Source organism: Streptomyces sp. NPDC031479 (genome assembly GCF_055581065.1).
Genome location: NZ_JBVIKC010000030.1, coordinates 47921 through 93381, shown reverse-complemented (window position 1 = coordinate 93381; position 45461 = coordinate 47921). Strand labels below are relative to the sequence as shown.

Genomic DNA, 45461 nt, shown 5'->3' with positions numbered 1-45461 from the left:
GTACTGGACGTACTTGGGCTTTCGGTCGGTGCGGCGAGAGTGCGTGCCGGGCGTCGCGACGCCGCGGAGATCCGTCAGACACCCCCTAGCCGCGCACGCCCCGCAGGGCCATGGCGACGGCGGCCTCGGTCACCACGTCGGGCGCCTCGGCCGCGCCGAGCTCGATCCGGCGCACCGCGGCGTCCACGACGCCCTGCAGCAGCATCGCGGCCAGCCGCGGCTCCGTGTGGCCCAGGGCGCCGAGGGCCTCGACGACCATCGCGACCAGGCCGCCGTGCGCGGCGCGGATCTTCTCCCGCGCGCCCGCGTCCAGCTCACTGGCGGAAATGGCCACCACCGCCCGGTGCCGGCGGTCCCCCACCAGCCCGAGCTGGCTGCGCACGTACGCCTCGATCTTCGCCCCGGGCGTCTGCGCCGCCTCCATGGCGGCTTCGATCTCGGCGGCCCACACGGGGAAGTCCACCGCACACAGCTCTTCGACCACGGCCGCGCGCGACCGGAAGTACTCGTACACGGACGACCGGGCTAGCCCGGTCCGCTCCGCGAGGGCGGGGAAGGTCAGGGCTTCCGTCCCGCCTTCCGACAACAGGGAGCGCGCAGCGTCCAACAGGGCGCCGCGCTGCATCGACCGGTGCTCGGCCACGGAGGCCGCTCGAATCCTGGGCACGTCACCACTGTACGGAGGGTGTGCAAGGCCGGTGCCGGGTCAGCGGCCGACGTCGGCGAGCTTGGCCCTCAGCTGGAGCACGGACTTGGTGTGGATCTGGCTGACGCGGCTCTCCGTCACGCCCAGCACGTTGCCGATCTCGGCGAGGGTGAGGCCCTCGTAGTAGTAGAGGGTCACGACCGTCTTCTCCCGCTCGGGGAGCGTGTTGATCGCCCGTGCGAGCAGTCGGCGCAGTTCCCGGTCCTCGGCCACCTCCACGGGGTCGTCGGCGGCGTGGTCCTCCAGGGTGTCCATCAGGGAGAGCCGGTCGCCGCCCTCCCCGCCGACGTGCAGCAGCTCTTCGAGGGCGACCACGTTGGCCAGGGACAACTGGCTGAAGACCGTGTGGAGTTCCTCGACCCCGATCCCCATCTCACCCGCGACCTCGCCCTCCGTCGGGGTCCGCCGCAGCTGGGCCTCCAGGGTGGCGTAGGCGCGCTCCACGGCCCGCGCCTTCTGCCGCACGGAGCGCGGGATCCAGTCGAGCGCCCGCAGCTCGTCGATCATCGCGCCGCGGATCCGGGTGATGGCGTACGTCTCGAACTTGATGGACCGTTCGATGTCGAACTTCTCGATCGCGTCGATCAGGCCGAAGACCCCGGAGGAGACGAAGTCGGCCTGTTCCACGTTGGGCGGCAGGCCGACGCTGACCCGGCCCGCCACGTACTTCACCAACGGCGAGTAGTGCAGGATCAGCTGCTCCCGCAGCCGTTCGTCGCCCGACTCCTTGTATGAGCGCCAGAGCACCTCCAGGGACGAGGGCGCGGTGGACCGCACGCTGCCACGGGCAGCGGGGGGCACCGCAGCGCGGTCGGACCCTGAGGTGTGCTGGGGCATGCTTCGCCTTTGCCGGAGCCGGATTCCTTGGGAGCGTAGCGTGACGGAAGTGTCGCGGTGCGCGAAGAGTACGGGATGGCGCGGGGGCGCAGCGGCGCCCGGACTCGCACGGGCGGCCCGGGACCGGCGCCTGGCGCTCGGCCCCGGCGGCTGCCACCGGGAAGACCGCGTCTCTCATCGGCTTCACTCTTTCACCGGAACGCCCCAGGTCAATGACCGCCTCGCCGGGTGGCCCGGGATTGCGCCCCCTCTCGTGGCGGGCGCGGGGTCAACCGCCAGTCGTCGCCCTGCCGTTCGACGAACCCCAGAGAGTGAAGTTCGTACAGTCTGCCGATGACTTCATCGGTGCCGGTGGCCGCGGCGAGGGAGATCTCCTCCAGCCGCGCGGGCCGGCCGGCGGGGAGCGCGTCGAGCACGCGCACGGTGTCCGGGGGCAGGAGGTCGCGGGCGAGCACCGGTCCGCGGCGCACGGGTGCCAGCTCGCCGATGTCGCCGACCAGTTCCACCACCTCGGCGGCGTCCGTGACGAGCTGCGCCTCGCCGCGCAGCAGCTCGTGCACCCCGGCGGAGAGGCCGCTGGTGGCGGGGCCGGGGACGCCCATGGTGAGGCGGCCGAGCCGCTGGGCCCGGCGGGCGGTGACCAGAGAGCCGCTGCGGTGGGCCGCCTCGACGACCACGGTGCCCCGGGTGAGGGCGGCGATGACCCGGTTGCGCAGGACGAAGCGGCTCGGGGTGGGGTTGCCGCCGGGCGGCAGCTCCCCCAGCACCAGCCCCTGACGGGCGATCCGGCCGAGGAGCCCGGCGTGGCCACGGGGGTAGCTCACGTCCACTCCGCAGGCCAGCACCGCGACGGTGGCGCCACCGGTGCCGAGGGCGCCCCGGTGCGCGGCGCCGTCGATCCCGTACGCGGCGCCGGAGACGACCACCCAGCCCCGTTCGGCGAGCCCGGCGGCGAGGGTCTGCGCCATGTGGGCCCCGTACGGGGTGCACGCGCGGGCCCCGACCACGGCGACCGAGCGCAGGGCCCAGGTCCGCAGGTCGGCGCCGCCCCGCAGCCACAGCCCGACGGGCCGGGCGTCCCCGAGGTCGTCCAGCTGGGTCGGCCACTCCGCCGAACCCGGCGGGACGAACCGGCACCCCACCGCGGCAGCCTCCGCGAGGTCCCGCCGGGGCTCGGCGAGGGCGGCCCGTCTGCGGTACCCGGCGATCCGCTCGGGTCCGACCCCGGTCAGCGCGCCGTGCCCCGGGCCGTCGCCGGTCAGGAGCCGCATCAGCCCGACGGCCCCGTGCTCGCGCAGCCACCGGCCCCCGCACTCGTCCCCGGGTTCCAGCACCCGGGTCAGCGCGACCCGCGCCAGCATCTCCGCCCCGGGCGGCCCGTCGCACTGCGGGACCTCCGCGTCCCCCGCCCCGTCGGCGGTCACCGCTGCGCCCCCGAGGCCATGGCCGCCCCGCGGGCGATCCCGGTGCGCAGTTCCAGCGCGACGGCCACGTCCAGCGCGTCGGGGCGGTCGCGGCCGCGCAGGTCGGCCACGGTCCAGGCGACCCGTAACACCCGGTCCAGGCCCCGCGCGGTCAGCAGTCCGCGCTCCATGTCCCGCTCGGCCCGGGCCAGTGCCCCGGGGCCGGCCGGCCAGCGGGTGCGCAGCTCGTGCCCGGGCACCTCGGAGTTCAGCCGCCAGGGCGTGTCGGCGAGCCGGGCGGCGGCCCGGTCGCGGGCCTCGCGGACCCGGGCGGCGACGGTCTCGGTGCTCTCCCCCCTGCCGCCCTGCCCGAGGAGGTCGGAGCGGGTCACGGGCTCGACCTCGACCCGCAGGTCGACCCGGTCCAGCAGCGGCCCCGACAACCGGGCCTGGTAACGCCGGATCACGGCGGCCGGGCATTCGCAGCCGGCGCCGTGCAGGGTGTGCCGCCCGCACGGGCAGGGGTTCGCGGCGAGGACCATCAGGAAGCGGGCCGGCAACCGGACCACCCCGGCGGCACGTGCGATGACCACGTGCCCCGCTTCGAGGGGCTGCCGCAGGGCGTCCAGCACCTTCCCGCTGAACTCCGCGGCCTCGTCCAGGAACAGCACGCCCCGGTGGGCCAGCGAGACCGCCCCGGGCCGGGGAATCCCGGCGCCGCCGCCGACCAGGGACTGCATCGTCGCGGAGTGGTGCGGGGCGCAGTACGGGGGCCGCCCGACCAGGGGTTCGCCGGGCGGCAGGATCCCCGCGACGGAGTGGACGGCGGTCACCTCCAGGGAGTCCTGCCGGTCGAGCGGGGGCAGGAGCCAGGGCAGCCGCTCGGCCAGCATCGTCTTGCCCGCGCCGGGCGGCCCGCTGAGGAAGAGGTGGTGGCCCCCGGAGGCGGCCACCTCCAGGGCCCGGCGGGCCGCGTACTGGCCGGCGACGTCGGCGAGGTCGGGCACCTCCGCGGCGTCACCCCCGCCCCGGGCCAGGCCCGTACCGAGTCCGGCGCCCGGCACCACCAGCCCCGCCAGTATCGGGTCGGGGCGTCCCGGCCGGTCCGGCGGCTCCTCGTCGGGCACCACCTCGTCGGTCAGGACGGCGATCAGCTGCCGCAGGCTGCGCACCCCGAGCACCGCGACGTCCGGGACCAGCCCGGCCTCACCGGCGCACTGTTCGGGCACCACCACCTGCCGGTACCCGGCCTCGGCGGCCGCGAGCACCGCGGGCAGGATCCCCCGCACCGGCCGGACCCGGCCGTCGAGGCCCAGCTCCCCGATGAGCACGAGGTCGGCGATCGCCCCGGGGTCGACCACCTCGGCGGCGCCCAGCACCGCGACCGCTACGGCGAGGTCGAAATGGGCGCCCGCCTTCGGGACGGACGCCGGGCTGAGCCCGACCGTGAGCTTCTTCTGCGGCCACTGGGCGCCGGAGTTCACCACGGCGGCCCGCACCCGGTCCCGGCTCTCGACCAGGGTCTTGTCGGGCAGCCCCACCAGGGTGAATGCGGCGACCCCCGGCTCCAGGTCGGCCTGGACCTCGACCAGTACGCCCTCGACGCCCACCAGGGCCACCGAGCAGGCCCGTGCGAAACCCATCAGGCCACCCCCCTGACGTGCTCCACCCGCGGCGCCCCACGGCGCGGCAGCAGCACTCCGACGAGGTCGATCCGCACCCCGCCCGGGGGCGGTCCGCCGTGATCGGCGAGCCAGCGCCCGGCGAGCCGTCGCAGCCGCTCGGCCTTGGCGGCCCGGACCGCGGCCATGGGGTGCTCGAAGACCCCCTGGCGGCGCGTCTTGACCTCGCACAGGACGAGGGCGTCCCCGTCCCGCGCGACGATGTCGACCTCCCCGCCCCGGCACCGCCAGTTCCGGGCGATCACCGTCATCCCCGACTCGGTCAGCCTCCGCACGGCGAGGTCCTCGCCGTACCGTCCCAGCGCCTGTCGTGCCACGCCCTTCGCGTTCATCCGGCACCACCTCCGGCACCGAGGTTCCCGTGTCCGGACGCACCGAGTGGATCTTGGTGGACAACCGGGGCGTTGTGGAAAACCCGCTCACCCCCAGGGGTGAGCGGGCGGGGCGGATCAGCCGCCCGGGAGTTCGAGGTCGCTCTTGTTGAGCTCCTCGATGTTCACGTCCTTGAAGGTCAGCACCCGTACCTGCTTGACGAAGCGCGCGGGCCGGTACATGTCCCAGACCCAGGCGTCCGCCATCGAGACCTCGAAGAAGACCTCCCCCTGGACCGAGTGCACCTGCATCTCGTAGTCGTTGGTGAGGTAGAAACGGCGTTCGGTCTCGATCACGTACTTGAACAGCCCGACGACGTCGCGGTACTCCCGATAGAGCTTCAGCTCCATCTCGGTCTCGTACTTTTCGAGGTCCTCGGCACTCATGGCATGTTCCCCTTCAGCCGTGCGTCCCCCTATTGTGCGCCAGCGCCACGGGCCCCTAAACGATTTCCGGGGCCAGGACCACCGGAGCACCCGGAGGACCGTCGTCGAGCAGCGTGCGCAGCAGCTCGGCGAGTCTGGTCGGGTACACCGTCTCATGGGCCGCCAGCAGTTCCTCGGAGGTCCACCACCTCGCTCCCGCGACGCTGCGCCGCTCCAGCTCGGTGAGGCCGCCCATCTCGATCGCGGTCCGGGCGGTACGGGCGAGGAAGTACCACTCGTCCTGTTCCCAGCGTCTCCCGTCGAAGGGGAAGGCGCAGTACCGGTGCCACAGCACCGGTCCCAGCTCGACCTCTGTGATCCCCGTCTCCTCGGCGAGTTCCCGCAGCGCCGCCTGCTCCCGGCTCTCGTCGCCCTCCAGCCCTCCGCCGGGCGTGAACCACCAGTCGGCGGCGGGATCGTCCGGTTCGAAGCCGTGCAGCAACAGGATCCGGTCCTCGGGGTCCAGCAGGATGACCCGGGAGACCTTCCGCGGCTCCGGGTCCGGATGCCCGTCGGCGCCCGGCTCAGCGGGCACCGGAGGTCTCCCGCCGCCCGCGCCCCAGGATCCGTACGAGGGGTCCGTAGGCGGCCCCCAGCACCACCAGGAGGGCTCCGGCCACCACCGCCGCCACCTGGAGCCGCAGGGGTCCCGGGGCGGAGATCCCACCGGGCAGCGAGGCGTACGCCCGCGGCCGCTCCACCATGGTCATCGACGGCCAGGCCAGCGCGTCGACCCGGGCCGACACGGCCGACCGGGGCACGGTGCCCTGGCCGGCCTCCTGGAGGTGCGCGCGGGAGTCGAGCGAGGCACCGCGATGGTCACCGAGCAGGAAGAGGTTGCCCTCGGGCACCTTCACCTCGTACGGGGCGCCGGCCGTCCCGAGCGCCGCCCCGGCGCTGCCCGCCCGGTCGAGGTAGGGCTCGTCGAGCTCCTTGCCGTTCACGGTCAGCCGGCCGCCCTGGTCGCAGCAGCGGACGGTGTCGCCGCCCACGGCCACGACCCGCTTGACCATCGGCGAGCCGCTCCACTCCGTGTCGGTGAAGACGACGATGTCGCCGCGGCGCACCTGATCGCCGTCGATCCGCTGTGCCAGCACCCGGTCGTTCGGCCGCACCGTCGGCACCATCGAGTCGGTCGGCACCGTGTACGGCTGGTACACCAGGGCCCCCCAGACGAAACCACCGAGGAAGAGCACGAAACCGATGGCCACGGCGAGCCCCGACAACACGTTGCCGAGGCCGCCGCGGCCACCGGTGGTCCCGCGTCCTGCCTGTGTTCCGCCCATTGCAGCGCCCCCGCCTCGGAGATCGTCGACCTGGGCGGCACCCTACCGGGCGGTACGCCCGGTAGTCAGCCTCCTCCTGCGCCACAGCACCACGGGCACCGCGCCCGTGAGGCCCAGCGCCGCCGGGCCGAGCCCGACCGGGGCGAGGCCGGAGGCCCCGAGGCCGAGGGCGGTCGCCGCCGCCTGGTGGTTGATGCCGGGCTGGTCGAAGGTGTCCGGAACCGGGAGGGTGGCCCAGCGGGTGAGCGGCCACGCGACCACCACGGCCCGCCCGACGACCTTGTCGACCGGCACGAAGCCCTGGGTGGAGTCCTGCATGTGGTAGCGGGAGTCCTGGGAGTTCTGGCGGTGGTCGCCCATCACCCAGATCTTGCCCTTGGGCACGGTGATCGGGCCGAAGGGGGCGTCGTCGCAGGCGGTGTTGCCGGGGTAGATGTACGGCTCGTCCAGCGCCTTGCCGTTGACGACGACCGGTCCCCCCTTCTTGCACTCCACGGTGTCCCCGCCGATGGCGATGGTCCGCTTGATCAGGTCCTTCTCCTCGGCGGACGGCATCAGGCCGATCCAGCTGAGGGCCTTCTGCACGATGTTCGGCTCAGGGGTGGGCTCCCCCGCCAGCCAGCTCGCCGGATCGTGGAAGACGACGACCTCGCCGCGCTCGGGCTCCGAACCGAACCACGGGGTCAGCTTGTCCACCAGCACCCGGTCGCCGCGCTGCAGGGTGTTCTGCATCGAATCGGACGGGATCGAGAACGCCTGTACCAGGAAGGTCTTGATCAGCAGGGCCAGCAGGAGGGCGATACCGATGAGGAGCGGGAGCTCCTTCCAGAAGGACCGCTGCGGCCGCGCGTCCGCGTCGCCCGTCTCGGCACCGGTCTCGCGCTCGACGGCATCGTCCGGCCGCTCCTCGCCCTCATCGCGTCCGGACCGCGCGCCTACCGCCACGTCCCCCACATCCACTCCTCGTTCGGAATTCGCGTCCCGCGCCGGATCGGTCGACGGGCCCTCCCCTCCCTTAACGAGCGGGAGTTCCCTAAGGCGCGGGAGACCGAGGACACACTATGCGAACGCCGTGCCCCGACGGCGCCCAAGGCGTCCGCGCCGCCGACCGGTTCGCGCCGGATCCGGCACCTGCAGGAAGGTCGCCGGCTGTTCCAGCCTGCGCCAGTGGTCGAAGGGCCAGGCGATCACCACCGCCTGCCCGACCACGCCGTTCTCGTCGATCGTGCCGTCGAAGGCCTCGTCGAGGTGGTAACGGGAGTCGGCCGAATTGGCGCGGTGGTCACCCATCACGAAGAGACGTCCCTTCGGCACGTGCACCTCGAAACGGATCTCGGACGGGGCGTTGCCCGGTGACACGTACGGCTCATCGAGCGGCGCGCCGTTGACGGTCACCCGGCCCCGCGCGTCGCAGCACTTCACGGTGTCCCCGCCGACGCCGACGACCCGCTTGATGAGGTCCTGCTCGTCGGCGGACGGCAGCAGGCCGATGAAGGTCAGGGCCTCCTTGATCTGCTTGATCCCGGCAGGGTCCTGGTCCGGCTGGGCGGCCTCGCCCTTGAGCCAGCCTCCCGGGTCCTTGAACACGACGACGTCGCCGCGTTCGACCTTGGAGCCGAACCACGGGGTGAGCTTGTCCACCAGCACCCGGTCGCCGATCCGGATCGTCTGCTCCATCGAGCCGGACGGGATGAAGAACGCCTGCACCAGGAAGGTCTTGAGCAGCAGCGCGATGCACAGGGCGACGACCACCAGCAGCGGGAGCTCGCCCGCCCGGCGGGTGCGCCGGCGCCGCCGGACCCGGCGCGCCAGCCGGCGCCGCTCGGCCCGGCCACCGGGCTCCGGCGCGGCGGGTTCCTCCCCGGAGCCCCCGGAGGAAGCGGACCCGGACCCGGACTCGGACGCGGACCCGGGGGAAGGAGCGGGCTCGGGAGCGGGCCGCGCGGCCGGATCCGGTTCCGGCTCGCGCCCCTTGTCCCGACCGCCCCTCGGGCGTCCCCGGCTACCCATGGGAGCCGCCGCCGACCCGGGACCACGCCCCCGCGCCGTCGGGCAGCGAGCCCCAGCGCGTCACCGGCCAGCCGAGCCAGTCGGCCCGTCCGATCACCTTCTCCACCGGCACCATCCCGCCGCCCGGCTCCCCCAGGTGGTCCCGGGAGTCACGGGACTGGGAGCGGTGGTCGCCCATGACCCACAGGGTCCCCAGCGGGACCACGATCCGGAAGGGCACCGCGGAGGGCGCGTCGCCCGGGTGGAGGTAGGGCTCGTCGACCGCGACCCCGTTGACCTTGATCCGGCCGGCCACGTCGCAGCACACCACGTCGTCCCCGCCGACGCCCACGACCCGCTTCACGAAGTCCGTCTCCGCGGGCTCCGCGAGCCCGAGCGCCGAGAACGCGCCGTGGACGGCCTCGCCGACCGGGTTGCCCGCGGGACGTTCGCGCACGAAGGAGCCGGTCCCGTCGAAGACGACCACGTCCCCGCGCTTCGGCTCCTGGCCGAAACGGTACGCCAGCTTGTTGACCAGGACCCGGTCCCCGACCTTCAGGGTCGGCTCCATCGAGCGGCTGGGGATCAGGAACGGCTGGACCACGAAGTCGGCGAACAGCAGCAGGAAGACGGTGCAGGCCACACCGAGCAGCCCCGCCCGGCGCCAGGACGACGAGCGTCCGCCCCATCCGGAAAACCGTCCGGAAAACCGTCCGGAAAACCGTCCGGAAAACGCAGAACGCGGCCCCTCCTCCCCCTGCTCGGGGGAGGAGTGGCCGCGCTGTGTGAGCTCTGCTTCGGTGTCCATCGGGGGCGAGCCTATCCGGCCTTCCCGTGGACCCGGAGAGGAGATCAGCGGTCGCGCTTCTCCTTGATCTTCGCGGCCTTGCCGCGGAGCTCACGGAGGAAGTACAGCTTGGCGCGACGCACGTCACCGCGGGTGACGAGCTCGATCTTCTCGAAGATCGGGGAGTGCACGGGGAAGGTGCGCTCGACGCCGACGCTGAAGGAGACCTTGCGAACGGTGAAGGTCTCGGAGACGCCAGAGCCCTGGCGACGGATGACAACGCCCTTGAACTGCTGGATACGGGAGCGGTTGCCCTCGATCACGCGGACGTGCACGTTGATCGTGTCACCCGGGCGGAAGGCCGGGACGTCCGTGCGCAGGGAGGCGGCGTTGACGCCATCGAGCAGGTGAGACATGTTCTTCGTCTGCTTTCTTCGCACGACGCCACAGGTCGCCGGTGCGGATTTCCGTAGAGAATTCGGGAGCCGTGGCACTTCGCGGACGACGGTCCCCCTGTGGCAGGGGCGTACGCGAGCACACAGCAGCCGCCTATTCTTCCACGGCCTGCGGCCTGCGCCAAAATCGGCCGTCGGCGGTGGGCTTCCAGCCCAGGATGCTCAGGATCTCCCGGTCCTTCTTGTCGAAGGCGGAGGCCTCGCAGCGCTCGATCAGGTCCGGGCGGTTGCGCGCCGTCCGGCGGAAGGCCTCGTCCCGGCGCCACCGTGCGATCTTCCCGTGGTGGCCGCTGAGCAGCACCTCGGGGATCCCGCGCCCGCGCCACTGCGGGGGCTTGGTGTAGACGGGGCCCTCCAGCAGGTTGGCCATCTCGCCGGGCGCGAAGGAGTCGTCGCGGTGCGATTCCGCATTGCCGAGCACCCCCGGCAGGAGCCGGGCCACGGCCTCCGTGACGACCAGGACGGCGGCCTCGCCGCCCGCCAGGACGTAATCGCCGATGGAGACCTCGTAGACCGGCATCCGCGTCGCGTACTCGTCGATGACGCGGCGGTCGATGCCCTCGTACCGGGCCGGGGTGAAGATGAGCCACGGGCGCTCGGAGAGCTCGACGGCCAGTTCCTGGGTGAAGGGACGGCCGCTGGGCGTCGGGACGACCAGGACCGGACCGCGGGCTCCCGCCTCGTAGCCGTCGGCGAGTGCCGAATCCAGGGCCTCGCCCCACGGGTCGGTCTTCATGACCATGCCCGGTCCGCCGCCGTACGGGGTGTCGTCGACCGTGTTGTGCCGGTCGTACGTCCAGTCCCGCAGGTCGTGAACGTGTACGTCGAGCTGGCCGCGCGCCCGCGCCTTGCCGACGAGGGAGACGTTCAGCGGCTCCAGGTACTCGGGGAAGATCGTGACGACGTCCAGCCGCATCAGGCGTCGTCCCCGCCATCGGCCCCGGCGTCGGCGTCGCGCGTCGACACGATCTCGGCGCGGTCGTCGATCAGCCCGGGCGGCGGGGTGATGACGCAGCGCTGCTCCTCCAGGTCGATCTCGGCGACGATCTCCTCGACGAAGGGGATCATGACCTCGCTGCCGTCCGGGCGCTCGACGATGAAGAGGTCCTGGGAGGGCAGGTGGGAGATCTCCGTGATCCGGCCGACCTCCGTGCCGTCCTCGAGCACCACGTCCAGGTCCATCAGCTGGTGGTCGTAGTACTCGTCCGGCTCCTCCGGCAGCTCCGCCGGGTCGACGTCGGCGATCAGCAGGATGTTGCGCAGCGCCTCGGCGCCGGTGCGGTCCTTGACGCCCGCGAAGCGGAGCAGGAGCCGGCTGCTGTGCACCCGGCCCGCCTCGATGGTCAGCGGACCCGCCGACGCCGGGTCGGTCCGCAGGACGGCACCGGGGCTGAGCCGGAGCTCCGGCTCGTCCGTCCGCACCTCGACGGTGACCTCACCCTTGATCCCGTGGGCGCGGCCGATCCGCGCGACTACCAGCTCCACTGTGCGTCTCTTCCCCTTTTCACGGCCGGACCGCCGCCGCTCGCGCGGAGGTGGTACCTCCGCGTCGTGGTTTCTCCATCAATGGTCGCTCTGCTCACGCGCAGAAACGACTCGGGCCGGGGAGGGCGACGAACGCCCTCCCCGGCCCGTGCCGGTGATTCAAATGCTCAGCGGACCTGGTCCACGTCGACGAGGTCGACGCGGATCCCACGGCCGCCGATGGCGCCCACGACGGTACGCAGCGCACGTGCGGTGCGGCCGTTGCGGCCGATCACCTTCCCGAGGTCTTCCGGGTGGACCCGGACCTCGAGCACCTGTCCGCGGCGCAGGTTGCGCGAGGCGACCTGCACGTCGTCGGGGTTGTCCACAATGCCCTTCACGAGGTGCTCAAGAGCCTCCTCGAGCATGATCAGGCCTCGGTCGACTCGGCGGCGGCCTCAGCCTCGTCCGCCTTCTTGTCGGCCTTCTTGGCCTTCTGCGTGATGGCCTCGCCCTTGGTCTCGCCGATGCCCTCGAGGGCCTTGGCGAACTCGTCGAAGGAGCGACGCTTGCTCTCCTTCGTCGCCGGCTGGAGCAGCGGCGCGGGGGCCGGGAGGCCCTTGTGCGCCTGCCAGTCACCGGTCAGCTTCAGGATGGCGAGAACGGCCTCGGTGGGCTGGGCGCCAACGGACAGCCAGTACTGCGCACGCTCGGCGTTGACCTCGATGCGCGACGGGTTGTACGTCGGGTGGTAGATACCGATCTCTTCGATCGCGCGACCGTCACGGCGGGTGCGGGCGTCGGCGACGACGATGCGGTAGTGCGGCTGGCGAATCTTGCCGAGGCGCTTGAGCTTGATCTTGACTGCCACTGGAGTGGTGTCTCCTGAACTTGACGTGGTTGGGCACATGAGATGCCACGTGGGGTTGCGGTACTCGGGTGCCCGATGGACGCGTCAGCCGGAGGAGAGAGGGGTCCTATGCGACTGTCGAGTACAGCTGTCCATTGTGCCACATGCCTGCGGCGCTTCTCACGGGGAGGGGCGATCGGTGGCGTGCGGCAGCACGCCACCTGGCCGCCGCCCCGTCGGCGGGCCCACGCCCGACCGCCGCCCCCGTACGGCCGTGGGGCCGCGGGCTCAGGAGGCGGCCGCCGAAACCGCGACCTCGGGGATGCGGAACGGCTTCATGCAGCCGCCGCACACGATCGGCGCCTGGGCCAGCACGGACGGGACCACCCGGACGTTGCGCCCGCAGTCGCAGACCGCCTTGACCCGTACGCCGCCGCCGGAGGAGCCGTGCCGGGCGGCCGGACCGCGGAAGCTGCGCTTGGTGTCGGCGGCCGTGGCCGCCGTGTGCGCCTTCAGTGCGCGCTGGAGCCGCTCCATGGTGGGGCGGTAGCGCTTCTTGGCCTCGGGATTGAGGGAGACCAGGGAGAACCCGCTGCTGGCGTGCGGCTCCTCCGAGTGGTCCAGCCCCATCTCCTCGGCGATCGCCAGGAATCTGCGGTTGTGGTAGCGGCCGGCTCGCGAGGTGTCACGGACACCGCGGGCGGCGGCGATGCCGTGGACTGCCTCGTGCAGCAGTCGCTCGAAGGAGAGTTCCGCGCCGCAGGCGGACGAGGACTCTCCGATCAGGGACTCGGGCGCGGCAAGGTCAGGCAGCTCGGGGTGGTACCGCTGAATGTCGGCCCACGCCTGCGCCAGCTCTGCGGCGAGAACAGGTGGTGTCGTGCTCACGTCGTGACAACGAGCCGGGGTGCCCCGGTGTTCCGATTCCGGGCCATTCCAAATTTTTTGCACGTACCAGTCAGTTCACTCTGATGCGTCCCGACGAGGACGGGTGCGTAGATCTCAGGAGGAGTCGGTACGTAACGAAGACCGGCAATGGCCACGCCCCCGGCGCGCGGCCGAAGCCGCACGCCGGGGGCGTGATGAAGTGCGTCAGTACGAGCGCGCGACGATGGCGAGGGTACCGGGAGCGTCGTCCGTCTCCGGAACCGACCCGTCCGCCGCGATCAGGCAGCGTACGGAGACGGCCTGCTCGGCCAGCTTGGCCTCGCCCTCGGGGCCCAGGTCGGCCCACGGGATGCGCGCCCAGCCGCCGGCGACGGCGGCCTCGGCGGCCTCCTCGATGGTCGAGACGTCCGACGTACGGGCCTCGCGGCGCTCGCGGGACTCGCGCAGCAGCTGCGCCTGGTCCTCTTCGAGGACCTTGGGCAGCAGGTCGGCGAGGGCGTCGATCTGCACGGGGGTCTTCCCGCCCGGGATCCGGCGGGCCAGCATCGCGGTGCCGGCCTCCAGGTCGCGGGGGCCGATCTCGATGCGGACCGGTACGCCCTTGAGCTCCCAGTCCACGGCGCGACGGCCGAAGGGGGTGTCGACGCGGTCGTCGACCTGGACGCGGATGCCGGCGGCCTTCAGCTGCGCGCCCAGCTCGCGGACCTTCGCCACGGCCTCGTCGCCCTTGATCGCCATGACGACGACCTGGACGTGCGCGAGGCGCGGCGGGACGCGCAGGCCGTTGTCGTCACCGTGGGACATGATCAGACCGCCGACCATGCGGGTCGAGACGCCCCACGAGGTCTGCCAGACCAGCTCCTGCTTGCCTTCCTTCGACAGGTACTGGGTGTTGAAGGCCTTGGCGAAGTTGGTGCCGAGCTCGTGGCTCGTACCCAGCTGGAGCGCCTTGCCGTCGCCCATCATGCCTTCGAGGGTGAGGGTGTTGATGGCGCCGGCGAAGCGCTCCTTGGCGGTCTTGCGGCCGAGCACGACGTCGATGCCGAGCACGTTCGTCATGAAGTCGCCGTAGACGTCGCGGTGGATGCGGGCGGCGTATTCGCGGGCGTCCTCGTACGTCGCGTGGGCGGTGTGGCCCTCCTGCCAGAGGAACTCGCTCGTACGGAGGAACACGCGGGGGCGCATCTCCCAGCGGACCACGTTGGCCCACTGGTTGATCAGCAGGGGCAGGTCCCGGTAGCTCTGGACCCACTTGGAGAAGTAGTCGTTGATGATCGTCTCGGAGGTGGGCCGGACGACGACCGGCTCCTCCAGCTCCTTGCCGCCGCCGTGGGTGACGACCGCGAGCTCGGGGGCGAAGCCCTCGACGTGCTCGGCTTCCTTCGTCAGGTACGACTGCGGGATGAACAGCGGGAAGTACGCGTTCTGGGCACCCGCGTCCTTGATGCGGGCGTCCATCTCCTGCTGCATCCGCTCCCACAGGCCGTAGCCGTACGGTCGGATGACCATCGTGCCGCGGACCGGACCGTTGTCGGCCAGCTCGGCCTTGTTGATCAGATCCTGGTACCAGCGGGGGAAATCCTCCGCCTGCGGGGTGAGAACGGGTGCCTTTGCCATGGCGCGAATGGTACGGCGCCGGGCGCACCGAGCGTGAATCGGGTGGCGCACTCCTCTGGACGCGGGGGCGAATGGGGAGTTCCCTGGCAACGGGGGCAAGGGGGCGAGACGGAATCAGGAGCGCTCTTTCGATGACACCGACGCCGACGGCGACGCTCGTCGCCCGGGACTGGGCGGAGATCCAGGAACGGATGCTGGTACCGCTGTACGAGGCGGTCTACGACCGGCTGGAGGTCGGGCCGGGCGACCGGCTGCTGGGCCTCGGCTGCGGGGCCGGGCTGCCCCTGCTGCTGGCCGCGGGCCGGGGCGCCGCCGCCACGGGCGTGGAGGCGGATCCGGCCCGCCGGGCGCTGGCCCGGGAACGGCTGCTGGAGGTGGTGGCGGATCCCCCGCTGCCCGCCGCGCGGCCGTACGACGTACTGCTGGCGCTCTCGCCGGCGCCGGGCGCCCTCGCGGAGGCCCTGCCGGCGGTCCGGCGGGGCGGCGCGGTGGTGCTGGCCGACTGGGGTCCGGCGGAGCGCTGCACGGTTCCGGCGGTGCTGGGCGGCGGCCCGGCGGCCCGGGACCTGGACGAGCTGGTGGCGGAGGCGGGCCTGGTGCCCGACGGGTCGGGGCGGGTGTTCTGCCCGTTCGGGTACGCGGACGTGGACAGCGCCGTACGGGGTCTGCTGTCCACCGGGCTCTACGACGCGGCGGCCGATCCCGCGCTGGCGGAGAAGGAGCTGTCCGAGGCGCTTCACCCGTACGAGCGGACCGACGGAGCCGTCTGGCTGCCGAACATCTTCCGCTACGTCGTCGCCCGGGTGGCCTGACGGCGGCCGCCGGGCGGCCGCGGGCCGCCCGGCGCTACTTCTCCAGGCGGGGGATCCCGGCCGCGGCGTACGCCGCCTTCTCGTCCAGGGTCTCGTGGGCGAGCAGGGCCTCGGCCAGGGCGTCGAGCTGCGGGCGGTGCTCGCGCAGGACGCGGCAGGCCTCCTCGTAGCACTCGTCGACGATGCGGCGCATCTCGTGGTCGACGGCGTCGAGGGTGGCGGGTGCGGCGGCGAGGCCGTAGGGGCTCTGCCCGTCGGAGGGGATGGCGGTCAGGCGTCCGACGCGCTCGCTCATGCCCCAGCGGCCGGCCATGCCGCGGGCGATGCCGGTGACCTGTTCCAGGTCGCTCTCGGAGCCCGTGGTGATGACGTCGTAGACGACGTGCTCGGCGGCCATGCCGCCCAGTGCGCCGATGATGCGGCCGCGGAGGTAGTCCTCGGTGTAGGCGTACCGGTCGGCGTCCGGGGCCGAGAGGGTGACGCCGAGCGCGCGGCCGCGGGGGACGATGGTGATCTTGCGTACGGGGTCGGCGCCGGGGCGGAGCATGCCGAGCAGGGCGTGCCCGCTCTCGTGGTACGCGGTGCGGCGGCGCTCCTCGTCGGGCATCACCAGGGACCGCTCCGCACCCAGCTGGATCTTCTCCAGGGCCTCGGACAGGTCGGCCGGGGTGACCTGGTCGCGCCGTCGTTTGACGGCCAGCAGGGCGGCCTCGTTGGCGAGGTTGGCGAGTTCGGCGCCCGTCATGCCCGGGGTGGTCCGGGCCACCCGGGTCAGGTCCACGTCGGGGGCGAGCGGGATGTCGCGGGTGTGGATGCGCAGGATGGCCGCCCGTCCGTCCCGGTCGGGCGGGGAGACGACCACCGTGCGGTCGAAGCGGCCGGGGCGGGTGAGTGCCGGGTCCAGGACGTCGGCCCGGTTGGTGGCGGCCAGCACGATCACGCCCTCGGCGCCGGAGAAGCCGTCCATCTCGGTGAGGATCTGGTTCAGGGTCTGTTCGCGTTCGTCGTGGCCGCCCACGCCGGCCCCGGCGCCGCGGGCGCGGCCGATGGTGTCGATCTCGTCGATGAAGATGATCGCGGGGGCCACCTTGCGGGCCTCCGCGAACAGTTCGCGCACCCGTGAGGCGCCCACGCCGACGATCATCTCGATGAACTCGGAGGCGGAGGCCGAGAAGAAGGGCACGCCCGCCTCGCCGGCGACGGCCCGGGCCAGCAGGGTCTTGCCGGTGCCGGGCGGGCCGGACAGCAGGACGCCGCGCGGCATCCGGGCGCCCATCCGGCGGTACTGTCCGGGGTTCTTCAGGAAGTCGACGACGTCGTTCAGCTCGCCCTCGACCTCGTCGATGCCCGCCACGTCCTCGAAGGTGGTGCGCTTGGCGCCCGCCAGCTCCACCGGCTTGGGCGGGGCCTTCCGGCCGAGGGCGCCCATGCCGCCCATCCCCGAGCCCATCCGCCGGGCGATGACCACCCACAGGAGGACCAGGAGCAGCATGGGGGCGAGGGAGAGCAGCAGATTGGCGAGGAAGCTGCGCTGTACGACGACCGGCGAGGCGGTCACGGTCACGTTGTGCTTGGTGAGGTTGGCCCACAGCTGGTCGTCGGCGAACGCGGGGCGCTGGGTGGTGAACTTGGTGTACTCGCCCTTGCCGTCGGGGAGCGGCTGCCCGGCCTTGAGCTCGCCCTGGATGGCGTCGCCCTTGGAGTAGATCTTCGAGACGTTGCCCGCGGCGACCTGCTTGCTGAACTCCGTGTACGAGACGACCGGCTCGTCGCCCTCGTTGAAGAAGGACAGGACCACGTTGGCGATCAGGTAGACGATCAGCGCGGTGAGGACCAGCCCGCGCCAGCCGCCGGGCATGCGTTTCCTGGGCGGCGGCGCGGGCGGGGCGCCTTCCGAACGCCAGGGGGTGTCGGCCCGGTCGCGCGGCGGTACGGGGGTGGGGCTGGGCACGGGGGCCTCCTTATGCCGTCCTCCCGGCCGACCTTAGGCGACAAACGGGACGTATGCCCCCGCGGGAAACGGCAGGGCCCCGGCCGTGGGTGCACGGCCGGGGCCCTCTTCGCGTACCGGGTACGCCTGCCCGGTCCTACTTCATGAACTTCTTGAACTCGTCCGGCAGGTCGAAGTCCTGACCGCCCTGGCCGCCCGCGGGGAGCCCGAACGGGTTGCCGGCGGCGGCGGGCTCGATCGCCTGCGGGCCCTGCTCGCGCCGGGCCGCTGCCGCGGCCTCCTCTTCCTTGCGCTTCATCGGGTTGCCGCTCTTGCGCTTGCCCTTGGCCTGCTTGACCTGCTTCTTCTGCCGGCCTGGGCCGCCGCCCATCCCGGGGATGCCGGGCATGCCCGGCATGCCGCCGCCCTGGGCCATGCGGGACATCATCTTGCGGGCCTCGAAGAACCGCTCGACCAGCGACTTGACGGCGCTGACCTCGACGCCGGAGCCCTTGGCGATGCGGGCGCGGCGGGAGCCGTTGATGATGTGCGGGTCCTGGCGCTCGGCCGGGGTCATCGACTTGATGATCGCGGCGGTGCGGTCCACGTCGCGCTCGTCGATGTTGTTGATCTGGTCCTTGATCTGCCCCATGCCCGGGAGCATGCCGAGGAGCTTGGAGATGGAGCCCATCTTGCGGACCTGCTCCATCTGGGCCAGGAAGTCGTCGAGCGTGAACTCCTTGGGGCCCTTGGCGAGCTTGGCCGCCATCTTCTCGGCCTCGGCCTGCGAGAAGGTCTTCTCGGCCTGCTCGATGAGGGTGAGCATGTCACCCATGTCGAGGATCCGGCCCGCCATGCGGTCGGGGTGGAAGGCGTCGAACTCGTCGAGCTTCTCGCCGTTCGAGGCGAACATGATCTGCTTGCCGGTGACGTGCGCGATGGAGAGCGCGGCACCGCCGCGGGCGTCGCCGTCGAGCTTGGACAGCACCACGCCGTCGAAGCCGACGCCGTCGCGGAAGGCTTCCGCGGTGTTGACCGCGTCCTGGCCGATCATCGCGTCGACGACGAAGAGGATCTCGTCGGGGCTGACGGCGTCGCGGATGTCCGCGGCCTGCTGCATCAGCTCCTGGTCGATGCCGAGGCGGCCGGCGGTGTCGACGATGACGATGTCGTGCTGCTTGGTGCGGGCGTACTCGACGGAGTCCTTGGCCACCTGGACCGGGTCTCCGACGCCGTTGCCGGGCTGGGGCGCGTAGACCGCGACACCGGCGCGCTCGGCGACCACGGAGAGCTGGTTGACGGCGTTGGGGCGCTGGAGGTCGCACGCGACGAGGAGCGGGGTGTGGCCCTGCCCCTTGAGCCAGAGGCCGAGCTTTCCGGCGAGGGTGGTCTTACCGGCACCCTGGAGACCGGCCAGCATGATCACGGTGGGCGCGGTCTTGGCGAAGCGCAGCCGGCGGGTCTCGCCGCCGAGGATGGAGACCAGCTCGTCGTTGACGATCTTGAGGACCTGCTGGCCGGGGTTCAGCGCCTTGCTGACCTCCTCGCCACGGGCCCTTTCCTTGACGTTCGCGATGAAGGAGCGGACGACGGGAAGCGCGACGTCGGCCTCGAGGAGGGCGATACGGATTTCCCGCGCCGCAGCGTCGATGTCCTGCTCGGAGAGGCGGCCTTTGCCCCGGAGGGACTTGAAGGTCGCGCTGAGGCGGTCGGAAAGCGTATCGAACACGGTGGTCGCGATTCCTCGGGTCGGGGGCGTGGTGGTCGTCCCCCAGGGTATCGGGCCACGCCGCCTGCCCGGCCCTGCGGGAGGCAATCCCCTGCCCGCACCCGCCCCGGCTCCCCGGGGGCGGAGCGGGGGCGGACCCCGGGGAAGCCGGAAGGGACCCGGGACAGGGCCCGGGACGGGGCCCTAGGAAAGGGCCGTCTCCACCGCGGCGGCCAGGGCCGCGGCGTCGGCCCGGGACAGTGGTTTGCCGTCGGTGTCGACCACGTACAGGGTGTCCACCGCGTTGGCGCCCAGCGTAGAGACGTGGGCGCTGCGCACCCGGACCCCGTGGGACTCCAGCGCGTGCCCGATGCGGTGCAGCAGCCCCACCGCGTCGGGCGCCCGCACCTCCAGCACGGTGGCCAGCGAGGAGACGTCGGGGACGACGGTGACCCGGGGCGGCGGCGGGACCACCCCGCGCCGCCTCGGGTACGCCGCCTCGCGGTCGGCCAGCCGCGCCGGGACGTCCAGCGAGCCGTCCAGCGCCCGGACCAGGTCGGTCCGCAGCCGGGCGGCCTCCGGCAGGGCCCCGTACTCGGCGGCCACCCGCCAGCGCAGCACCAGGGCCTCCCCCAGCCGGTCCGGCAGCTCCAGGAAGCGCAGCTCGGCCGCCCGCACGGTCAGCCGGTGCAGCGCCAGGACCCCGGCCGCCGCCGGGAGCACCCCCGGCTGGTCGGGGACGGCGACGACGAGCTCGACCCCGACGGCTTCGTCCTCCTCGCGGCGCGCGTGCAGCGCGAGCACCGGCTCCCCGGTGCGCAGGGCCTCCACCGCCAGGCGTTCCTGTTCGGTGGTCGGGATGTCCAGCTCGGAGGCGTCGGGCGGGGAGCCGCTGAGGACGGCGGCGACCCGGGCCACGAGGTCGGCCACGAGGGAGCCCCGCCAGGTGCTCCAGGCGGCGGGGCCCGTGGCGAGCGCGTCGGCCTCGGTGAGGGCGTGCAGGATCTCCAGGGTGCCGGTCGAGCCGACGGCCGTCGCCACCGCCTTCACGGTGGCGGGGTCGTCGAGGTCGCGCCGGGTCGCGGTGTCGACCAGCAGCAGGTGGTGGCGCACGAGGGTGCCGAGCACGGCGACGTCCTCGGGGTCGAAGCCCACCCGGGCGGCCATGTCGCGGGCGATGGTCTCGCCGGCGACCGAGTGGTCCCCGGGCCAGCCCTTGCCGATGTCGTGCAGCAGGGCCGCCATCAGCAGCAGGTCGGGCCGGCTCACCCGGCGGGTCAGGGCCGAGGCCCGCACGGCCGTCTCGATCAGGTGCCGGTCCACCGTCCAGGTGTGCACGGGATTGCGCTGGGGCCGGCAGCGCACCCGCTCCCAGTCGGGGAGGAGCCGGGTGATCAGCCCCTCGGCCTCCAGCGCCTCCCAGACCGCCACGGTGGGCTCCCCGGCACCCAGCAGGGTGAGCAGCTGTTCCCGGGCCTCCGCCGGCCAGGGCACGGGCAGCGGCCGGGCCCGGTCCGCGAGGCGGCGTACGGCGTGCAGCGAGACGGGCAGGCCCGCCTGGGCGGCTGCCGCGCCGAAGCGCAGGGGCAGGACCGGGTCTCGCTCGGGCCGGGCGGCCAGGGCCAGCACGGCCTCCCCGTCGGACTCCACGACGCCCTCGGCCAGCGGTGCCCGTTCGGCGGCGGGCGCGCCACGGGTGCCGAGGAGCCCGCGCAGCCGGGGCCGGGCGGTCCGGGCCCGCAGCACCCGGCCGACCTCGCGCCAGGTGACGTCGCCCGCGTAGGAGATCACCCGGGCGGCCTCGTACACCTCGCGGAGCAGGGCGTCGGCGTCGAGCAGCCCCAGCCGGGCGGCGACCTGGGGCTGCTCCTGGAGGGAGAGCCGGTCGGTGGCCCGGCCGGTGACCAGGTGCAGCGCGTCCCGGGCGTCGAGCAGCCGCCGCCGGGCGTCGGCCAGTCCCTCGCGCGGGGCGTCGGCCAGCCAGGACGCGGCGACGGCCCGCAGGGCGGTGGCGTCGCGCAGTCCGCCGCGGGCCTCCTTCAGGTCGGGTTCCAGCAGGAAGCGCAGCTCCCCGGCCCGCTCGGCGCGTTCCCGGCACAGGTCGTGCAGCTGCGGGAGCCGTTTGACGGCCTGGTTGCGCCAGTCGGCCAGGACCGAGGTGCGCAGCCCCGCGAGCAGCCCGGCGTCCCCGGCGACGAGCCGTGCGTCCAGCAGGCCGAGGTGGGCCTTGAGGTCCTCGGCGGCGGTCTTCCGGGCCTCGCCCGGGGTGCGCACCGAGTGGTCCAGGGCCAGGCCGAGGTCCCACACGGGGTACCAGAGGCGGTCGGCGAGCACACCGAGCGCCCGGGGTTCCGCCTTGCCGTCGTGGAGCAGCAGCAGGTCGAGATCGCTGCGCGGGGAGAGTTCCGCCCGGCCGTAGCCGCCGACGGCGACGAGGGCGGCGCCCCGTACGCCGGTCTCCCGCACGGCCTGCGCGAACAGCGCGGACAGCCAGTGGTCGGACAGCGCGGACAGCGCGGAACGCCGCGAGGGCCCGGACCGCGACTCCTCCTGGAGGAGTCGCAGCCGGGCCGCGGCGTACCCGCTGGGTCCCGAGCCGTCCGGGCGGTCGTCGCCGGTGCCGTCGGTGGTCTCTTCGACGCTCGTCACCCAGGAGCTCCCGTCACCTAGAGCGCGTCAGCGCCGCGCTCGCCGGTGCGGACCCGTACGACCGAGTCCACGGGGACGCTCCACACCTTGCCGTCGCCGATCTTGTCGGTGCGGGCCGCCCGTACGACGACGTCGATCACGTCCTCGGCGTCCACGTCGTCGACGAGCACCTCGATGCGGATCTTCGGTACGAGGTCCACCGTGTACTCGGCGCCCCGGTAGACCTCGGTGTGGCCGCGCTGGCGGCCGTAGCCGCTGGCCTCGGAGACGGTGAGCCCCTGGACCCCGAAGGCCTGGAGGGCTTCCTTGATCTCGTCCAGCTTGTAGGGCTTGACGATCGCGGTGATCAGCTTCATGCGTCGACCTTCTTGCTCGCTGCGGCAACGGGGGCGGGGGACGCGGCGGCGCGGGAGGAGATCCCGCCGCCGGCCCCGCTGAAGTCGTAGGCGGTCTCGGCGTGCTCGCTCTGGTCGATGCCCGAGACCTCCACGTCCTCGGATACCCGCATCCCGATGGTCTTGTCGAGGAGGAAGGCCAGGACGGCGGAGACGACGAGGGAGTAGGCGAGGACGGAGAAGACGCCGATGGCCTGCTTGCCGAGCTGGGCCAGGCCCCCGCCGTAGAAGAGCCCGGCAGCGTCGGACTGGACCCCGCCGGTCGCGAAGAGGCCGACCAGGAGGGAGCCGGCGATGCCGCCGACGAGGTGGACGCCGACGACGTCGAGGGAGTCGTCGTAGCCGAACCGGTACTTCAGGCCCACGGCCATGGCGCACAGCACACCGGCGATGGCTCCGATGGCGATGGCGCCGAGCGGGGAGCAGGAACCGCCGGAGGGGGTGATGGCGACGAGGCCGGCGACCGCGCCGGAGGCGGCGCCGAGGGTGGTGAAGGAGCCGTGGCGCAGCTTCTCGTAGCCGAGCCAGGCGAGCATCGCGGCGGCGGTGGCGACCTGGGTGTTGACGAACATGACCGCGCCGACGCCGTCGTCGTTGCCGAGCCAGGATCCGGCGTTGAAGCCGAACCAGCCGAACCACAGCAGGCCGGCGCCGAGCATCACGAGGGGGAGGCTGTGGGGGCGCATCGGGTCCCGCTTGAAGCCGACGCGCTTGCCGATGACCAGGATGACGCCGAGGGCCGCGGCACCGGCGTTGATGTGGACGGCGGTGCCGCCCGCGAAGTCGATGACGCCGAGCTCGAAGAGCCAGCCGCCGGCGCCCCAGACCCAGTGGGCGACGGGGAAGTAGACGACGGTGACCCACAGGGCGGAGAACAGCACCCAGGCGCTGAACTTCACGCGGTCGGCGAGGGCGCCGCTGATCAGGGCCGGGGTGATGACGGCGAACATCAGCTGGAAGACGGCGAAGACGTAGACCGGGATGGTGTAGCCGTCCCACAGCTCGGTGATGCCGATGCCGCTGAGGCCGACGTAGTCGGAGTTCCAGCCGATGAGGGAGCCGGAGTCGGTGCCGAAGGCGAGGCTGAAGCCGAAGAGGACCCACAGGATCGTGACGATCCCGAGGCTGATGAAGCTCATCATCAGCATGTTGAGGCTGCTCTTGACGCGGACCATGCCTCCGTAGAAGAAGGCGAGTCCCGGGGTCATCAGCATGACCAGGGCGGAGCAGATGAGCATGAACCCGGTGTTCGCGGCAGAGAGCGTCGGGGCGTCTGCCGCGAGGGTCGTGATGGCTGATGCCATCGGCGTCTCCTCGTCGTCGGTACGTTCGCGTGCGGGCGAGCGTGAAAACCTGAGCGGCGCAAGGCGTAGGCCGGGGGGCTGGCCTGGGGACTGGCCGGTTATTGGCCCTGAGATTCGCGCAGGCCGGTTTCCGGCGGCGCCGCTGGGTGTTTCGCCCCGATGACGAAGAGGTCGGGCGTGTTACGCGTCAATGAACAGAACTCGAAGGGTCCTGGATCGGTGGGGAGGGCTAGACCGCCTCGGCGGCCTCGGGAAGCCGGGACGCGAGCAGGTCGGTGAGCCGGACCACCTCGGCGACGTCGCCGTATTCACGGGCGGCGCTGTCCACGGTCTTGCGGAGCCGGGTGTTCACCCGTTCGGAGCGCACCTTTCGCGCCACGTCGAGGGCGCGGTCCACGAGGACGGTGGCCTGCTCGGGTTCCTTCTGGAGCAGGTGGACGGTGGCCATGCCGATGAGGTTCAGGGCGTACGAGCGCTGGTGTTCGTCGTCCTTGGAGAACAGCTCGACGGCCCGCGCCATGACCGGTTCGGCGAGCGAGGCGTAGGTGGGACTGCGTCCGGCCACGTAGGCCAGGTCCCGGAACGAGTGGGAGTTCTCGCCGTTGAGCTCGGCCTCGGAGAAGAAGCGGATCCAGTCGGGCTCGGGCTCGCCGTCGAAGCCGACATCGGAGAAGGTGTCCTCGGCCATCCGCACGGCCCGCTTGCAGCGGCTCGGCTGGCCCATGTTGGCGTAGGCGCGGGCCTCCATCGCATACAGCATCGCCTGGGTGCGCGGTCCGGCGCAGTCGCGGCTGCCGTACTGGGCGAGGTGGACGAGCTCCAGCGCGTCCTCGGGGCGGCCCAGGTGGATCATCTGGCGGCTCATGCTGGAGAGGATGTACGAGCCGAGCGGCTTGTCGCCGCCCTCCTTCGCGGCGTGCAGCGCGAGGACGAAGTACTTCTGGGCGGTCGGGTGCAGGCCGATGTCGTAGCTCATCCAGCCGGCGAGTTCGGAGAGTTCGGCGGCCACCTTGAAGAGCCGCTTCATGACCGGGGCCGGGTGGTTCTCCTGGAGCAGGTCGGTGACCTCGTGGAGCTGGCCGACCACGGCCTTGCGGCGCAGTCCGCCACCGCACTGGGCGTCCCACTGGCGGAACATCACGGTGGTGGCTTCGAGGAGGCCGAGTTCCGGTTCGGTCAGCCGGGGCGGCCGCTGCCCCGGCCCCCGGCCCGCGGTCCCGCCGTCGGCGCGCGCGCCCGGGTCGACGGCCGGGGAGGGGACCAGCCAGCGCTGCATGGGCTCGATGAGGGCGGGGCCCGCGGAGAGGGCGAGCGAGGTCCCGAGGAAGCCCCGGCGGGCCAGCATGAGGTCGCTGCGGGAGAACTCGCTGAGCAGTTCCACGGTCTGCGGACCCGCCCAGGGCAGGTCGACGCCGGAGACGGAGGGGGTCTGGTGGGCGGTGCGCAGGCCGAGCTGCTCGATGGCGACGACGGAGCCGAACCGTTCGGAGAACAGCTCGGAGAGGATGCGGGGCACGGGCTCGCGGGGCTGTTCGCCGTCGAGCCAGCGGCGCACCCGGGAGGTGTCGGTGCTGATGTGGTGGGCGCCCATCTGGCGGGCGCGGCGGTTCACCTGGCGGGCGAGCTCGCCCTTGGACCAGCCGCTGCGGACGAACCACGAGGTCAGCTGGACGTTCCTGTCCTCGGCGGCATCGCCACTCGTTCCGCTTGCGCCGCTGCCGCTCACTGGAACGCCCCCATCCGCATCGCTTCTTCAGCACAAACCCTGGCCGGGGCGGGCGACGCCGCCTGGGACCTTCACAGGTCCTCCACAGTTTGCCTCCGGCATACCCACGACTGGGCTCGCCTTCCGGGTTGGTGCACCGAAAGTAATCCTACGATCACCCCTGCCGCGAGGTCGATCGCGGAAACGCCACCATTCGCCACCCCTTCGAATGAACTCCCCACCGGCCAGGCGCGATTCACTTGACACCACGGCGAAACAGAACGGTTGGACGGGAGTGCGCAGGGGGCGCGCGCGGCGAGGAGTGCGCCGGGCGGCCCCGGTGGAAGGCGTACCGCACCCGCCCGGCCGACCGGTCCCGCCGACGTCGTAACCACCGGCGCGTCCGACCCGTTGGAGGGGGCATGGGCATGGGCTTCACGATCGGCGGCAGCCGCGGCACCAAGGAGTTCCGTTCCGGCGTCCGGCGCCGCGGCCGGACCTCGGAGTGCACGACCGTGGCGGAGTACACGGGACTGTGGGGCTGGGACGCCGTTCCCGGCGCCCGCGCCGCGGCTCCGGCCCGGGACTGCTCCTGCGGCCATACGGACTGCGCCGCTCCGGGGGCTCATCCGCTGGACTTCGCTCCCACCGTCCCCGGGGGCGCCACCCTGGACGAGGTCACCGAGATCTGGGGCGAGTACCCCGGCGCGGCGATCCTGCTGCCCGTGGGCCGCGCCTTCGACCTGATCGAGGTCTCGGCCGAGGCCGGGCGGCGGGCACTGGTCCGGATGGAACGCATGGGGCTTCCGCTGGGGCCCGTCACGGTGACCCCGGACGGCCGCGCGCAGTTCTTCGTCGCCCCGGGCGCCGCCGCCGAGCTGCCGCAGCTGCTGTACCGGATGGGCTGGGACGACGCCGATCTGGACCTGCGCGCCCTGGGCCACGGCGCCTTCCTGACCGCCCCGCCCAGCGACCACGCGGGCCTGGGCCCGGCCGGCTGGCTGCGCCGGCCCGCGCTGGACTGCGCGGGCGGTCCGCCGCAGGCCCGCCTGCTGCTGGGCACCCTGGCCTACACCTGCCACCGCTTCCGGCGCTGAGGCCCCCACGGACACCGGTGCCCCCGCATCCGGCGCGGATGCGGGGGCACTGGTACGCGTGACGGGGCCGGGCACGGAGCCGGTCCTCAGTCGCCGATCAGGGCGTCCACGAAGGCTTCCGGCTCGAAGGGGGCCAGGTCGTCCGGGCCCTCGCCGAGGCCGACGAGCTTGACCGGGACGCCGAGCTCGCGCTGGACGGCGACGACGATGCCGCCCTTGGCGGTGCCGTCCAGCTTGGTCAGGACGATGCCGGTGATGTCCACGACCTCGGCGAAGACGCGCGCCTGGGTCAGGCCGTTCTGGCCGGTGGTGGCGTCGAGGACCAGCAGGACCTCGTCCAGCGGGCCGTGCTTCTCGACGACGCGCTTGACCTTGCCGAGCTCGTCCATGAGACCGGTCTTGGTGTGCAGGCGGCCGGCTGTGTCGATGAGGACCACGTCCGCGCCCTCGGCGATGCCCTCCTTGACCGCGTCGTAGGCGATGGAGGCGGGGTCGCCGCCCTCGGGGCCGCGCACGGTGCGCGCCCCGACCCGCTCGCCCCAGGTCTGCAGCTGGTCGGCGGCGGCGGCACGGAAGGTGTCGGCGGCGCCGAGCACCACGCTGCGGCCGTCGGCGACGAGCACACGGGCCAGCTTGCCGGTGGTGGTGGTCTTGCCGGTGCCGTTGACACCGACGACCATGACGACGGCGGGGGTGTCCACGCCGCTCTCGGTCTTCACGGCGCGGTCGAAGTCGGTGCCGACCAGGGTCAGCAGCTCCTCCTTCAGCAGCGTGCGCAGATCGGCGGGGGTACGGGTGCCGAGCACCTTGACCCGCTCCCGGAGCCGGTCCACCAGCTCCTGGGTCGGCACGACGCCGACGTCGGCGATGAGGAGGGTCTCCTCGATCTCCTCCCAGGTGTCCTCGTCGAGGTGCTCGCGCGAGAGCAGCGTGAGCAGCCCCTTGCCGAGCGAGTTCTGGGAACGGGCGAGCCGTGCGCGCAGCCGGACCAGGCGGCCGGCGGTGGGCTCGGGCACCTCGATCTCGGGTGCGGCCGGGGCCTCGGGCTCCGCCGCCGGCTCCTCGACCGGAGCCTCGGCCTCCGCCGTCGGGAGCCCGACCTCCTCGATGGTGCGGCGCGGCTCTTCCGCCGTCTCTACGGCGTCCTCCCCCACCTGCGGTTCGGCAGGCGGGGCAGTGATGGTCGGCGTGCTCGGCGGCGCCGTGGGGGGCAGCTGCTTCTTCTTGCGGCTGCTGACCACGAGCCCGCTGATCACACCGACCGCGACCAGGGCGATGACTACAGCAAGGATCAGGATTTCCATAACCACCCCAGTATCGGCCACGGGTCGCCCCGGGCCCCGGACCTTGGACGTTCCCACCGGAACCGAAAGCCGCCATTTGTGGTTTTAACGTCACATCCATGATGATGGACGGCTTGTCCCATGCCCCACCCCCAGGGAGTACCGCGTGCCTGCCGAAGAGACCGCCGTCGACGGCGCAGTCGAGAGCCGGGGCCTGGAACCCGTACCCGACGGCGAACGCGGCGGCCGGGTCCGCGAGCTCTTCCCCACCTGGGTGGCCGCCAACATCAGCGTGCTGCTGCTCACCATGGGCGCGGGCCTGGTGATCTTCAACAAGCTCAACATCTGGCAGGTGCTGGTCGTCGCGGTCGCCGCGCCGGTCGTCTCGTACGGCATGGTCGGCCTGATATCCATCGCCGGGAAGCGCGGCGGGGCCCCCGGCATGGCGCTCTCGCGGGCCGTCTTCGGCCAGCGCGGCAACCTCTTCCCCGGCGCCCTGATCTGGGTGGCCCGGTGGGGCTGGGAGACCATCAACGCGGTCAGCGGCGCCTACGCCGTCCTGACCGTCCTCGACCTGCTCTTCGGCGTCAGGGCCAACACCCCGCTGATCGTGGTCACCCTGCTCTTCTTCGTGGGCTGCACCTTCGTGGTCTCGGGGCTCGGCATCAACGCGCTGCGCGTCTGCTCGAAGTGGTCGACGTACCTCTTCGGCGCGTTCAGCGTGCTGGTCCTGGGCTACCTGCTCTTCACCACCGACTGGGCCGCCGTCTTCGCCAAGCCGGCCGGCTCCACGACGATGATGATCGCGGGCATCGGCACCATCGCGGCAGGCGGCATCAGCTGGGTCCCCTCGGGCCCCGACTTCACCCGCTACCTGCCCCGCGACGCCTCCTCCAGGGGGCTGGTCGGCGCGACGATCGGCGGCGCGGGCGTGGTCGTGCTGCCGATGGTGCTGATGGGCGCGGTGATGGCCGTCGGCACCCCGGACCTGGCGGGCGCCCAGGACCCGGTCTCCTTCATCGGCGAGCTGCTGCCGACCTGGATCGCGGTCCCGTACCTGCTCATCGCCCTCGTCGGCATGCTGCTGATCAACTCGATGTCCATGTACTCCGCCGGCTTCACCGCGCAGACCCTGGGCATCAGGGTGCCGCGCGCCGCCGCGGTCAGCGTCAACGCCGTCATCAGCCTGGTCTTCGGCTTCCTGCTGATGGTGGTCGCGACCGGCTTCTTCGGCTCGTTCATCTCCTTCCTGACCCTGCTGGCCGTGGCCTTCAGCGCCTGGATCGGCGTCTTCGGCGTGGACATGCTGCGCCGCACCTCCTACGACGGCCCGGCCCTGCTGGACACCACGCCGAGCAGTGCCTACTGGTACAGGGGCGGCTTCGCCTGGCAGGCCATGACGGCCTGGGGCGCGGCCCTGGTGGCCGGGCTGCTGTTCACCAGGGTGGACTGGTTCAGCGGGCCGCTCGCCTCCACCTGGATCGGGGAGAACGGCCTCGGCTGGGTGACCGGCATCCTGACCTCCGGCCTGCTCTACGCGGTACTGCCCCGCACCCCGGCCCCGGCAGCCGCGCCGGCCGCCGCCGAGGAGTCCGCACCCGCCGGATCCCTGTCCAACTGACGCCACGTCAGCTACCGTCCCCCTTCGCCCGCCCACCCACCTCCGGCGAAGGGGGACTCTCCATGCCCATCACCGTGGTCCGGTTCAATCTCGTCGACCCGCACGGCACCCCCGAGACCCTCTCGGCCCGCTACCGGGCCGCCCTGGAGATGGCGAAGTACGCGGACGACCTCGGCATCGACACCGTCCAGACCGAGGAGCACCACGGCACCGCCAACAACTGGCTGCCCTCCCCCTTCGCCTTCGCGGGCGCCGTGTTCGGCGCCACCCGCCGGATCGCGGTCACCGTGTCGGCGATCATCGGCCCGCTCCACGACCCTCTCAAGGTCGCCGAGGACATCGCCGTACTGGACCTGCTCAGCGGCGGCCGGCTGGTGACGGTGGCCGGCATCGGGTACCGGCCCGAGGAGTACGAGCAGCACGGCGTGGAGTGGGGCCGGCGCGGCCGGCTCCAGGACGAGCTGCTGGAGACCCTGCTGAAGGCCTGGACCGGCGAGCCGTTCACCTTCCGCGGCCGGACCGTACGGGTGACCCCGCGCCCCTTCACCCGGCCGCACCCGCTGCTGCTGGTCGGGGGCAGCTCCGAGGCCGCGGCCCGGCGCGCGGCCCGGCTCGGGCTGCCGTTCTTCCCCAGCGCGCACCTGCCGGAGCTGGAGGAGTACTACCGGGCCCGGCTGGCGGAGTACGGCACGGAGGGGTTCTGCATGATGCCCGCGGCCGAGACCCCGCTGCTGCACGTCGCCGAGGACCCGGACCGGGTCTGGGCGGAGTACGGGCACCACTTCCTGCACGAGGCGGCCACGTACGCCTCCTGGCAGTCCAAGGACATCCGCAGCGCGGTCAGATCGGGCGCGCGGTCGGTCGAGGAGCTGCGCGCGGAGGGCGTGTACCGGGTCCTGACCCCGGACGAGGCGGTGGCGTACGGAAGGGGCGCGGGCGAGGCCGGGAACCTGGTGCTGCACCCGCTGTGCGGGGGGATGCCGCTGGACGAGGGCAGGCGCAGCCTGCGGCTGCTGTGTGAACGGGTACTGCCCCGGCTCAAGGACTGAGCCGGGGCAGCGCCCGCGGAGGAGAGGGGTGGTGGCGGGGGATGGTTACCCCATCTCCTCCAACGCCTTGCCCTTGGTCTCCGGCACCCACTTGAGGATGAACGGGATCGAGAGCAGGGCGAAGAACGTGTAGATCAGGTAGGCGCCGGACAGGTTCCAGTCCGAGAGGCTCGGGAACGACACCGTGATGACCCAGTTGGCGATCCACTGTGCGGACGCGGCCACGCCGAGGGCCGCGGCGCGGATGCGGCCCGGGAACATCTCGCCGAGCAGCACCCAGACCACCACGCCCCAGGACAGGGCGAAGAAGAGGACGAAGCAGTTGGCCGCGATGAGGGCGACCAGCCCCTGGGTGTGCGGCAGGGCGATCTCGCCGCCGCTGGTGTCCTTGTAGGAGAAGGCCCAGGCTGCGCACCCGAGGGAGATCGCCATGCCGGCGGAGCCGATGAGGGCCAGCGGCTTGCGGCCGATGCGGTCGACCAGCAGCATCGCGATCACCGTACCGATGATGTTCACGACGGAGGTCTCGAAGGAGTACAGGAACGAGGAGCTCGGGTCGATGCCGACCGACTGCCACAGCGACGAGCTGTAGTAGAAGATCACGTTGATGCCGACGAGCTGCTGGAAGACCGACAGGCCGATACCGATCCAGACGATCGGCAGGAAGCCGAAGCGGCCGCCGAGCAGGTCCGTGAACCTCGGCTTGTGCTCCGAGTGGATGGCGCTGTCGATCTCGCGGACCCGGGCGTCGGCGTCGATGTTGTCGCCCTCCACCTCGCGCAGCACCGTCTTGGCCTTCTCCATGCGGCCGACCGAGACGAGGAAGCGCGGGGACTCGGGGATCGCGAAGGACAGCAGGCCGTAAAGGACGGCCGGGACCACCATGACGCCGAGCATCCACTGCCAGGCTTCCAGGCCGCCGAGCTCACCGCGCTGGTCGCCGTCGGCGAGGTTGAGGATGCCCCAGTTGACCAGCTGCGAGACGGCGATGCCGATGACGATCGCGGCCTGCTGGAAGGAGGCGAGCCGGCCGCGGTAGGCGGGCGGCGAGACCTCGGCGATGTAGGCGGGGCCGATGACCGAGGCCATGCCGATGCCGAAGCCGCCGATGATGCGCCACATGGCGAGGTCCCAGAGGGCGAACGGCAGCGCGGAACCGATGGCGCTCGCGGTGAAGAGGACCGAGGCGATCTGCATGCAGCGGATCCGGCCGATCCGGTCGGCGATGCGGCCGGCCGTGGCCGCGCCGAAGGCGCAGCCGATCAGCGCCGCCGCGATCACCTGGGCGAGGACGGCGGACCCGACGTCGAAGCGGTCCCGGATCGCCTCGACCGCGCCGTTGATGACGGAGCTGTCGTATCCGAAGAGGAATCCGCCCATGGCCGCGGCCGCGGTGATGAAGATGACGTGCCCGAGGTGCTCGGGGTGCGGGCTCTGCCCACCGGGCGCGGGCGTCTTCGCTGTGCTGCTGGTCAAGGTGTGCTCCGTGGGGGTTTCGTCCGTTCTCCTAGTGGCGCACAGGTCAAGATCGGGCACCACCGGAAGACCGGGAGACAGCGGAGCGAGCCTATGCGTTCATTTCCTGAAGTCAATAGCTGATGTGAAGGTCGGGTTAAGCGGCCTGTCGGAACATTGACTTCACTTCTTGAAAACTGAAGGGGTTCAGCGCAGCCGCTGGCTGATCACCTTCGAGACGCCGTCGCCCTGCATCGAGACGCCGTAGAGCGCGTCCGCGACCTCCATCGTCCGCTTCTGGTGCGTGATGACGATCAGCTGCGAGCTCTCCTGGAGCTCCACCATGATCCGGATCAGCCGCTGGAGGTTCGTGTCGTCCAGGGCCGCCTCGACCTCGTCCATCACGTAGAACGGGCTGGGCCGGGCCTTGAAGATGGAGACCAGCAGTGCCACGGCCGTCAGCGAGCGCTCGCCGCCCGACAGCAGGGACAGCCGCTTGACCTTCTTGCCCGGCGGGCGGGCCTCGACGTCCACGCCGGTCGCCAGCATGTCGTCCGGGTCGGTGAGCACGAGCCGGCCCTCGCCGCCGGGGAACAGCCGCGAGAACACGCCCTCGAACTCGCGGGCGGTGTCGTGGTAGGCCTCGGTGAAGACCTGCTCCACCCGCCGGTCCACCTCCTTCACCACTTGAAGGAGATCGGCCCGCGTCTTGCGCAGGTCGTCGAGCTGCTCGCTGAGGAACTGGTGCCGCTCCTCCAGCGCCGCGAACTCCTCCAGCGCGAGCGGGTTGACCTTGCCGAGCTGCTGGTAGGCGCGCTCCGCCGACTTCAGGCGCTTCTCCTGCTGCGCACGGACGAACGGGCCAGGCCGGTTGCGGGGGTCCTGCGGATCCTCCGGAAGGACCTCGCCCTCGGCCGGCGGGGACGGCGGGACCGGCTGGTCCGGCCCGTACTCCGCGACCAGGGCCGCCGGCTCCACGCCCAGCTCCTCCAGCGCCCTGGTCTCCAGCTGCTCGATCCGCAGCCGCTTCTCGGCGCCCAGCACCTCTCCCCGGTGCACGGAGTCGGTGAGCTTGTCGAGCTCGGCCTTCAGGTCACGGCCCCGGCCCCGGGCCTCGCCGAGCTCCCGTTCGCACAGCCCCTTGGCCCCTTCGGCCGCCGTACGCTCCCGGTCCGCGCGGCCGATCGACACCGCCAGGTGCGCCAGGAGCTGCCGCGCGCCCTCGGCGACGGCCCGGCCCACCTCGGCCTCGTGGCGCAGCCGCTGCCGGCGCCGCTCCGCGCGGGTCCGGGCCTCGCGTTCCGCACGGGCCGCGCGGTCCAGCCCGTCCGCGCGCCCGGCCAGCGCCTTGACCCGCTCCTCGTGGGTACGCAGTTGCAGGCGGGCCTCCATCTCGGTCTGCCGCGCGTTCGCCCCGTCGGCCGCGAGCCGGTCCCGCGCCGAGGTGTCGGGTTCCCGCTCCACGGGCATCTCCTCCACCGCAGCGAGCCGCTCCGCGCACTCCGCCACGTCCACCCGGGCCCGTTCCAGCGCCTCCTCGGCCTTGGCCGCGGCCAGGGCGCTGCGTTCGGCTTCGCCGAGGGCCCCCTTCGCCTGCCCGGCCAGCCTCCCGAGCTGCTGCGCGACCCCGGCGCGGGCCTGCTCCCCGGCGCGGCGCCGCTCGGCGAGCTCCTCGGCGAGGGCGGCTGCCGCGTCGCGGCGGGCCCGGGCGTCCGCCTCGGCCCCGGTCAGCTCCCGGCACTCCCCGTCCAGCCGCTCCAGCTCCGCCGCCGCCTCGTCGACTGCGGCCTGCACCTCGATCAGGCTGGGTGCGCCCGCGGAGCCGCCGTGTGCGAGGTGCGCCCCGAGGACGTCCCCGTCGGCGGTCACCGCGACCAGGCCGGGGTGCCCGGCCACCACCGCTTCGGCCTCCTCCAGGCTGCCGACCACGACGTGGTCCCGCAGCACCCAGGCCACGGCCCGGCGCACCTCCGCGTCCCCGCCCACCAGTGCGGCGGCCTCCCGCCACGCGGGCCCGCCCGCGGTCAGGACCGGAGCGTGCGGTTCCGTCGCCCCGGCCTCGGTCCCGTGGCCGGGGGCCGGGGAGGGGGCCGGGTGGGGGACCTCGTCCGGACCCCGGTCCTGTACGGGCAGGGCGGTACCGCCGCCCGGCGCGGGAGCCCGGCCGGGGAGCGCAGCGTCCGGAGCCCGGTCCGGGGCCGCTGCGTCCTGGGCCTGGCCCGGGACCGCCCCGCCCGGAGCCTGACCCGGGGCGGCTGCGTCCGGGGCCTGGCCCGGGAGGGGAATCGCTCCGCCGCGGGCCTGGCCCGGACCCGGGATGACGGCCGGGGCCACCAGGAACGTGGCGCGGCCCGCGTCACCGGCCCGCAGGTGGCGGATGGCCAGGGCCGCCGCCGCCGGGGAGGCCACGGCCACCGCGTCGGCCGCGGCCCCGAGCGCCGCCGCCACCGCCACCTCGTACCCGGGGGCGACCGTCACCCGCTCGGCGGCCGGCCCCAGCAGTCCGGCCAGCCGTTCGCGAGCAGCGAGCAGCGCCCCCGTCCCGTCCTTGCGCCGCAGCCCCAGCGCGAGCGCCTCCCGCCGCGCCGACACGGCGGCCCGGGACCGTTCCGCCGAGGTCAGCGCCTCCCGGGCGGCGGCCAGCGCGGCCTCCGCCCCGGTCGACGCGGCCCGCGCCGCGTCGTACTCGGCCTCCACCTCAGGGTCTTCGAGCCCGCCGACCTCCTCGGCCAGCGCCTCGTACTCCTGACGGGCGGCCTCCGCCCGGACCCGCGCCTCGTCCCGGGCGGCCACGAGCCGGTCGATCTCGGCCTCGGCGGCTCCGGCCCGGGAGCGGGCCGCGCCCAGGCGCCCGTTCAGCCGGGCCAGTTCCTCACGCCGGTCGGCGACGGCCCGAGCCGCGTCCCGCAGCCGCCGTTCCTCCTCGGCGAGGGCACGCTCCAGCCCGGCCCGGTGCTCGGCGGTGTCCTCCAGCGCGCGCTCGGCGGCCTCCAGCGCGGCGGTCAGCTCCGCCTCCTGCTCCCGGATCCGGGTGGCCTCCCGTTCCAGTTCCTCGGGGTCGCGGCCGCGCCGCTCGTCCTCCACCGGCGCCGACGCGCTCTTGATCCGCGCCAGCGCCAGGGACTCGGTCCCCCGCACCCGCTCGGCCAGCTGCGAGAGCTCGTGCCAGGTCTGCTGCGCCCGCCGGAGCCGGGGCGCGAGGCGGCGTACCGATTCCTCCAGCGCCGCCTCCTGCCTCAGCGCCCCGGCCAGGTCCCGTTCGGCGGACTCCTTGCGCTCCTTGAGCGCGGCCTCGTCGGCGATCTCCGCGTCGAGGGCGCCGCGCAGGGCCACCAGGTCGTCGGCGAGCAGCCGCAGCCGCGCGTCGCGCAGGTCGGCCTGGATCACGGCGGCCCGCCGGGCCACCGCGGCCTGCCGGCCCAGGGGCTTGAGCTGGCGCCGCAGTTCGTCCGTCAGGTCCTGCACCCGCGCGAGGTTGGCCTGCATCGCGTCGAGTTTGCGCAGGGCCTTCTCCTTGCGCTTGCGATGCTTGAGTACCCCCGCGGCCTCCTCGATGAAGGCGCGCCGGCCCATCGGGTCGGCGTGCAGGACGGAGTCGAGCCGGCCCTGCCCGACGATGACGTGCATCTCGCGGCCGATGCCGGAGTCGGAGAGCAGCTCCTGGATGTCGAGGAGCCGACAGGTGTCCCCGTTGATCTGGTACTCGCTGCTGCCGCCGCGGAACATGATCCGCGTGATGGTGACCTCGGCGTACTCGATCGGCAGCGCGCCGTCGGAGTTGTCGATGGTGAGGGAGACCTCGGCCCGCCCCAGCGGGGGGCGGCCCGTGGTCCCGGCGAAGATGACGTCCTCCATCTTCCCGCCGCGCAGGGATTTGGCCCCCTGCTCCCCCATGACCCAGGACAGCGCGTCCACCACGTTGGACTTGCCCGATCCGTTCGGTCCCACCACGCAGGTGATGCCCGGCTCGAAGCGCAGGGTGGTCGCGGAGGCAAAGGATTTGAAGCCACGCAGGGTCAGGGACTTGAGGTGCACGCCGCCGGACTCTACCTTTCACGTTCGGTTTCGCCCATGAAGGTGCAGGGCACATCAGACGTTAAAGGAGTGGGCCCCCCACCTGGCCCAATGCGGGCTCGCGGCGGGAAGGCGGCGGGGAAGGACGCGGAGCGGGACGGCCGCCGGTGAAAGAAAGAAGGGACGCCGGAGCGTCCCTTGCAGATCATGCGGGGCTGGAGTGGAACGACGAGTAGCGCGGATCAGGTGAGCGCAGGCTCCGCCTGGGGTACGTCGAGGTCAATGCTGTCCAGCAGCGAGTCTCCGTGCTGAGCGGCGGCAGCGTTCAGTGCGTCGTTCTCGGACTGGATCCGTCCGAGCTCGGACTCGAGGTCCTGGACGCGCTGCTGAAGCCGTCGCATCTCGGCGAGGAGTCGCGGGTCGGAACCGCCGACGTAACCGAGAAGCGCCTTTGCCATGATGGATGGTCCTCCACACTGAGTGACCGACCGAAGCGGTGTGGGTCGTGAGGGAATCGCACCCGCGGATGTCCGGCAGCGACTGTCAGTCACTGCGCTTACTACTGCCAGCACTGCCAAACAGCTCAGGTGCGCGGGGCTTCCAGCGTCTCACCAAAAAGTTTGACGGTCAACACGATCACGCCCTGTATCGGCGGGCGGCCCGGCCGGCTCGGGCGGCGGGGAGGTCGGCCTCGGTTCCGAGCCTTCCACGAATCGATCTCCCCGGCAACGCCTCGACGGTGAATGCGCAGTTCCGACCGTGTGCGGTCCATCCGGCGATGCGATCAGTCCATGATCGGTCGATCGGTCACCGGATCTCGAAGCCGTCGTAGCCACCGCGCGGTGTGCCCCAGATCTCTGTCACCCCGTCCACCCGCCCGGGCGTGTCGGCGGAGCGGAGCCAGTCCAGCAGCCGGTGGCAATTCTCACGTTGACCTTCCGCCACCACCTGCACTCGGCCGTCGTCGAGATTGAGCGCGAAGCCGACCAACCCTCCGATCTCCAGAGCATTGGCCCTGGTGAACCAGCGGAAGCCCACCCTCTGTACTCGGCCGCGTACCCAGGCGGTCAGCCGGACGTCTTCATTCATGCATGAACGCTAACGGGGCAAACGATTCCGGAGCACATCGCCCCCCTGGACTCATCGGCTACAGTCCCCCACCAATGCTTCACCCGTTCGGGTGCGCAGGGTCGATCTTGTGAGGGAAGGCAAGCCGCCGATGGGACGCCACCGACTCCACGCCACGCCGCGCCGCGGCGTCCGGCGCCGCACCGCCGTGCTGGGCGGGGTGCTCGGCGTGTCCGTGGCGGTGGCCCTCGGCACGGCGGCCGTCACGACCGGCTTCGTGCCGGTCGGCGGCTCCTTCCCCTACGTGGGCACGGACTCCGGGAGCCGGACGCAGGCCGGGGCGGAGCCGTCGGCGAGCCCCGAGCGGCAGGCGCCGGAACAGCAGGGCGGCCTGGCCAACCTGTCCGGTCGCGCCTCCTCCGCCCCCGAGACGGGCGCCCCTTCGGCCTCCCCCTCCCCTTCGACCTCCCCCTCCCCTTCGGTCTCGGCTTCCCCGTCGGCCTCACCCTCGACGGCCCCCTCCCCCGCGGCCCCGACCGAGGAGCCGGAGAAGAGCGCCGCCCCGCAGACCACGAAGCCCGCGCCCCCGAAGACGGCCGCGCCGAAGCCCCCTGCTCCCAAGCCCTCCGTGACGACGCCCGACGACGGGCACTCCGCGGAGGAGGCCGCCGTCCTCACTCTGGTGAACCAGGAGCGGGCCCAGGCCGGGTGCGTCCCGGTCCGCGCGAACCCGCCGCTGGCCTCGCTGGCCGCGGCCTTCAGCAAGGACATGGCCGTACGGGGCTTCTTCGACCACACCGACCCGGACGGGAACACCCCCTGGAACCGGGCCGACAAGGCCGGGATCTCCGGCCTCGGCGGCGAGAACATCGCGCGCGGCCAGGGTGACGCCAAGTCCGTGATGGCGGCCTGGATGAACAGCCCGGGCCACAAGGCGAACATCCTCAATTGCGAATACCGGACCCTGGGCGTGGGCGTCTACTTCGGCGCCGGCGGCCCCTGGTGGACCCAGGACTTCGGCTTCTAAGATTTCCGCAGGTCAGCGACCTATGAGCTTTCGTGGGCCGTCTCGGGGCCGTCATCGGCAACCGGGGCGGCCCACGCTGCGTCTACGGCGGCCCGCGTACGGGTCTCGCTGGACGGCATGAGGTGCGTATAGGTGCGCAGCGTGAAGCCCGGGTCATGGTGGCCGAGGTACTCACTCAGGGCCTTGATGCTCTCCCCCGCGTCCAGGAGCACGGACGCGTAGAAGTGCCGGAGCGCGTGCATGCCGTTGTCCCGCCCGTTTGCGACATCGGCGGCACGGAGGGCAGGACGCCACTGCCGGTCGTTGAACCGATTTCGGTTCAGGGAGAGGCCCTCAGGGCTCCGGAAGATCAAAGACGCAGTGACCGGCGGGCCGTCCAAGGTCTTCCAGGGCAACGTCACCTCCGCCGCCGGGAAGCTGGTGAGGTGGCCGGCCAAGGCGAACGCAATGGACTCGGGGAGGGGAACGTCCCGCTCCTTGCCACCCTTGGGTGGGGCAAATACAGGTCGGTTGCGCAGGAGCTTCACCTGCCGGACCACATGCACGACGCCGCCGAGGAAGTCGACGTCCTCGACAGCCAGGCCAAATACCTCTCCTTGGCGAAGGCCGCAACCGGCGGCGGGGTCGACGAGCGCTTGGTATCTCTCGGGCAGAGCGGCACGGACGGCCATGACGCGATCAATGGACCACGGCTTGACCTTGCGCGGATCGAGGCGAGGAGCCTTCACGGACCGCGCGCTACAGGGGTTGGCCCGGATGACGCGGTCCTCCACAGCAGCCGTGAACACCGTGGAGACGTGAGCAAAGATCCCACGCCGGTAGGCGGCTGACAGTCCCGCGTCCTCAAGGGTCCGCATCCAGAGCCGTAGGTGCGTCGGGTTGAATGACCCGATGGGGCGCTTGCCGATGTGCGGGAGCGCGTGGAGACGCAGCCGCATCTCTACAGACTCGCGAGTGGATGGGTCGGTCATCTGCGTCTTCACCCACTTGGCGGCGTACTGCTCGAAGGTGACCTTGCCTGCCTCAGGAGCGATGTAGTCGCCACGCGACATGTCCGCTTCGATGTTCGACAACCACGTCTCGGCCCTGCGCTTCTGCTTGTCCGGGAAGCTCTTGGACTTCTCGCTGCCATCGGGGCCGACGTACCGCGCGCGGTAGCGCATACCCACGCCGTGGCGGCCGGTCGCGACCCTGACCGTCCTACCATCCGGACCGGGCTCGGTCTTGTACCAGCGGTCTTGGATGTGTCCAGCCATTACGCGGCTTCCTTGTCCATGAGCGAGGCGACCCAGACGCGGACGTCCTCAGGGTCGAAGCGGAGATGCCGGCCAACGCGGAAGCCGCGGGGCCCGGTGTCTTTGCGGCGCCATTGGTAGACCGTCTCCAGCGGGATGCCGAGAAGGTCCGCCAGGTCGACGGGGGTCAAATAGCGCTCAGGCAGTGCGCGGGCCACGGTCACCACTCCCCTTTGGCGCGTCAGCTTCGAGTTCTGCGAGTGCTTCGCGTGCGGTGTCACGGTTGGTCTTGATGTCACGGGCGATGGATTGGGCGAGCCAGGACTCACCCGGGGTGTGACCGTGACCGGCGTACGCCCAATGGGCGATTACCAGCGTGGAACCCTCCGAGTCGTCGGAGTCGGGCAGTCCTCGCTCGCGGCGTTCCTGGGCAGCGCGGTAGTCGGCTCGGGTCTGGCGGAGGGCGCCAAGGGTGGTGGAGTATGCGCGGGACTTCGTGGAGAAGTGGCCCCGGAAGCCGAGCATGTGCGACCAGTGCGCGAGCAGCCGGTCCGGGTAGGCGTCATCGAGTTCCCAGCAGGCTTCGATCAAGCGGCGCGTGTGGGCGGGCAGCCGGAGCTTGTCCAGTTCGGCAAGTTCGCCGATGCGCCGGTCTGTAGTGCCGGTAGTCTCGGCAGCCTTTGTCGCGTACTTCGCCACGTAGGCGGCGACGGCCTGTTCGGTCAACTCCTGATGGCCGAGTCCGCCGATGGGCTGGACGTCTACCTGCGTACCCCAGTACAGAGTCCGGGCAGGATGACCCTCGGAAGCCGGAACCCGGATGGCGACTCGGCCGGCGGCGGCCCGGATTGCGTCGTCCAGCAGGCCGACCGATGCCCAAGCAGGTGGAAGACCGTTGGGTCCGTCCGGCCCGTCGAGGCGGACCACGGCGTGAAAATGAATCGCTCCGCGCTTCTGGAACTCGGCGACCTTCCCGAAAGAGACTCGGCAGGACTCTTTCAGATCCGTCTGCGTGATCCCGGTACGGGCGGCGATCTCCCGGCGCAGGTAGATCGTGAAGCGCTGCCAGAGCTGCCCGGCGTAGTTGTTCCAGAGCACCGCGCCCGCGTAGTCGTACCTGCCGGGGGTCAGGGCCGTGCCCAGCAGTGGGTCAGTCTCGGCATGCGCGGTGCCGCAGCGGCAGCAGCCGGAAGACGGGCGGTTGTGGACGGGGCCGAAAGAAGGGGCAGTGAGGGTAGCGAAGACTCGGGGGTGCTCCCGGACCGTCACAGGCACCTGTTTGGTCTCGTCGCCGGTGATTCCGGCCCGGATGAGGTGGTACGTGTCTCCGGCGTAGGTCCAGGCGCAGGAGGGACAGCGGGAGGCCCGCCGGTTGCCGCACGCGATCCGTATCCGGCCGCCGGGTTCGCCAGCGGTCGAGTACGAGTAGAGGACATCCCCGGTGTGGCAGTCGCGGGTGACGGTGGAGCCTGAAAGGTGGATCGGGTCCGAGCAGCCGCCGGTACGGCGAACCTGTTCCTGCCAACGGTCGAAGCCCGGCGAGGCCGCGACCCGCAAGAGATCGGCGAGGGTGAGCGGGTCGGTGCCCACGGCCGCCGCCATCTCAGTGACAGCGGCCGGGGGCACAGGAAAGTGCGTCACCAGCGGCGCCCCTTCTTCGGGGTGCTGGCTGAAGCCGACGAGGAGCCGGAGGTGTTATCCGTAGGCCGCCCAGGCGATCCCTTGCGGCCCATCCTGGGCGCGTCCACGCCCTTGCCCGCGCAGTAGCGCTGGTGGCTGCTGGCGACCTTGCGCGCCTCATCGGCGTCGGAGTCGAGCGGGTCACGTGACTGGCCGAAGCCGCGTCCCCATCCCATTACGCCGCCACCTCCACCGATACCGGGCGGAGTGAAGCGGCCGACTGAGCCTGACGCCACAGCGCCTCGCGGCTCACGGACGCGCGGAACGTCACGAGCGAGGCGAGCGTCTCGGCACGGTCACGGCGAGCCTTGTTGCCGAACCCCTCAGCGCTCCCCTCCTCCGAGGTGATGCCATCCAGCCAGTCCAGCCGGTGATCACGCTGCACAGCAGCCAGGTAGGCCAGGTCCACAAGACCCAGGCGAGCAGCACCCTGGGCGATCCAGGCGCACACCTTGTCGTCGTCGCCTCGCCGGTATCGGTACAAGGTCGGCATGTCCGAGGCATACAGAGCCACGGCGCGTTCCCCGTTGGAGAGATCGAGGCTGGATAAGCGGGCCTGCTGCACACTCGTGAGTGATGCGGGCATGATGAAAGCTCCCTTCGAGGGACGGGAGCGGCGGGCTGCTTGGTGGTAGGGCGCCGCTCCCGGCTTTTTAGCCCCATCGAGGGGACTAATTCGTCCTCTCATGGTGAGGACAGATGCGTCCGCTTGTCAAGGACTAAGTAGTCCCCCGATGATGGAGGCATGGAGCTACATGAAGTGATTCGCAGAAGGCGTGCCGAGCTAGGCATGTCTCAGGCCGAACTAGCCACAGCAGCAGGCGTCGCCCAGCGGCAGGTCAGGCGGTACGAAGCTGGCGAACAACAGCCGGTGCTCTCAGTTGCCGTTGCCATCGCACGCGCGTTGGGCATCACCGTCAACGAACTGGCCGGCCAGCCAAGCCACCGCGTCGATTTGTCCGGTACATGGTGGATGTCGTGGCAGACCACCAGGGACAACGAACGCGTGGTTACCGCCCAGGAGGTCAACTTCGCCCAGCAGGAAGAGTTGATCCATCTCGACACGGTCAGCCGAGGACTCAGCGTCGAGGCGGGCGGCTACCACTGGCGCGGAGAGCTGCGCCTCTGGGACCAAGAAGTCCTCATGGGCTGGTACGTAGCTAACGACGGCCCAGTGCGCTCTAAAGGGACCTTGTACTTCGTCCTGCACCCCCACGGGATCAACATGTCCGGCCGCTGGGTGGGACTCGGTTATGACGGCAATGTGATGACTGGGTGGGGGACGGCGGCCCGGAGCAAGGATGAAGCACTGGAGTTGAACGCCAAGCTTCAGCGGGATCAGGGGATCTCGCCGTGAAGGACATCTGTGCCGTACTGATCACCGCTCCGGATGCGGAATGGCTCGGATCATTCGTGCGCGGCCTGGTCGGCGATCGGCTATGCGCTGCTGGCCACATCTCCCCGGTGAGATCCATCTACCGATGGGAGGGAGAAGTCCACGACACCGGCGAAGCCCTTGCGACCCTGCGTACGGTACGGAGCCGTGTTCCCGAGATCATCGCCCGCGCGAAGCATGAGCACCCCTACCTGGTGCCCAGCATCATCACGCTGCCGATCGATGACGCCACACCCGACTATCGCGCATGGATCGTCGAGCAATCGAGCCCGGAATAGCCGAGCCTGTTACAGGTTTCTCTACCTCATCAAGCACCCGGCTGCGCTCCGCTCCGCCGGGCGGGCTTCCCGGCGCCGCTCTGCGCGACGCTCCTGCCTTCGGCCCGCTCCGCGCACGCTCCGCCGACGCCCGCCCCTGCAAGGCGGGATAGGCCCAAGGGCATGAGTCGATTCCCTACGGGCCGCTGGTTCCATCTCTTACCGAACATGCCTCCGGCGGGGGCGCTCCGACTCCGGGATGGCGGGGGCGCCGCTCGCGGGTGCCGGCCGAATGGGGCTGATGCGGGGAACTCCCATCCCGTCTGCCGTCGACCCAGGACAAGCCGAGCAGACACGGTGCTGGGCGTCCAGGTCGTTCGTACAGTGGCGCGCTCCACCTGGACGCCCAGCACCGCGTCCGCTCCACATGCGTGTGGGTCGACGGCAGACGGGATGGGAGTTGAGGGTGGGTAGTCGGCGGGGCCGTCGCTGGGCCGTCCGAGGGCAGCCGAAGGCGACCAACGTTGACAACCATCGACGACTAAGTCGCAGGTCACAGCGTTGGCCGCAGAAAGGGCCCCAGGTCAGCGAGGCCCCATGTCACTTCTTCGGCTTCTGACGGTCCCGCCCGCCCGGATTCCGGGCGGGCCCTCGGGCAGCCCGCCCTCCCCGGTACCGGTCAGGCGCCGGACGCCGCCAGCGCCGCCCGGCCGGCCAGGACCACGCGGGCGTGCTCGGCGACCCGGCGGCCGAGGTGCTCGGCGGTCGCGATGTCGGCCTTGTGCACGCCCTCCGGGCCCTCGTCGGAGTTGGTCTGGGCCGCCGCCCCGGAGGAGAAGCCGAGGCGGTTGAGGTCGAACTCGGTACCGGCGGTGGAGTTCCAGCCCGGCTTCAGGCCCAGGTTGACCCAGCTCATGCCGTGCTGGGAGGCCAGCATCTGGAAGTACTGCAGGGTGTTCAGCTTGTCTCCGGCCTTGGAGGCGGAGTTGGTGAAGCCCGCGGCGATCTTGTCCTGCCACACGTCGCCGAACCAGCGCTTCGAGGTGGCCTCGGCGAAGACGTGGAAGGCGCCGGAGGCGGTGCCCATGTAGGTCGGGGAGCCGAAGACGATCGCGTCCGAGCCGTCGAGCAGTTCCCACTCGGCGTCGGTGATCGCGTCGACCTTGATCAGGTGGACCGTGGCGCCCGTGGCGGCGGCGCCCTCCCGCACGGCCTCGGCGACGACGGCGGTGTGCCCGTAGCCGGAGTGGTAGGCGATCGAGACGACGGGGGCGGACGCGGTGGTGGACATGGTGGTTCTCCTCAAGAGCGGGTGCGGGTGCACCGCCGTGCGCCGGGCACGGAGCGGTGCGACGAGAGAAAGAGAACCACTAACTTTTCGAAAGCGCAAGCGGACAGTTAGCGCTGCCCAGGAGTACGCTGTCCCTATGGAGACCCCTGTCTGTACCGACGCCACCACGGCCGACCTGCCGTTCGACGTCTTCGCGCGCGCGTGCCCGTCCCGGGAGACCCTGGAACACGTCACCGGCCGCTGGGGCAGCCTCACCGTCGGCGCCCTGCACGACGGCCCCTGCCGCTTCAACGAGCTGCGCCGCCGGGTCGAGGGCGTGAGCGAGAAGATGCTCTCCCAGACCCTGCACGCCCTGGAGCGGGACGGCATCGTCCACCGCGAGGCCCAGCCCACCAACCCGCCCCGGGTCGACTACGAGCTCACCCCGCTCGGCCGCGAGGTCGCCGACCGCCTGCTCTCCTTGATCCACTTCCTGGAGGGCAGCATGGACGAGGTCCTCACCTCCCGGCAGTCCTACGACACCGCGCGCGGCGGCCGCTGACAGCGCGGGCAGAAGTAGCTCGACCGGTTCATCCACGCCCGCCGCCGGATCGGCGTGCCGCAGCGCCGGCACGGCTCGCCCTCGCGGCCGTACGCGTCGAGGGACCGGTCGAAGTAGCCGGATTCGCCGTTCACGTTGACGTACAGGCTGTCGAAGCTGGTCCCGCCGACGTCCAGCGCGGCGTTCATGACCTCCCGCGCCCTGGCCAGGAGTTCCGCGCTCCGGGGGCGGGTGAGGGTGGCGGTGGGGCGCTCGTAGTGCAGCTTCGCGCGCCACAGGGCCTCGTCAGCGTAGATGTTGCCGACCCCGCTGATCAGGGACTGGTCCAGCAGCGCCCGCTTGAGCGTGGTGCGCTTGGCGCGCAGCGCCAGGTGGTAGGCCCCCTCGTCGAAGAGCGGGTCGAGCGGGTCGCGGGCGATGTGCGCGATGACGTCGGGCAGCCCCTCGGCGCTGCCGGGGACGGTCTCGTGCAGCGAGAGCCCGCCGAAGGTCCGCTGGTCCACGAAGCGCAGCTCGGTCCCGGCGTCGTCGTCGAAGCGGATCCGGATCCGCAGGTGCTTCTCGTCGGGGGCGCCGGCCGGCTGCACCAGCAGCTGCCCGCTCATCCCGAGGTGCCCGAGGACGGACAGGTCCCGCTCCTCCAGCGGCAGCCAGAGGTACTTGCCGCGCCGCCTCGGCACACCGATGGTCTGCCCGGCCAGGCGCGCCGCGAAGTCGGCCCCGCCCGCCGGGTGGCGGCGTACGGCCCTGGGGTGGAGCACCTCCACGGACTCGACGGTCCGCCCGGCCACCCACCGTTCCAGACCGCGCCGCACCACTTCGACCTCGGGCAGCTCGGGCACGGTTCTCCTCCGGGTTCGACGCGGATCCGCTCGCTGCGGCCGAGCCTACCGGCCCCTCCCACGGCCTCCGGAAACGGGTCCGCCCCGCCCCCCGCCGGAGCGGGGGGCGGGGCGGGAACGTCCCGAAGGAAGGGTCAGACGCCGGGTGCCGGGTCGACGGGCGTCGGCGCCCCGCCGTTCCCGGCCTCGGTCCCGGCCGGAGCCGGGTCCTGCGCCGGAGCGGGGGGGGGGGGGGGCGCGGTCCCCCGCCCCCCCCCCCCTTTGGCAGAAAGGCCCCGCCCCCCCGACCCCCCCCACCCCTGCTTCCCTTCCCTCTTTCTTGTGCCTGTTGCTGTGTCGTA

Annotated in this window: 43 protein-coding genes; 8 read left to right on the top strand and 35 right to left on the bottom strand. The window is 71.9% G+C overall.

The window, feature by feature from the left end; genetic code table 11:
• Nucleotides 1-85: 85 nt before the first annotated feature.
• The 18 genes from ACZ5D2_RS28010 to proS all read right to left on the bottom strand — a co-directional run bounded on the left by ACZ5D2_RS28010 (nucleotide 86) and on the right by proS (nucleotide 14761).
• Nucleotides 86-643, bottom strand: a complete 558-nt coding sequence (locus tag ACZ5D2_RS28010; protein WP_468933020.1) for a TetR/AcrR family transcriptional regulator — start codon at nucleotides 641-643, stop codon at nucleotides 86-88.
• A 63-nt stretch (nucleotides 644-706) separates the two neighbouring features.
• A complete protein-coding gene (gene whiG, locus ACZ5D2_RS28005) occupies nucleotides 707-1543 on the bottom strand; it encodes an RNA polymerase sigma factor WhiG (protein WP_371676458.1) in 837 nt (278 codons plus the stop codon).
• Between the two features lie 209 nt (nucleotides 1544-1752).
• A complete protein-coding gene (dprA, locus tag ACZ5D2_RS28000; RefSeq protein ID WP_468933017.1) occupies nucleotides 1753-2904 on the bottom strand; it encodes a DNA-processing protein DprA in 1152 nt (383 codons plus the stop codon).
• Between the two features lie 59 nt (nucleotides 2905-2963).
• Nucleotides 2964-4589: a YifB family Mg chelatase-like AAA ATPase gene (locus tag ACZ5D2_RS27995; protein ID WP_371676459.1), complete on the bottom strand. Its 1626-nt coding sequence runs from the start codon at nucleotides 4587-4589 to the stop codon at nucleotides 2964-2966.
• Entirely contained in the window at nucleotides 4589-4960 is a 372-nt protein-coding gene (locus ACZ5D2_RS27990) for a YraN family protein (protein ID WP_371676460.1), read from the bottom strand. The genes ACZ5D2_RS27995 and ACZ5D2_RS27990 overlap by 1 nt, the downstream gene beginning before the upstream one ends.
• A 117-nt stretch (nucleotides 4961-5077) precedes the next feature.
• Nucleotides 5078-5386 carry a DUF2469 domain-containing protein gene (locus ACZ5D2_RS27985; RefSeq protein ID WP_003965949.1) on the bottom strand — a complete coding sequence of 103 codons (309 nt, stop codon included), beginning with the start codon at nucleotides 5384-5386 and terminating at the stop codon, nucleotides 5078-5080.
• Between the two features lie 55 nt (nucleotides 5387-5441).
• The gene (locus tag ACZ5D2_RS27980) at nucleotides 5442-5960 is read right to left on the bottom strand and encodes an NUDIX hydrolase (protein WP_371676461.1); all 519 of its coding nucleotides are present in this window, start codon (nucleotides 5958-5960) and stop codon (nucleotides 5442-5444) included.
• Nucleotides 5950-6711, bottom strand: a complete 762-nt coding sequence (gene lepB, locus ACZ5D2_RS27975) for a signal peptidase I (protein WP_371676462.1) — start codon at nucleotides 6709-6711, stop codon at nucleotides 5950-5952. Before lepB (ACZ5D2_RS27975) ends, ACZ5D2_RS27980 begins: the two co-directional genes overlap by 11 nt.
• A gap of 42 nt (nucleotides 6712-6753) precedes the next feature.
• A complete protein-coding gene (gene lepB, locus ACZ5D2_RS27970; RefSeq protein WP_266842600.1) occupies nucleotides 6754-7656 on the bottom strand; it encodes a signal peptidase I in 903 nt (300 codons plus the stop codon).
• A 114-nt stretch (nucleotides 7657-7770) separates the two neighbouring features.
• Nucleotides 7771-8721, bottom strand: a complete 951-nt coding sequence (gene lepB, locus ACZ5D2_RS27965) for a signal peptidase I (RefSeq protein ID WP_468933002.1) — start codon at nucleotides 8719-8721, stop codon at nucleotides 7771-7773.
• Nucleotides 8714-9508 (bottom strand): signal peptidase I, encoded by a 795-nt coding sequence (lepB, locus tag ACZ5D2_RS27960; protein WP_468933000.1) that lies wholly within the window; start codon nucleotides 9506-9508, stop codon nucleotides 8714-8716. The genes lepB (ACZ5D2_RS27965) and lepB (ACZ5D2_RS27960) overlap by 8 nt, the downstream gene beginning before the upstream one ends.
• A 44-nt stretch (nucleotides 9509-9552) precedes the next feature.
• A complete protein-coding gene (gene rplS, locus ACZ5D2_RS27955) occupies nucleotides 9553-9903 on the bottom strand; it encodes a 50S ribosomal protein L19 (RefSeq protein ID WP_030227407.1) in 351 nt (116 codons plus the stop codon).
• A gap of 133 nt (nucleotides 9904-10036) precedes the next feature.
• A complete protein-coding gene (gene trmD / locus ACZ5D2_RS27950) occupies nucleotides 10037-10858 on the bottom strand; it encodes a tRNA (guanosine(37)-N1)-methyltransferase TrmD (protein ID WP_468932997.1) in 822 nt (273 codons plus the stop codon).
• On the bottom strand, nucleotides 10858-11427 hold the full coding sequence (gene rimM, locus ACZ5D2_RS27945; protein ID WP_468932994.1) for a ribosome maturation factor RimM: 570 nt from the start codon (nucleotides 11425-11427) through the stop codon (nucleotides 10858-10860). Before rimM ends, trmD begins: the two co-directional genes overlap by 1 nt.
• A gap of 167 nt (nucleotides 11428-11594) precedes the next feature.
• Entirely contained in the window at nucleotides 11595-11834 is a 240-nt protein-coding gene (locus tag ACZ5D2_RS27940; protein WP_042810017.1) for an RNA-binding protein, read from the bottom strand.
• A gap of 2 nt (nucleotides 11835-11836) precedes the next feature.
• Entirely contained in the window at nucleotides 11837-12277 is a 441-nt protein-coding gene (rpsP, locus tag ACZ5D2_RS27935; protein WP_266784074.1) for a 30S ribosomal protein S16, read from the bottom strand.
• Between the two features lie 267 nt (nucleotides 12278-12544).
• Entirely contained in the window at nucleotides 12545-13144 is a 600-nt protein-coding gene (locus ACZ5D2_RS27930; protein WP_280918391.1) for a hypothetical protein, read from the bottom strand.
• 204 nt (nucleotides 13145-13348) lie between these two features.
• Nucleotides 13349-14761 carry a proline--tRNA ligase gene (gene proS / locus ACZ5D2_RS27925; RefSeq protein WP_371676466.1) on the bottom strand — a complete coding sequence of 471 codons (1413 nt, stop codon included), beginning with the start codon at nucleotides 14759-14761 and terminating at the stop codon, nucleotides 13349-13351.
• Between the two features lie 131 nt (nucleotides 14762-14892).
• Here proS and ACZ5D2_RS27920 point away from each other — a divergent pair, with 131 nt between their 5' ends.
• A complete protein-coding gene (locus ACZ5D2_RS27920) occupies nucleotides 14893-15573 on the top strand; it encodes a methyltransferase type 11 (RefSeq protein ID WP_468932990.1) in 681 nt (226 codons plus the stop codon).
• A gap of 34 nt (nucleotides 15574-15607) precedes the next feature.
• Here the strand turns inward: ACZ5D2_RS27920 and ftsH are convergent, their stop codons facing one another.
• The 6 genes from ftsH to nsdA form a co-directional block, all read right to left on the bottom strand.
• A complete protein-coding gene (ftsH, locus tag ACZ5D2_RS27915) occupies nucleotides 15608-17431 on the bottom strand; it encodes an ATP-dependent zinc metalloprotease FtsH (protein ID WP_371681146.1) in 1824 nt (607 codons plus the stop codon).
• A gap of 229 nt (nucleotides 17432-17660) precedes the next feature.
• A complete protein-coding gene (gene ffh / locus ACZ5D2_RS27910; protein ID WP_371676468.1) occupies nucleotides 17661-19232 on the bottom strand; it encodes a signal recognition particle protein in 1572 nt (523 codons plus the stop codon).
• Between the two features lie 183 nt (nucleotides 19233-19415).
• Entirely contained in the window at nucleotides 19416-21860 is a 2445-nt protein-coding gene (locus tag ACZ5D2_RS27905; protein WP_371676469.1) for a [protein-PII] uridylyltransferase, read from the bottom strand.
• A gap of 17 nt (nucleotides 21861-21877) precedes the next feature.
• Entirely contained in the window at nucleotides 21878-22216 is a 339-nt protein-coding gene (locus ACZ5D2_RS27900) for a P-II family nitrogen regulator (RefSeq protein WP_030227390.1), read from the bottom strand.
• Entirely contained in the window at nucleotides 22213-23559 is a 1347-nt protein-coding gene (locus ACZ5D2_RS27895; RefSeq protein ID WP_371676470.1) for an ammonium transporter, read from the bottom strand. The genes ACZ5D2_RS27900 and ACZ5D2_RS27895 overlap by 4 nt, the downstream gene beginning before the upstream one ends.
• Before the next feature lie 229 nt (nucleotides 23560-23788).
• Complete coding sequence (nsdA, locus tag ACZ5D2_RS27890; RefSeq protein WP_371676471.1) at nucleotides 23789-25285, bottom strand: transcriptional repressor NsdA; 1497 nt, start codon at nucleotides 25283-25285, stop codon at nucleotides 23789-23791.
• Between the two features lie 407 nt (nucleotides 25286-25692).
• Between nsdA and ACZ5D2_RS27885 the strand changes: the two genes are divergently transcribed.
• Nucleotides 25693-26361: a bifunctional DNA primase/polymerase gene (locus tag ACZ5D2_RS27885; protein ID WP_371676472.1), complete on the top strand. Its 669-nt coding sequence runs from the start codon at nucleotides 25693-25695 to the stop codon at nucleotides 26359-26361.
• A gap of 86 nt (nucleotides 26362-26447) precedes the next feature.
• Here the strand turns inward: ACZ5D2_RS27885 and ftsY are convergent, their stop codons facing one another.
• Entirely contained in the window at nucleotides 26448-27665 is a 1218-nt protein-coding gene (gene ftsY, locus ACZ5D2_RS27880) for a signal recognition particle-docking protein FtsY (protein ID WP_371676473.1), read from the bottom strand.
• 145 nt (nucleotides 27666-27810) lie between these two features.
• Between ftsY and ACZ5D2_RS27875 the strand changes: the two genes are divergently transcribed.
• Both ACZ5D2_RS27875 and ACZ5D2_RS27870 read left to right on the top strand, forming a co-directional pair.
• Complete coding sequence (locus ACZ5D2_RS27875; RefSeq protein ID WP_371676474.1) at nucleotides 27811-29265, top strand: purine-cytosine permease family protein; 1455 nt, start codon at nucleotides 27811-27813, stop codon at nucleotides 29263-29265.
• A 62-nt stretch (nucleotides 29266-29327) separates the two neighbouring features.
• Entirely contained in the window at nucleotides 29328-30314 is a 987-nt protein-coding gene (locus ACZ5D2_RS27870; RefSeq protein ID WP_468932981.1) for an LLM class flavin-dependent oxidoreductase, read from the top strand.
• 45 nt (nucleotides 30315-30359) lie between these two features.
• Here the strand turns inward: ACZ5D2_RS27870 and ACZ5D2_RS27865 are convergent, their stop codons facing one another.
• The 4 genes from ACZ5D2_RS27865 to ACZ5D2_RS27850 form a co-directional block, all read right to left on the bottom strand.
• Complete coding sequence (locus tag ACZ5D2_RS27865; RefSeq protein WP_371676476.1) at nucleotides 30360-31790, bottom strand: sugar porter family MFS transporter; 1431 nt, start codon at nucleotides 31788-31790, stop codon at nucleotides 30360-30362.
• Between the two features lie 186 nt (nucleotides 31791-31976).
• On the bottom strand, nucleotides 31977-35804 hold the full coding sequence (locus ACZ5D2_RS27860) for an AAA family ATPase (RefSeq protein WP_468932977.1): 3828 nt from the start codon (nucleotides 35802-35804) through the stop codon (nucleotides 31977-31979).
• A gap of 221 nt (nucleotides 35805-36025) precedes the next feature.
• On the bottom strand, nucleotides 36026-36241 hold the full coding sequence (locus ACZ5D2_RS27855; RefSeq protein ID WP_030227372.1) for a hypothetical protein: 216 nt from the start codon (nucleotides 36239-36241) through the stop codon (nucleotides 36026-36028).
• Between the two features lie 349 nt (nucleotides 36242-36590).
• The gene (locus ACZ5D2_RS27850; protein ID WP_371676478.1) at nucleotides 36591-36872 is read right to left on the bottom strand and encodes an acylphosphatase; all 282 of its coding nucleotides are present in this window, start codon (nucleotides 36870-36872) and stop codon (nucleotides 36591-36593) included.
• A gap of 130 nt (nucleotides 36873-37002) precedes the next feature.
• On the opposite strand from ACZ5D2_RS27850, the gene ACZ5D2_RS27845 reads away from it, so the two are divergent.
• Nucleotides 37003-37878, top strand: a complete 876-nt coding sequence (locus tag ACZ5D2_RS27845) for a CAP domain-containing protein (RefSeq protein ID WP_371676479.1) — start codon at nucleotides 37003-37005, stop codon at nucleotides 37876-37878.
• Nucleotides 37879-37898: 20 nt separating this feature from the next.
• Here ACZ5D2_RS27845 and ACZ5D2_RS27840 read toward each other — a convergent pair whose 3' ends face one another.
• From ACZ5D2_RS27840 to ACZ5D2_RS27825, 4 genes are all read right to left on the bottom strand, one after another.
• Entirely contained in the window at nucleotides 37899-39134 is a 1236-nt protein-coding gene (locus tag ACZ5D2_RS27840; protein ID WP_468932972.1) for a tyrosine-type recombinase/integrase, read from the bottom strand.
• Complete coding sequence (locus tag ACZ5D2_RS27835) at nucleotides 39134-39331, bottom strand: helix-turn-helix transcriptional regulator (RefSeq protein ID WP_468932970.1); 198 nt, start codon at nucleotides 39329-39331, stop codon at nucleotides 39134-39136. The genes ACZ5D2_RS27840 and ACZ5D2_RS27835 overlap by 1 nt, the downstream gene beginning before the upstream one ends.
• Nucleotides 39312-40715 (bottom strand): replication initiator protein RepSA, encoded by a 1404-nt coding sequence (gene repSA, locus ACZ5D2_RS27830; RefSeq protein ID WP_468933014.1) that lies wholly within the window; start codon nucleotides 40713-40715, stop codon nucleotides 39312-39314. The genes ACZ5D2_RS27835 and repSA overlap by 20 nt, the downstream gene beginning before the upstream one ends.
• A gap of 253 nt (nucleotides 40716-40968) precedes the next feature.
• Nucleotides 40969-41379: a hypothetical protein gene (locus ACZ5D2_RS27825; RefSeq protein WP_468932967.1), complete on the bottom strand. Its 411-nt coding sequence runs from the start codon at nucleotides 41377-41379 to the stop codon at nucleotides 40969-40971.
• 159 nt (nucleotides 41380-41538) lie between these two features.
• Between ACZ5D2_RS27825 and ACZ5D2_RS27820 the strand changes: the two genes are divergently transcribed.
• Together ACZ5D2_RS27820 and cutA are read left to right on the top strand one after the other, a co-directional pair.
• Nucleotides 41539-42150: a helix-turn-helix transcriptional regulator gene (locus tag ACZ5D2_RS27820; RefSeq protein ID WP_468932964.1), complete on the top strand. Its 612-nt coding sequence runs from the start codon at nucleotides 41539-41541 to the stop codon at nucleotides 42148-42150.
• Nucleotides 42147-42467 carry a divalent-cation tolerance protein CutA gene (gene cutA / locus ACZ5D2_RS27815; RefSeq protein ID WP_468932961.1) on the top strand — a complete coding sequence of 107 codons (321 nt, stop codon included), beginning with the start codon at nucleotides 42147-42149 and terminating at the stop codon, nucleotides 42465-42467. The genes ACZ5D2_RS27820 and cutA overlap by 4 nt, the downstream gene beginning before the upstream one ends.
• 658 nt (nucleotides 42468-43125) lie before the next feature.
• Here the strand turns inward: cutA and ACZ5D2_RS27810 are convergent.
• Nucleotides 43126-43737: a flavodoxin family protein gene (locus ACZ5D2_RS27810; protein WP_371676480.1), complete on the bottom strand. Its 612-nt coding sequence runs from the start codon at nucleotides 43735-43737 to the stop codon at nucleotides 43126-43128.
• A 136-nt stretch (nucleotides 43738-43873) separates the two neighbouring features.
• Between ACZ5D2_RS27810 and ACZ5D2_RS27805 the strand changes: the two genes are divergently transcribed.
• Nucleotides 43874-44278 carry a winged helix-turn-helix transcriptional regulator gene (locus ACZ5D2_RS27805; protein WP_371676481.1) on the top strand — a complete coding sequence of 135 codons (405 nt, stop codon included), beginning with the start codon at nucleotides 43874-43876 and terminating at the stop codon, nucleotides 44276-44278.
• Here the strand turns inward: ACZ5D2_RS27805 and mutM are convergent.
• Nucleotides 44251-45120, bottom strand: coding sequence for a bifunctional DNA-formamidopyrimidine glycosylase/DNA-(apurinic or apyrimidinic site) lyase (mutM, locus tag ACZ5D2_RS27800; protein ID WP_371676482.1), 870 nt, complete (start codon nucleotides 45118-45120; stop codon nucleotides 44251-44253). The two genes, ACZ5D2_RS27805 and mutM, sit on opposite strands and share 28 nt — an antisense overlap.
• Between the last annotated feature and the right edge of the window lie 341 nt (nucleotides 45121-45461).

What these genes read in the sequence shown, in the direction of transcription:
- whiG (WP_371676458.1), bottom strand. Translation starts at nt 1,543, where the DNA reads ATGCCCCAGCACACCTCAGGGTCCGACCGCGCTGCGGTGCCCCCCGCT.
- dprA (WP_468933017.1), bottom strand. Translation starts at nt 2,904, where the DNA reads ATGCTGGCGCGGGTCGCGCTGACCCGGGTGCTGGAACCCGGGGACGAG.
- ACZ5D2_RS27995 (WP_371676459.1), bottom strand. Translation starts at nt 4,589, where the DNA reads ATGGGTTTCGCACGGGCCTGCTCGGTGGCCCTGGTGGGCGTCGAGGGC.
- ACZ5D2_RS27990 (WP_371676460.1), bottom strand. Translation starts at nt 4,960, where the DNA reads ATGAACGCGAAGGGCGTGGCACGACAGGCGCTGGGACGGTACGGCGAG.
- ACZ5D2_RS27985 (WP_003965949.1), bottom strand. Translation starts at nt 5,386, where the DNA reads ATGAGTGCCGAGGACCTCGAAAAGTACGAGACCGAGATGGAGCTGAAG.
- lepB (WP_371676462.1), bottom strand. Translation starts at nt 6,711, where the DNA reads ATGGGCGGAACACAGGCAGGACGCGGGACCACCGGTGGCCGCGGCGGC.
- lepB (WP_468933002.1), bottom strand. Translation starts at nt 8,721, where the DNA reads ATGGGTAGCCGGGGACGCCCGAGGGGCGGTCGGGACAAGGGGCGCGAG.
- lepB (WP_468933000.1), bottom strand. Translation starts at nt 9,508, where the DNA reads ATGGACACCGAAGCAGAGCTCACACAGCGCGGCCACTCCTCCCCCGAG.
- rplS (WP_030227407.1), bottom strand. Translation starts at nt 9,903, where the DNA reads ATGTCTCACCTGCTCGATGGCGTCAACGCCGCCTCCCTGCGCACGGAC.
- trmD (WP_468932997.1), bottom strand. Translation starts at nt 10,858, where the DNA reads ATGCGGCTGGACGTCGTCACGATCTTCCCCGAGTACCTGGAGCCGCTG.
- ACZ5D2_RS27940 (WP_042810017.1), bottom strand. Translation starts at nt 11,834, where the DNA reads ATGCTCGAGGAGGCTCTTGAGCACCTCGTGAAGGGCATTGTGGACAAC.
- proS (WP_371676466.1), bottom strand. Translation starts at nt 14,761, where the DNA reads ATGGCAAAGGCACCCGTTCTCACCCCGCAGGCGGAGGATTTCCCCCGC.
- ACZ5D2_RS27920 (WP_468932990.1), top strand. Translation starts at nt 14,893, where the DNA reads ATGACACCGACGCCGACGGCGACGCTCGTCGCCCGGGACTGGGCGGAG.
- ftsH (WP_371681146.1), bottom strand. Translation starts at nt 17,431, where the DNA reads ATGCCCGGCGGCTGGCGCGGGCTGGTCCTCACCGCGCTGATCGTCTAC.
- ACZ5D2_RS27900 (WP_030227390.1), bottom strand. Translation starts at nt 22,216, where the DNA reads ATGAAGCTGATCACCGCGATCGTCAAGCCCTACAAGCTGGACGAGATC.
- ACZ5D2_RS27895 (WP_371676470.1), bottom strand. Translation starts at nt 23,559, where the DNA reads ATGGCATCAGCCATCACGACCCTCGCGGCAGACGCCCCGACGCTCTCT.
- ACZ5D2_RS27885 (WP_371676472.1), top strand. Translation starts at nt 25,693, where the DNA reads ATGGGCTTCACGATCGGCGGCAGCCGCGGCACCAAGGAGTTCCGTTCC.
- ftsY (WP_371676473.1), bottom strand. Translation starts at nt 27,665, where the DNA reads ATGGAAATCCTGATCCTTGCTGTAGTCATCGCCCTGGTCGCGGTCGGT.
- ACZ5D2_RS27870 (WP_468932981.1), top strand. Translation starts at nt 29,328, where the DNA reads ATGCCCATCACCGTGGTCCGGTTCAATCTCGTCGACCCGCACGGCACC.
- ACZ5D2_RS27855 (WP_030227372.1), bottom strand. Translation starts at nt 36,241, where the DNA reads ATGGCAAAGGCGCTTCTCGGTTACGTCGGCGGTTCCGACCCGCGACTC.
- ACZ5D2_RS27850 (WP_371676478.1), bottom strand. Translation starts at nt 36,872, where the DNA reads ATGAATGAAGACGTCCGGCTGACCGCCTGGGTACGCGGCCGAGTACAG.
- ACZ5D2_RS27845 (WP_371676479.1), top strand. Translation starts at nt 37,003, where the DNA reads ATGGGACGCCACCGACTCCACGCCACGCCGCGCCGCGGCGTCCGGCGC.
- ACZ5D2_RS27840 (WP_468932972.1), bottom strand. Translation starts at nt 39,134, where the DNA reads ATGGCTGGACACATCCAAGACCGCTGGTACAAGACCGAGCCCGGTCCG.
- repSA (WP_468933014.1), bottom strand. Translation starts at nt 40,715, where the DNA reads ATGGCGGCGGCCGTGGGCACCGACCCGCTCACCCTCGCCGATCTCTTG.
- ACZ5D2_RS27825 (WP_468932967.1), bottom strand. Translation starts at nt 41,379, where the DNA reads ATGCCCGCATCACTCACGAGTGTGCAGCAGGCCCGCTTATCCAGCCTC.
- ACZ5D2_RS27820 (WP_468932964.1), top strand. Translation starts at nt 41,539, where the DNA reads ATGGAGCTACATGAAGTGATTCGCAGAAGGCGTGCCGAGCTAGGCATG.
- ACZ5D2_RS27810 (WP_371676480.1), bottom strand. Translation starts at nt 43,737, where the DNA reads ATGTCCACCACCGCGTCCGCCCCCGTCGTCTCGATCGCCTACCACTCC.
- ACZ5D2_RS27805 (WP_371676481.1), top strand. Translation starts at nt 43,874, where the DNA reads ATGGAGACCCCTGTCTGTACCGACGCCACCACGGCCGACCTGCCGTTC.